A 57,671-nucleotide genomic window follows, 5' to 3' on the forward strand; every position below is an offset into this window, starting at 1 on the left:
TACTGAGAGCGAGGACCAGTTTGCGCATGGCTTTGGATCGGTTTATCAAGTGGCTTTTTCTTTTTGCTTAATCAGTTGGTAAATGGTATTGGGGATAAACTTGGACGCATCGCCTCGGTGTTTAAGTATGTCGCGCACGATGGAGGAGTTGACCGGGGTGTGCTCCGGGGTGGTGAGCAGAAATACGGAGTCGATGTGGGTCATCAGACGGTTCACCTGGGCAATGGCTCGTTCGTACTCAAAATCTGCCGCCGTACGCAGTCCCCGCAGAATGCTGTCGGCCTTCTTTTTAATGGCGAAATCTACCGTTAGGCAATCGTAGGCTTCCACGCTGATGCGGGGTTCGTTGGCAAACTGGGCGCGGATAAACTCTACCCGTTCGTCCAGCGAAAAGTAGTAGCGCTTGGCTGTGTTGTGCCCCACGGCAATAATGATTTTATCGTAGAGTTTGAGTCCCCTTGTCACGATGTTTTCGTGTCCTACAGTAAAAGGGTCGAAGGAACCCGGGAAAATGGCAGTTCTTTCCATGTTTGGTTTGTTTGAAAGGGCTAAAATTGGCAAAAATACTGGAATGCGCAAGGAATTTTATAATTTTGACTTTTTGACGGACTTGAACCGACTTTAGAGTCACTTAAAATCAGGAGCAATGCAATACAGACAACTTGGAAAATCGGGCATGAAGGTTTCGGAACTATCCTTGGGAACCTGGCAGGTAGGCGGCAAATGGGGATCGGGTTTTGACGATGCCAATGCCGATCGGATTTTAAATGCGGCCATCGATCAGGGGGTCAATTTTATTGATACCGCCGATGTGTATGAAGACGGCAGGAGCGAGAAGGCTGTGGGACGTGTGGTGCGCTCGCGTTCAGAGGAGCTGTATGTGGCTACCAAGTGTGGGCGACAAATTCAGCCGCATGTAAATGCCGGCTACACGCCCGATGTCTTGCAGCGCTACGTGGAGGACAGCTTGCGGCGTACCGGACTGGAGCGTCTGGATTTGATTCAGTTGCACTGTCCCCCTACGGAAGTGTATTACCGGCCCGAGATTTTTGAGCGCTTCGAGAAATTAAAGCAGCAGGGTAAAATCCGTAATCTGGGCGTGAGTGTCGAAAAAGTGGAGGAAGCTCTTAAGGCCATTGAATATCCTAATGTTTCTACCGTACAGATTATTTTTAATGCCTTTCGTCAGCGCCCTGCCGAACTCTTTTTTAAGGAGGCGCAGCGTCGTGAGGTCGGCATTATAGTGCGTGTGCCGCTGGCCAGTGGACTTTTAACCGGAAAGTTCAGTGCCGACACGAAGTTTGATGCCGGCGATCACCGCCACTTCAATCGCAAAGGAGAAGCTTTTGATAAGGGGGAAACCTTTTCGGGCATCGATTACGATTTGGGCCTGAAGGCGGTAGCCGCGCTTCGGGAGGCTTTGCCCAACAGGAGCAATCTGGCTGCTGTAGCCCTGCAATGGATTCTGCAGTACCAGGAGGTGGGTTGCATTATTCCCGGTGCCTCGCGGGAAGAGCAGCTGCGTGCGAATCTGGCGGTGTATCAGGAACCCCCGCTGACTACGGCAGAGGCAGCGGCCATTAACGACATCTATAAGAAATACATCCAACAGGGGGTGCATCACCTTTGGTAGGAGGACGTTTTATGAATCAACTGGGACTCACTACGCCGGCGGTTTTATTCTCGGCCATTTCGCTGATAATGCTGGCCTATACCAACCGCTTTCTGGCCTATGCCTCGCTGGTACGCGAGTTGCATGCCCGTTTTAAGCAATCGCACGACGCCGTTTTGTTGCGACAAATCATCAATATGAAAAGGCGCTTGCGGCTGACCCGTGCTATGCAGATTCTGGGTATTTCCAGTCTGCTTTTTTGTGTGGTGACTATGTTTTTGATTTATGTGGAGTGGACCACTCTCGCAGAGCTGGTGTTTGGGGTGGCCTTGATTATGCTGATTCTTTCCCTGGCTATTTCAATACGGGAAATTCAGATTTCTTCCCAGGCGCTGGACTTGCAGCTGGGAGATATGGAGGAAAAGAAGCAGTCCCTGGGTGAGTCGCTGATGAATCCCCGGCGCGGAAGACTGTAAAAGTAAAGCAATAAAAAAAAGCCCCTCGGGGCTTTTTTTTATTTTACGCGCATTACGCCAAAGAGGCGGAACATCCAGCGTGGAAGCGGCTTTTCGCCCCGTTTTTGCAGATCCAGGAACCAGCCAATTTTCTTGACGAGGGGAATCTTGTGCGTCTCCACAAATTCGATGAGGGTGCTTTCGGGCGCCTGTATGTAGGCAAAGTTGCCGGCGGCTTCGCCCATGTCGAAACTGTCCATGGCGCGTGCGCTGTCCACTGTAAAGGGGAAGCCTTTTTCTTTCACCTCTTCGCGCAGTTCATCCATACCGTTGATGTCGTAGCACAAGTGAATGAAACCCGGATCGCCCCAAATGCGCCCTTCGAAGATGTCGCGTGCCGGTCGCTCGGTGCTTTCTACCAACTCGATGGTGGAGGGGCCAAAGAAGGGACTGAAACTGCCTTTGTAGGTGGCGGAATGGCGCAGCAGCACGCGTCGGCAACTGCTTTCCGCACCCGGCACGCCCTGCCAGTCGTCGAACACGCCGCTTTTATCGTACACCACCTGGTCGTAGCCCAGGATGTCTTGGTAGACTTTCAGGCTGTCGTCCATGTTTTTTACGCCGATGACCACACCCAGCACACCCCCTGTAGGGGCTTGTTGCGGAAAGTAGACAAAGTCGTTCTCCACCACTTCCCAAATGTTGTTGTAGGGGTCCTTCAGGTAAAAATGGCTTTGGCCGGCCGGGTCTGTGGTGGGGGCACTGAGCAGATTCAGACCTTGTTCCTTAAAGCGCTCGTAGGCCTTGCTGGCATTTCCCGTTTTCATCTTTCCGATGGCGATACCCCAGTCGCCCAACTGCAACTGAAAAGTGGGCGCCACCGGTGTTTTACCGGTGTGCTGCCAAATTTCAAAGCCGCCACCGCCCTCCAGGTTGAGGGCCAGAATGGCGTGACGTTCCCGGGGTTTCCCCTCGGTGTGCTTCAGCATCAGTTCAGCTGTGGCCGCCTCCTCAAACATTCTGATGTCCATGCCAAAGTGTTCGCGGTACCACTTGAAAGCCGCCTGAACGTCGCTGACGCCCACGCCAAGCTGTTGTATGCCGTTGATTCTTTTTGCCATAAGTATAGGTGTTTTTACATAGGTTTAATTTTGCGCACAATGCGGCGGTGCAGGGCCGGGAAAAAGCGCCGTATTTTTAATATCAACAATTCACTGCCCCCTACCGGAATCTCTGCCCTTTCCTTTTTCAGTCCCCGCAGTATCTGTTGGGCCGCTTTTTCGGGGCTGATGCCGTTGGCCTGACCCGGATCCATTTGTCCGTGCTCCCGTCCTTCCTTGTTGATGGCGAATTTGGAGATGTTGGTCTGTATGCGACCGCCAATCAACATACTTACCCGGATATTGTTTGGGTGGTTTTCTACCGCCAGCGATTCAAAAAAGCCGTGCAGGGCGTGCTTTGAGGCGGCATAGGCCGAGCGGTAAGGAAAGCCGAATTTGCCGACCAGACTGGAAGCTGCTGCCAATTGTCCCCCGCCATTGGCCAGCATGTGCGGAAGCAGGGCCTTGGTCAGCGCCACCACGCCAAAAAAGTTGACCTCCATGATGCGCCGGTCGTTTTCGAGGGGCGTTTCGTGCACGAAAGAACGTTGACTGATGCCGGCAAAATGGTAAAGGGCATCGATGCGGAAGCCTTTGGCCAGTATTTGTTGGGCCGACTGTGCAATGGCTGTACTGTCGGCCATGTCGAGGGCGACTTCTTCTGCCTGAGCTCCGGCTTGTCGCACCTCCGCTGCCACGGCAGCGAGGCCGGCTGCATCGCGGTCGCTCAAAATCAGGCGCCCCTTATAGGGACTTAAGGCCAGGGCGAGGGCCCTCCCCATGCCGGAAGCGGCACCGGTTATCCAAATGGTTTTTCCTGCAAAATCCATATTCCAAAAATGGTTTGAAGGGACTAAAATACACAAAAGTTGCGACTTGCCTAAGTCCTGCCTGTTTAGCGGTCTTTTACAATACGCCTTTGGTGCTGGGCAGCTGTTGGTTAAAGGGGTCTTTGCGAATGGCGGCCTTGATGGCTTTGGCCAAGGCCTTAAAGATGCCCTCAATCTTGTGGTGTTCGTTGGCGCCTTCGGCCTTGATGTTGAGGTTGCTCAATGACGCGTCGGAGAAGCTCTTGAAAAAGTGCTGGAACATTTCGGTGGGCATGTCGCCTACTTTTTCCCGCTTGAATTCGGCTTCCCAAACCAGCCAGGGGCGTCCCCCAAAGTCGATGGCCACCTGTGCAAGCGTGTCGTCCATGGGGAGGCAAAAGCCGTAGCGGTCAATGCCCCGCTTGTCGCCCAACGCCTTGCGGAAGGCTTCGCCCAGCGCCAGGCCGGTATCTTCTATGGTATGGTGCTCGTCCACATGCAAATCGCCCTTTACCTGAATGTTTAAGTCCACCCCGGCATGTCGCCCGATTTGTTCCAGCATGTGGTCGAAAAAGTGCAGGCCTGTGCTTATGGCACATTTCCCCGTACCGTCGAGGTCCAGCTCAATGTGAATGCTCGTCTCCGCCGTAGTTCGGTCGACGACTGCCGTCCGTTCGGTTTTGAACAAAAAGGCTGCAATTTCATCCCAGTCGGTACTCAGCAGCGCACAGGCTTCGGCCAGTCCGGACGCCTCCAGCTCCTTTTGCGCAGTCTCGCTTTGCAGCAGTATGCCCTTGCAGCCGAGGTTCTTGGCCAGCTCGATGTCGGTCAGACGGTCGCCTATGACCAGCGAGCCGGCCAAATCGTAGCCTTCGCTGAAATATTCGCCCAGCATGCCGGTACGTGGTTTGCGCGTGGGGGCATTGTCGGCCGGAAAGGAGCGGTCGATGTGCACCTGGGCAAAATGGATGCCCTCCCCTTCGAGCGTTTGCATCATTTTATTGTGGGCAGGCCAAAAGGTATCCTCCGGAAAGGAGGCTGTGCCCAGTCCGTCCTGATTGGTGACCATCACCAACTCAAAGTCGAGTTTGCTGATAATCAAGTAGAGGTTGCGGAGTACTTTGGGGTAGAAATCGAGTTTTTCGAGACTGTCCACCTGGTAGTCCACCGGCGGTTCATTGATGATGGTTCCGTCGCGATCGATGAACAATACTTTTTTCTTTTTCATGATATTGAGCGCTTGTTTTTACCTGCGTTATTCATAAGTTTTCTTAATCGATAATGTATGAATAATGCAGTTTAGTTCGTGTTCAAGGATTCGGGCAGAATAAAGGCTTTGAGCCAGGTGTCGAGGTAGCTGGTCCAGTAGGCAGCCGGACCCTCGGTCCGGTAGCCAAAGCCGTGGCCCCCTTCGGGCAGAATTATTTTGGTAAAGGGAACGCCCTGTTTTTGCAGTCCCCCGGCATAAGCTTCGGTGTTTTGAACCGGAACGGCGCGATCGTCGGCCGCATGCAGGATAAAGGTGGGTGGCGTTTGCGCACTGCACTGCTGCTCCAGGGAAAACTTTTGCACCAGGTCCTCCCCGGGTTGGCGACCAATGAGGTTTTGGCGACTGCCCATGTGGGTGTAGGCGGTATCCATGGTTATTACCGGGTAAATCAGAACCGAGAAGTCGGGGCGCAGCTCTTCAGGACTTCTTTGCTCATTAAGTGGCGTGGTAAAAAGGGTGGCGGCTGAGGCGGCCAGGTGGCCCCCTGCCGAGAAGCCCATCACGCCAATCTGGCTGGGAATAACGCCCAGTTCACCGGCGCGGGAACGTACCAGGTGGACGGCTTCCTGCACATCCATGAGGGGTACCAGATGGGCCTTGTCAAACAAGTCTTCATCGGGCAGGCGGTATTTCAGAATGAAGGCCTCGAAGCCCCTTTCGGCCATCCATTGGGCCACCATGGTGCCTTCGTGACCAAAGGCCTGGCGTACGTAGCCGCCACCGGGACAAATGATGATGGCGGGACGGGGACCGGAGCTGCTGTCTTGTGCCGGATAATGGTACAATTGGGGCTTGGTGACGCCACTCACACGGTCGTTTTCATTGCTTTCGGGTACTTGGATGCCTTTTTTGTTGTAGGGTGCCTCCCCTGGATAGAGGTCAAGGGTGGATTGGCTGTAAAGCGATAAGCTGGCCATAAGCAAAAGGGCGGTGAATAGGTGTTGCATAAGGAGTTTATTTATAGGCCTGAAGGGCCTGAATGAGTTGCTTGTTTTCTTCCGGACTGCCTACGGTAATGCGCAGGCAACCGGCACAAAGGGACACGGAGGAGCGGTCGCGGATAATTATTTTTTGGCTGATCAAATGTTGGTAAACGGCTTTGGCATCCGGGGTTCTGATCAATAAGAAATTGGCATCCGAAGGATGAATGAGATTCACAAAGGGCAGCTTTTGCAGTTCCTGTGCGAGGGCACTGCGTTCGGCCAAAAGTACTTCGATCCATTTCGCCACCTCTTGCTGGTTTTTCTCCAGCAAGTCCATGGCTTTTTGCTGGGTAAGGACATTCAGGTTGTAGGGGTATTTGATGCGGCTGAGTACTTCGATGATTGCAGGCTGGGCAAAAGCCATTCCCAGTCGCAGTCCCGCCATGCCCCAGGCCTTGGAGAAGGTCTGCAAAATAACCAGGTTGGGGAATTCCTGCAGGCGCGGCAGCAGGCTGCGTCCCGGTGCAAAATCGATGTAGGCCTCATCCACCACCACCAGGCCCTCAAAGCCTGTGATGACGCGTTCTATGTCTTCGTTCCGCAGGCAGTTTCCGGTGGGGTTGTTGGGGGAGCAGAGCCAGATGATTTTGGTCTGCTCATCCACGGCGGCCAAAACCGCCTCCACATCCAGCTGGAAATCTTTGGTCAGTAAGACTTGCTGCACCTTTATGTCGTTGGTGGCGGCAGCCACCTGGTACATGCCGTAGGTGGGATCAATGGCCACCACATTGTCGGTACCGGGGCGACAAAATGCGCGAAAGAGCAGGTCGATGGGCTCATCGGAACCGTTGCCCAGGAAAAGCTGGTCGCTCTCACAGCCTTTGAACGCGGCAATGCGGCGCTTGAGTCGACGCTGATGCGGGTCGGGATAGCGGTTGTAGGGGGCATTGTAGGGGTTTTCGTTGGCATCCAAAAACACCCCTTCTTCGCCGGTGTATTCGTCACGGGCCGAAGAGTAGGGTTTGAGCGCGAGGATGTTGGGGCGCAGCAGTTGTTGCAGTGGCTTCATGAGCAGAGTGGAATAGGCGGATTATTGTAAACTTTTTAAGCGCAGACTTACGGCGTTTTTGTGGGCCTGAAGCAGCTCTGCTTCGGCCATGATCTCTATTATGGGTCCCAGTTCCTGCAGTCCCTCGGGCGTGATTTCCTGGAAGGTGATTTTGCGGATGTAGCTGTCGAGGTTGACGCCCGAATAGCTGCGGGCGTGCCCGTGGGTGGGTAGGGTGTGGTTGGTGCCTGAGGCATAGTCGCCGGCACTTTCGGGGGTGTAATGTCCGATGAATACCGAGCCGGCATTGACTACTTTTTCGGCCACTTCGGAGGCGTTGCGCACCGACAGGATAAGGTGCTCGGGGGCATAGAAGTTGCTCATCTCCATCATTTCGTCGAGGGAGGTCAGCAGAAAGGCGCGGCTGTCGGATAGGGCCCCTTCGGCTCCTGCCTGACGCGGCAGTTGCTTCACCTGTTTGTCCACTTCCGCTAAGGTGGCCTGGAGTACCTCGTCGCTGGTGCTGAGCAGAATCACCTGACTGTCGGCGCCGTGCTCGGCCTGTGAAAGCAAATCGGCTGCTACAAAGGCGGGGTTGGCGCTGTCGTCGGCCATAACCAGGACTTCGGAGGGACCGGCAGGCATGTCGATGGCGGTGTTTTTAAGGCCAACCAGTTGTTTGGCGGCGGTGACGAAGCGGTTGCCGGGACCAAATATTTTGTACATTTTGGGTACGGTCTCGGTGCCGTAGGCCATGGCGCCAATGGCTTGAATGCCGCCTATGCGGAAGATGCGCTGCACGCCGGCCAGGCGGGCGGCAAACAAAATGGCGGGGTGGATGCCTCCCTGCTCGTCGGGCGGGGTGCAGAGTACGATTTCTTTACAGCCTGCAATACGGGCAGGTATGCCCAGCATGAGTACGGTGGAGAAGAGCGGCGCGGTGCCTCCGGGAATGTAGAGACCTACTTTCTCGATGGGCACGCTTTTCTGCCAGCAGGTGACCCCCGTCTGGGTTTCCACTTTTTGCATGGGCTGCCACTGACTGGCATGGAACTTTTCGATGTTGTCGGCGGCCCGACGAATGGCTGCTTTTAGGTCCTCCGGCAGGGCTGTTTCGGCCTGGGTTATTTCGGCCTGGGTCACTTCGAGCTCGGCGCCCCGGTAGCCATCGAAGCGCTCCGAGTAACGGCGCACGGCTGCGTCGCCTTCCTGCTGTATTTCAGCCAGAATGGCTTCCGTTTTTTCGTACAAGTCCGATACGTCCACCCGGGGGCGCTGCAGGAGGTCGGACCAGTCGCTCTTTGGGGGGTTGATGTAGCTTTGCATTTTAAAGAATCATTTTTTCGATGGGGATGATGAGAATGCCCTGGGCACCGTTGGCTTTCAGTTGATCGATGACTTCCCAGAATTTATCTTCCTGGATGACGGAGTGGACCGAACTCCAACCTTCTTCGGCCAGGGGAAGTACGGTGGGACTCTTCATGCCGGGCAGGATGCTTACAATCTCTTTCACCTTGTCGTTGGGGGCGTTCAGAAGAATGTATTTGTTGGAGTTGGAGGCCTGAACGGCATCGAAGCGGAAGAGCATCTGGTCGAGAATTTCCTGCTTTTCGCCATCGAGGTTTTTGTTGGCGACCAAAAGGGCTTCGGATTTCATGACTACGGCCACTTCCTTGAGGCTGTTGGCTACAAGGGTGCTGCCCGAGCTGACGATGTCGAAGATGGCGTCGGCCAGGCCAATGCCGGGGGCAATTTCTACGGAGCCGGCAATCTCGTGAATCTCGGCTTTGATCTTTTTCTCGTCGAAGAATTTCTTCAGAATTTTGGGGTAGGAGGTGGCTACTTTTTTACCGTCGAACCAGCCTACTCCGCTGTAGTGCTCGCTCTTGGGTATGGCCAGGGATAGGCGGCATTTGCTGAAACCCAGGCGTTTTACGATTTTGAGCTCGTAGCCTTTTTCGAGCAGCTCGTTTTCTCCTACCACGCCGATGTCGGCCACGCCTTCGTGTACGGTTTGCGGGATGTCGTCGTCACGCAGGAAGAGGGCCTCGGCCGGGAAGCCGGTCGACTGGGCCACCAGGCGGCCGTTGCCTATGTTGAACTTGATGCCCGATTCTTTCATCAGGGCCATGCTGTCGTCGTGCAGGCGACCTTTTTTCTGCATGGCAATTTTTAAAGTAGTTTCTGTATCCATGGTTGTTTTGTTTTGTGATTAAAGTTACGTTTCCTGCCTGAACAAAAAAAGGCTTACCATAGGGTAAGCCTTCTTGAATACTATAGCACACAACAAGCCCACCCCTTATACCAGGAGATGATGATGAGCGTTGCTGTGATGAATAAAAAGCATTTTGACTGAAATTGGTTCGTTGCAAATCTAGGATATTTTCTTTTTGTTTCAAATTTTTTCTGCTAAAAATGCTGCGATTTGTCAGGCGTGCGTCCGTCCCATTGATGATAATTCATCATTTTTTTGTGCTTTTTGGTCTTTTAGCCCTTTGCTGCTTTGGCTTGCTTAAAAAAGGTTTAACTTTATTTGTTGGATAAAACTTGAGTTGTAATGAGTTTGCGTTTTTTTTACCTGGTTTTGTTGGTGGCGCTGTTCCCGGGCATGCCAGCTTGCAGAACTCACAATAAGGAAGCAATGAAGGTGCTGGTATATACGAAAACAGAAGGCTTTCGCCATGAGGCAATAGGAGCCGGGAAGGCGGGTTTTGAGGTATTGGCACAGCGCCACAATTGGGTCGTGGATTTTCGGGAGGAGCCGGAGGTCTTCAGAAGCGACACTTTAAAAAACTATGATTTGGTGGTTTTTTTGCTGACCACCGGCTCGGTTTTGGACGATGGCGGTCGCGCAGCCTTAAGCCATTGGGTTAGGAAGGGAGGTGGCTTATTAACGGTGCATTCGGGCACCGATACGGAGAAGGATTGGCCCTGGTTTGTTGATGCTGTAGGTGCCCGGTTTACGGGGCATCCGCCGGTGCAGGAGGGGCGACTGGTGATAGAGGACCGTTCGCATCCGGCGACTTCCTTCTTGCCCGATTCGGTTTGGTGGCTCGAGGACGAATGGTACAGTTTCGACCGCAATCCCCGTTCCAATGTGGAAGTCTTGATTTCGATAGATGAGGCTTCCTATGAGGTGGACGACAACCCTTGGTTTGAGGGGGTGGAGCAAAGGATGGGCGACCATCCTTTGGTCTGGTACCGGGAGGTGGGTCGTGGGCGTGTTTTTCAGACTGCCCTGGGGCATCGTCCCGAATTGTATGCAGAACCTTTGTTTTTGATGCATTTGGCGGGTGCGGCTGAATGGACGGCTTTCAGAAAATGAGTTAGGTGAAGGTATATTTTGAGCTAACTGGATAAATAAAAGTTTTTATATGAGAAGGGTAAAAGTATTTTTTGGGGCGCTGTTGACCGTCTTTGGTTGGTCTGCTTGCTCCAATTCGCAGGAAGGACCCCTTGAGCGGGTGATCAGTGCGCATTGGGAGTTCTCAGAGGCGGGCAGCAACGAATGGTTGCCGGCTTCCGTGCCGGGTACGGTGCATGCCGATTTGATGGCGGCGGGTCGTATTCCCGATCCTTACATGGGAACCAATGAGGATGAGGTGCAATGGGTGGAAGAGCGCGACTGGGTTTACCGGACAGCCTTTGAGGTGGAGGCCGACTTGCTGGAGAAGGCGCTGGTGGAACTGGAGTTTAAGGGGCTGGATACTTATGCCGATGTTTATCTCAATGAGCAATTAATATTGAGTGCCGACAATATGTTTGTGGCCGAAGTGGTTGAGGTAAAGCAGGTCTTGAAGGAAGGGCGCAACGACTTGCGCATTCATTTTCACTCGCCGGTAAGGCGGGGTATGGAAAAGTTGAAGCAGCTCGATTACATTATTCCTGCTGTGAATGAGCAGGCTCCGGAAGGGGAACGCACCAATGTGTTTACCCGTAAGGCGCCCTTTCATTACGGCTGGGACTGGGGTCCCCGCCTGGTTACTTCCGGGGTATGGCGACCGGTGATTTTAAGGGCTGCCGATGCCGCGGTTTTGGAGGATGTTTATTTGCATACCCGTTCGGCCAGTGAAAGGGTGGCTGAGTTGGAGGGACATGCGGAAGTGCAGGTGCTGGAAGCGGGCACTTATACCCTGTCGCTGGCTTATGGCGAGGGGCAACAAGTTTTGAAACAGGAACTGCAATTGGAGGCTGGGGTGCAGATGCTGCCCTTGAATTTTGACCTGCAGCAGCCTCGTTTGTGGTGGAGCAACGGACTGGGCGAAGCCTATTTGTACGATTTTGTTTTTGAATTGCGTCGGGCCGGCAAGCTGGTGGACCGCCACCATTTGCCCTTTGGGGTGCGTACCCTGCGTTTGGTTCAGGAGCCCGATTCGGTGGGGCGCAGTTTTTATTTTGAACTCAATGGGGTGCCCGTATTTATGAAGGGGGCCAATGTGATTCCCTCGCATACGCTGACGCCTTCGGTGAGTAAGGCCGATTATGAGCGCTTGATCGACAATGCCGTGGCCGCCAATATGAATATGGTACGTGTATGGGGCGGTGCCATTTATGAAGAAGATTATTTTTACGAGCTGTGCGACCAAAACGGTATTTTGGTTTGGCAGGATTTTATGTTTGCCTGTGCTTTGCAGCCCGGCGACGAGGCTCATTTGGACAACATTCGGCGCGAAGCCGAATACAATGTGAAGCGTTTGCGCAATCATGCGAGTATTGCCCTCTGGTGTGGCAACAACGAGAACCTGCACGGTTTGCTGCATTGGTGGAACGATATGTTTACCCCCGAAGTGGAAGCCTTTATGTGGGCCACCTACGAACGCATCTTTTTAGACATTCTGCCCGCCGCGGTAGAAAAGCACCATCCAGGCCAGGCCTATTGGTCGACCAGTCCCAGTGCCTATGGTGATGCACCTGCCGATCGGAAGTCGGGCGATGAGCACGACTGGACCATCTGGTTTGGGGAGCAGCCTTTTTCAGCCTATGGTGAGAATGTTCCTCGTTTTGTGAGTGAGTACGGTTTACAATCTTTTCCTGACATGGCCACCATTGCGGCCTTTGCCCCGGAGGATCAGCAGGAGTGGGATTCGCCCTTGATGCGACACCGGCAAAGGGGACGCATGGCGTATGTGGCACCCGGTTTCGATGGAAACGATATGATTAGACGCTATATGGCACGCTATTATCAGGTGCCCGGGCAGTTCGAAGATTTTGTGTATGTGAGTCAGCTGATGCACGCTCAGGCCTACAAGACGGCCATTGAGGCGCACCGTCGTTCCATGCCGCACACCATGGGATCTTTGTATTGGCAGTTGAACGACAGCTGGCCAACCATTTCGTGGTCGACGGTAGATTATTATGGCCGCTGGAAGGCTTCGCACTATGCCGTGCGCAAGGCCAACGCACCGGTTCTGTTGGCGCCGCTTGTTGAAGACGATCGCCTGCAGGTATTTGTAGTCAACGACCATCTGACGGGTTTTGAAGCCACCTTGCGCGGCACCCTGATGGGGATGAACGGGACACGGATGTTCGCCGATTCGATGCAGGTACAAGTAGGGGCCAATACTTCCACCCTGGTGCTGGACGATCGTTTTGGTAAGTTTATGACTCCGGAGGTTCAGGTTCGGGATGTGGTGGCCTTGCTCGAATTGGTACGTGAAGGAGAGGTGATTGCCGATAATATTGTGTATATGGCTGAACCCAAGGATTTGCCGCTGCATCCTGCACGCCTGCAAAGCAGCTGGAAAACTGTGGAAGGGGCTTATGAGCTGACGCTGGTCAGCGGGGTCGTGGTCAAAGGCGTGGCCATTGAAGTCCCCGGCAAGGAGGTGGTGTTGAGCGACAACTATTTTGATTTGTTGCCGGGTAGGCCCCATACCGTTGTTCTGCGCAGCGAGGAAGCGCTTACTGAATCGGATTTGGTTCTCCGCAGCCTCAACGACTTGAGACATCGGTAAAAAAGGTTACTTTTGTAGAAAACGATACTGTCTATGATGTCTCTGTTTCGTCACGTCCCGAACGCTTTGACCAGCGGGAACCTGTTTTTGGGTGCGGTGGGTACTTATCTGGCTTTGGCCGGGAGACCCGATCTTACTGCCTGGTGTGTTTTGGCGGCCGCCTTGCTCGATTTTCTGGATGGCTTTGCGGCCCGCATGCTGAATGCTTACAGCGCCATAGGTAAGGATTTGGATTCATTGGCCGATTTGGTGAGTTTTGGCGTGGCGCCTGCAGCGGTGTTCTCGAGTATGATGCACCAGGGTTTCAGCGGACAATGGGGGGGCGATTTCTGGACCCTGACCCTGGGACAGCAGGTTCTGGTTTTGCTGCCTTTTGTCCTCGTGGTTTTTTCGGCCCTTCGTCTGGCAAAGTTTAACAACGACAGTCGGCAGACTGAGAATTTTATTGGCTTGACCACTACGGCAACGGGCATGTTTACCGTTTCGCTGGTTTATTTGGTTTACCACGGTCAGCTCGATGCCCTGCGTTGGAACAGTGTGGGAGTGGTGCTGGGTTTGGTCGCTGTTTTTTCGGCCCTGCTGGTGAGTGAAATCCCGATGTTTTCGTTAAAAATTAAGCATTTGCGCTGGAAGGGCAATCAGCATCGCTACGTGCTTTTGCTTATCTCCCTGGTGGCTGTAGTGCTTTTAAAGGCCGGCGCTCTGGCGCTCATCGTTCCTGCTTATGTGGTTTACTCCCTTGTACTTTATTTGAGTGCTGGAACCAAGTCTCGGTAGACCGGGGTTTAAAGCATATAAAAAAAGCGTTGGAGCCGGACTCCAACGCTTTTCTATTTTTAAAGGGCTTGGCCCGGTTCTATTTTTCTGCGGTTTCTAAAGCACGCTCCTCTTCTTCGGTAACGGCCTTCCAATTTTTATCGAAATACCGGATGGCAAAACGAGAAGCAAAATAGCTCCCGCCTATGGCAAAGAACCAAATGGAATACCACAGTATGGCGAATGCATAACTCATAAGTTCTCAGTTTTCTTGTTAGTAAATGTGCGAATCCTTGGACTCCAGCTCCTTGCGGTTCATTTTGTGCCGGTTGATGGCGCGCCAGGTGCACCAGATGTAGGCCACTACAAAGGGGACCATCAGCGACACGTAGCTCATTACCGTAAGGGTGAAGTGACTCGAAGAGCCGTTCATAATGGTGATGGAGCTTTGTAAATCGTAGCTCGATGGGTAAAAGGCGGTATTGTTGAAGCCAGCAACCAATAGGAGCGAGAATACGGTTAAAAACACGCCGCTACCACTGAACCAGATGCCGTTGTTGGCGGCCTTAAAAGTGCTGATAAAAATACCCCATTTAACCAGGGCCACACCGGCCACAAAAAGGAGGAGCACCACCGGCATTTCAATGAAATTGATGAAATACTTGTTGGCCTGCATAAATATTTCACCCGTTTCGGGGTTTACGGCATAGCCATCGCGCAGCAGCAGCCAAATCACAAAGACCAGGAAGAAGACCAGGAAGGGGACGGCATTCCGCAACAGACTCTTGCGCATGCGTGCGCTCAGCTCCTCTTCTCCTTCAATACTGTTGATGAAATACAGCAGGCCCAGCACTCGGGCCAAAAAGAAAATGGCCAGTCCCAGACTCAGGTTGTGCAAATTAAACAGCAATTCGATGCCCCGCAGGGGCGATTGCCAGAAGGACTGATTCATGTCGTTGATGGAGAAGGAAGAGCCGGTAAAGAAGCTGGCTACAACTACACCCACCAGAAATGTGCCAATCATACCATTGATAAACAAGAAAGTCTCGTAGGTACGGCTGCCCAAAAAATTGTCGGGCCAGGACCGGTATTCGTACGATACAGCCTGTATGATGAAGGCGAAGAGCAAGATCATCCATGCCCAGTAGGCACCGCCAAAACTGGTGCTGTAAAAGAGGGGGAAGGATGCAAAGAAGGCGCCCCCAAACACCACCAGGGTGGTGAAGGTGAATTCCCACTTTCGTCCCATGATGTTGATCAGCATGCTGCGCTCTTCCTTATTTTTGCTGAGCGTGGCAAAAAGGGTTTGCCCTCCCTGAACAAACATCAACAGTACCAGGGCCGCGCCCAGTGCCGATATGATTAGCCACCAGTATTGTTGCAGGGCCAAATGCGATAAGGTTTCAAACATTGCTTGGGTCCTCCTTCTTTTTAGGTCCGATCTTGATTTGCTTTACCATAATTTTTACTTCGGCTATGAACAGGGCAACAAAGACCAGGGCGAAGAGGCCGAAGGTCATGATTACCGAGGTGGTGTCGATGTGGGTAACAGCGGTCATGGTAGGCATCAAGTCCTGAATAACCCAGGGCTGACGACCTATCTCTGCCACTATCCATCCCGATTCAGAGGCCACAAAAGCCAAGGGGATGGTCCATACCGCAGCCCACAGCAGCCATTTCTTGTTGTGCAACTGATTGCGCATAACCAGGAAAAGGAAAACGGCAAAGAGCATCAGGAAGTACCCACCCAGTAACACCATAATGTGAAAGGCATAGAAAGTTAGGGATATGGGCGGAACGAGTGTAAAGGCATTCTTCTTCAGTTGTTCGGGATCGGGGTCGTAGAAATTGCCGTAGCCGAAGTAGCGCATATGGTTTTCGACGAAATCGGGGTCCTTGAATTGGGCTTCCAGCGCCAGAAACTCTGCCCCATTGGGATCTTCTTTCTGAGCCGCTTTATAGGCCAGCAGTTGTTGCTGCGCATAATAGCCGCGTTCAATTTTCTCGGGATAGGACATAATGCCCTGCTCCTCGTTGCCCAGCACCAGATCTTTGATGCCCGGTACGTAGGCTTTGGGGTCCATATGGGCCAGAATGGAGAGCATGGCTGGAATTTCAATCTTCATATAAAACTCCGCCTCGCTATTCTCGTCCATGTTTTTATGCAGGTCCTTGCCCTTTAAAAAACCCCAGGCAATGAGTGGTGCTTCGGTCTGCCCTTCATACAGGGCCTCCATAGCGGCAAATTTCATCGGCTGCGTTTTCACAATCTCTTTGGCCGATGAGTCGCCCGTGCCGATCAATACCAATGAACTGATGAGACCAAAAACACTGGCGATTACAATGCTTCGTTTGGCAAAGAGCAGCTCTCTCTTTTTAAGGAGAAACCAGCTGCTGACCCCCATTACAAACAGGGCTGAGAGAACGAAGCCGGAGGTTAGGGTATGCAGAAATTTATTGACCGCGGTTTCGGAAAACAGAACCGCCCAAAAGTTGACCATCTCATTTCGGACCGTGTCGGGATTGAAGACGGTGCCTACGGGGTTTTGCATCCAGGCATTGGCCACCAGAATCCATACAGCGGAAAGACTGGCGCCAACCGCCGCCAGCCAGGTGGCGGTGAGGTGAAAGCGCTTGCTTACCTTGTCCCAGCCAAAGAACATAACGGCAATGAAGGTGCTTTCCAGAAAAAAGGCCATAATGCCTTCAATTGCCAGCGGAGCGCCAAAAATATCTCCAACAAACCAAGAGTAATTGCTCCAGTTGGTGCCGAACTCAAACTCAAGAATGATGCCCGTGGCTATTCCAATGGCGAAGTTGATGCCGAAGAGTTTCATCCAGAATTTGGTGATCCGCTTCCATTCGGGATCCCCGGTGCGGTAATACATGGTCTCCATAAAGGCCAGCATGTAGGACAGTCCCAGCGTTAGCGGAACAAAGATCCAGTGGAACAAGGCGGTAAGCGCAAATTGTCCCCTTGACCAATTGACCAGTGCAAAGTCAATGTTCTCTAGCATTTTGTATTCGTTTTAATTATTTGTTGCAGCAAGAAAAATAAGAATATTTTCTCATTTATTAAGGAATAGGCTTTTGTTTTTGTTTAAAACGACCACAAAGAAAACAAATAAATCAGTAATGAAATACCTAAATAGAATATTTTTCCTTCTTTGGCAGCCGGCCGGGAGTCAACTTAATGATGGTTTTTCACGAGGGGCTTTGTTGGCCAAGGATATTTTTCTTTATTTTGGGCTGCTTAGTGATTTTGTTCTAAATATGAAAGTATGAAAATATTGAATGGGTTTATTGCAGGCCTGATGTTGGCCGGACTTTTTTCGTCCTGCAACAGCAGTCGGTCCAGTTGGTTGGTCGAAAGTCCCGATGGTGCACTTGCCGTAGAGCTGCATTTGTCGGCCTCAGGCGAGTTGTTTTATGATGTTGCTTATGGCGGTGAGCCTTTGATTGAGGCAGGGCGTATGGGTTTGGAAAGAAGCGATGCCAATTTTTCGGATCATTTGCAGATGTTGGAAGTGCTGCCTTTGGAGGTGCTCGAGGAAAGTTACCAACTGCATGCCGGTAAGTATTTGGACTATAAGCAGGTGTTTAATCAGCAGGTTTTTCGTTTAAAGAACAGCGATGGTGCTTTGCTCGAGCTGGAACTGCGTCTGGCCGACGACGGTCTGGCCTATCGGTACCGGTTTCCGGAGGCGGGGACCGAAGAAGTGGAAATTCTCCAAGAATTGAGTTCATACCGTTTTAGTGCGGGTACCAAGGGCTTTCTTTCTCCACTTGCTGTACCCAAAAGCGGCTGGGAAGCCACCAACCCTTCCTACGAGGAAAATTATTACACCGATGTCGTTCCCGGAACGCCGTCCCCACTGGGCTATGGTTGGGTGTATCCTGCTTTGTTTCAGAAGGGAGACTTGTGGATGCTGGTGGCTGAATCCGATTTGCACCGCGCTTATTGCGGCACGCGTCTGGTGCCCGGAGAGCGGGAGCTTGAGTACCGCTTGGGTTTTCCCGATGAGCGGGAAACTTTCACCAATTCTTATGTAAATCCCCGGACCGTTCTGCCCTTGACCACTCCCTGGCGTTTGATGGCGGTAGGCGACTTGGCTACCATCTTAACTTCCAGTCTGGGTACCGATCTGGCTGCTCCTGCTGTTGAAGGAGATTTTTCGTGGGTAAAGCCCGGGCGGGCCTCCTGGAGCTGGATCATGCTTAAGGATGAGTCGATTACCTGGGATGTTCAAAAGGCCTACATTGATTTTGCTGCCGATATGGGCTGGGAATATTGTCTGGTAGATGTTTCCTGGGACCGGATGATTGGTCGCGACCGCATGGGCGCACTCTCTGCCTATGCACAAAGTAAGGGCATAGGTCTTATTCTTTGGTACAATTCTGCCGGCGATTGGAACACCACGCCTTATACGCCTCGCGATCGTATGTTGACGCGGGAAAGTCGCAGGGCCGAAATGGCCTGGTTGCAGGAAATTGGCGTAAAGGGCATCAAGGTCGATTTTTTTGGCGGTGACGGCCAGCCGGTTATTGCTTACTATCATGATTTGTTTCGGGATGCCGCAGATTTTGGTCTCACCGTCAACACCCATGGAACGACCCTGCCCCGTGGCTGGCAGCGCACTTATCCGAACTTCCTGACCAACGAAGCAGTTAAGGGGATGGAGTTCATTACCTTTGAGCAGGAAAATGCCGATCAGGCTCCTTTTCATAACGTGATGCAGGTCTTTACCCGCAATGTTTTTGACCCTATGGATTACACACCTATGAATTTCAGTGGTCTGGGTCATGTTGAGCGAAAGACTACCGTCGCGCACGAGCTTGCGCTGCCCTTTCTCTTCACTTCGGGTATTCAGCATTTGGCGGAGACGCCGCAGGGGATGCAGGCTGTGCCCGCTTATGTTCGTGAGCTCGTGAAACAGCTGCCAGTGGGGTGGACCGATTTGCGTTTTTTGGGCGGTTACCCGGGAAAAGATGTGGTTCTGGCCCGCAAAGCCGATGACGGATGGTATGTGGCAGGAATCAATGGTGAAGCGGAAGCTAAAACCATGGAGCTGGACTTGACTTTTATTGGTGATTCTGTGGAGGGGCTTTGGGTTGGCGATGGCGAGGCCTGGGGAACTTTTAGCTCAACAACTGTACAGTCGGGACTTCTCGAAGTAGAGCTGCAGCCCAATGGCGGCTTTGTGCTGTATTTTTCTGGGGAATAAATGTTTGATGATCGAGAAGCAGTATGCAAAAAAGCCGGCGCAAGCCGGCTTTTTTTAGGTTAAAGATACTCACTTGGTGTTTTCTTGTAGAACTTTTTAAATACCCGGGAGAAGTATTTGGGGTCGTTGAAACCTACTGTGTAGGCCACTTCATTCACCGACATCTCTTTGGATTGTAAAAGCGGTAGTGCCTTTTTGAGTCGGAAAACTGTTATGAAGTCGTTGGGTGATAAATCAACCAGGGCTTTCAGTTTTTTATAGAGCAGAGAGCGACTCACAAACATTACTTCCGAAAAGAGCTCGACATTGAATTCCGGGTTGCCATAATGCGCTTCCATCGCTTCGTAAGTCTTTGCCAGAAATTTATCGTCCAGCGATTTGCTGTCGGGATTCACCGACGGAAGCTCCGCTTCACTGGTGAATAAGGTTCTCATTTTCTTTCGGGCATCAATAATGTTGTGGACCTTTGCCTTAAGGATGCTTAAATTAAAGGGTTTGGGAATGTAGTCGTCTGCCCCAAACTCCAGGCCTTCCAGTTGGTCCTCAAGCAGGGCTTTAGCGGAGAGCAGAAGTATCGGGATGTGACTGGTGTACAGGTTGCTTTTTATGCTTTTGCACATTTCAATACCATTCATTTCGGGCATCATAACATCTGAAATGATTAAGTCGGGCAGGTGCTTGCGTGCAAGCTCATAGCCCACCCTTCCGTTTTCTGCGGTAAGTACCCCATACGGGCCGCTCAACGCATTGGCCATAAACAGGGCCAACTCCCGATTGTCTTCTACGATCAGTATATTGGGGGAGTCCTCCTGTGGTTCTGAGGCCTCAGGAAAAAAGTTCTTATCGGCAGGCTCTTCCAATAAGGCCTGTATTTTACCGCTTATTTCCTCTGGGTCGAAAACAGCCAATTCATCGATTTCTGCTCCCTGGAAATCAGAAGCCTGCCAGGGTAAATAAACCAGGAAGCGGCTGCCATTGTGCCCATTCGATAAAACGCTGATGGAGCCATTCATCGCTTGCGTCAGCTCCTTGGCCAGTGCCAGACCTATGCCGGTTCCCTTAATCCCGGCTGCTTCGTTGTTTTGATAAAAGCGGTGAAAGACCTTGTCTTGCAACGGTTCAGGAATACCTGGTCCGCTGTCGCCTACTTCAATGACCAGGGAGCTTTTTCCTCTAATTTCTTCTTCGCGGAGATGAAGGCTTATTTCTCCTTTGTCAGGCGTGTACTTGAAGGCATTGGACAAAAGGTTGTAAAGAATGTTTTCCAGCTTTTCCCGATCGTACCAGTAGGGCCCCTCTCCAAGCTGATCAATTAATTTGTATCGAATGTTTTTCTGCTCTGCCAGTAGTTTAAATGCCTGAAATATCTCCACCACAAAACCACGAAGATCTTTGTTGTTGATGCGGACAGACAGGTTGCCACTTTCAATTTTCCGGAACAACAAGAGTTGATCAATCAACATATTGAGGCGACGGGCATTGCGTTGAATGGTGCTGAGTAGGTTAATGGCAAGATCTGGCAGGTGAACTTCGCGAAGCAGGCGCTCAATCGGAGTGATGATGAGGGTAAGAGGGGTTCGGAACTCATGAGAAATGTTGGTGAAGAAGCGCAGTTTGTTTTGATTGATGTGTTCTATTTCCTGATTCAGTTGAATCAGCCGGTCGCGCTGTTCCAGTATCTCTTGATTTTGTTTTTCCAGTTGTAATTTTTGCCCCTCTATTTGTAAGCTTTTCTTCTCCAGTGCGCTGTTTGTCTCTTGCAAAGTTTCTGCTTGTTCCCGCATCATTTGGTTCTGCTCTTCGATGCGTTTTGTGCGCTCGCCCACCATTCGTTCCAGTTTTGCCTTTTCAAGACGGAGGCGTTTGGTGTGGTGTTTAATGTATATGATCGTAAAGGTGATCACGGTAAGCACTAAAAGCACCAAAAACCAGCTGGTTTGCCAAAACGGAGGACGTATGGTTATACGCAGGTGGGTTTCCGGTCCCCAGACTCCTTCGCTGTTGCTGGCCTTAACACGAAAAAGGTAGCTGTCGCCTTTAAGGTTGGTGTAGGAGGCAATACGTTGATCAGAGCTGGTTTCCACCCAGTCTTTGTCAATGCCTTCCAGTTGGTAAGCGTATTTTGTTTTTCGCGATAAAAAGTAATCCAGGGCTGTAAATTCCAAAGAGAAAACATTGTCCTTATACGAGAGCGATAGCTCCCGGGTCTTTGGCAGGGGCTGTTCCAGGATGATCTGTCCGTGCCTTTGTTCGTTGATCTCAACACTTTGGTTAAAGATTTTGAGCGCCGATAAACTCACCCGCGGCTCGTGGGGGTATACCGGAAAGTTGGAGGGATAAAAATGATTTAAGCCGTTGATGCTGCCAAAAAGTAATTCACCGTCTTCGGTCTTTGCCGAAGCCGACCAATAAAACTGGTTGCTCAGCAAGCCGTCGTCTGTGAAAAAATTGTCGATGTGCTCCGTTTCCGGATCAATACGTGATAAGCCATAGTCGGTGCTGATCCAGATGTAGCCGGTGTCGTCCTGTTCCATAGCATAGACGACGTGATTGCTGAGACCCTCCTCTTTGGTGAAGTGCCGGAAGCTGAAAGCGCCATTTTGATTCAGCGTGGCCCTAACCAGACCGTCTCCATAGGTGCCTATCCAAATATTGCCTTTTTCATCCTCCAGCAAGGCGGTGATGTAGTTGCCCGGTAATTCATTGCTGCCCGGGTTGGGCGCGCTTTTGTAAACCTGCAGCTGGTGAGCCTTGCATAAGGCTTCCTCGGGTAAATTTAAGGCAGAGGTCGGAAAGTTGTAGAGCCCGTTGCGTGTGCCTATCCACAAAAGGTTGTTGCGGTCTTTCAACATGCAGCCAATTTCGCTGATGCCGCTGAGTGCGTTGTTGCTTTGGTTCAGGTCCAGAAACTGTTCCGACTGCATGTCGAGTATGGATAGGCCTCCTTCGGTTCCTATAAAGAGGAAGCCTCTTTCGTCGTAAAGCAAGGAGGAAACAAAGGCATTTTCGTAGCCGGTTTCCGGATCCGCCACCTTGGGTATGAGGGTTTTAAACTGACGGCCTTCCATTTTTGCCAGACCGCTGCCCCAGGTGCCGGCCCAAAGGGTTCCGTCTGGTGTTTTGGTGAGAGCCGGCAGGTAGTCGGAGGGCAAGGAGCTGGGATTGCCGGGTTGGTGGCGAAAGTGCTCGTACACCCCTGTAGGTCGGTGATAGCGATTGAGGCCCCCGCCGGCAGTGCCAATCCATACATAGGGGCCATCAACAAAAAGAGAATTGATGGTGTTTTCACTAAGGGTGTTGGTTTTGTTGGGTTCTCGGATTAAATGATGAAAGGGTTTTTGGTAGAGATTAAAGTGGTTGACTCCCCCTTTTTCGGTTCCAATCCACACATTGCCCTCAGAGTCGATTTCCAGGGTGTTTATAAACAGACTGTTGAGCGAGAAGTCTTTTTTTGTTTTGACCGGGAACGACTGGAAAGTTTTGGTTTCCGGTTGAAAAACATCCACTCCGCCAAGGGTGGCAACATAAATATTCCCTTTGAAATCCTGAACGATTTCATTGACCCGGTTGTGGCTGAGACTGGCAGGCTGACCCGGGTTGTGTTGAAACCACTCGTTGCGCCCATTTAGAGGATTAAAAACCCAAAGGCCGTTATAGGTCCCCACCCAAAGGTCGCCCTCCATCGTTTCGCAAATCGTCAAAATAAAGGCATCGCCCATATTGGCGCTGGTAAAATCGTGAAGTGTATTGCGTTGTTTGTCGGCCACAGCCAGTCCGTGATTGGTGCCAATTAAAAGCCGTCCATCCCTTGTTTGGGTGAAGGTGGTGACCTGATTACCTGGTAAGCTGCTGGTTTCGTAGGTGAAATGTTGTTGTTGGTAATGTTCGCCTTCCTTAGTAAGCAGAAATAGGCCGTGCTCGTAGGTTCCTATCCAGAGACGACTTTGGGTGTCTAAATATAAGGCCTGGATGTTGGGGCGTAAACCAACGCGATCCTTGTCGTCCAGGTTCAGGGTAAAGGGGGTAAAGGTTCCACTGCGTTGGCAGTACCGGGTTAATCCTTCGGTGGTTCCGATCCATATGGCGTCTTCTTCATCCTGTGCCAGAGCATTAACCAGATTTGAGGGCAACTGGGGTTTCCAGTAGTTTTGAAAACTGTAGCCGTCGTAGCGGCTCAGTCCGTTGCCCGTGGCCAGCCACAGGTAACCCATTTTATCTTTAAGAATACTGTTTACGGTGTTTTGTGGAAGACCCTCATCAATAGTCAGGTAGCGAATGTGGTAGTTGATCTCAGTCGTGGTGGTCTGAGCCTGGGATACAGCTACCCAAAAGGCAAGTACCGGCAGCCACATAACAGTTTTCTTCATAGCTCCTTTGCTTTATGTGGGTAAAAATAACAGAAGTTTCGCTAATTGTGCCTAAATCCTCACCCCAAAACGATAAGCGCCTTATCTTTGAACAAAAAGCCTTGGCCTATTTCGAGGAAAAAGCTGCAATAATCCACATTTTTTTGTAATATCGCAATCTGTCACAAGCAAATATGAACCTATGAAAAAAAATGCTATTCAAACTTTGGTGCTGGGCCTGTTGCCTGCGGCTTTTTTGGCTGTATCCTGTTCGGCACCTGTCGAATCCAACATTCAAAAGGAAGCCTTTGGACAACTGTCGTCGGGTGAGGAGGTCAGTATCTATACCCTCAGCAGCAGTACCGGTCTTAAGGCCCGCATTATGGATTATGGCGGCGCCATTGTGTCGCTGGAAGTACCCGATGCCCAGGGCGAGCTCACCGACGTGACCCTTGGTTTTGATAAACTGGCCGATTATGAGAAGCACCGGGTGTTTTTTGGTGCACTTATTGGTCGTTTTGGTAACCGCATCGCCAAAGGACAGTTCAGTATTGATGGTGAAGACTATCAGCTGGCTACCAACGATGGGCCCAATCATTTGCATGGCGGTATAATGGGCTATGATCGTGTGCTGTGGACCGCCGAACCGGTAGCGCATGCAACTGAGCCCGGCTTGCGTCTGACGTATTTTAGCGCAGACGGAGAGGAAGGTTATCCCGGAAATCTTGAGGTGACCGTAACCTACACCCTTAAAGGCAATGCCCTGGAGATTGCTTATGAAGCCACCACCGACAAGGCTACGCCAGTTAATCTGACCAACCACACCTTCTATAATCTGGCCGGGGAAGGAAATGTTTTGAATCATGAATTGACCATTGCCGCGCCTTATTACACCCCGGTGGATTCGACACTTATTCCTACCGGAGAATTGGTAGAAGTGGCCGGAACTCCCTTCGATTTTAACAGTCCCTATGCCATTGGAGCTCGAATCGCTGATGTTCCCGGAGGTTACGATCACAACTATGTTTTGGCCGAAGGGGAAGGGCTGCGTTTTGCTGCCAAGCTCAAGGATCCCCAAAGCGGTCGTTTTATGGAGATTCACACTACCGAGCCCGGTCTTCAGTTTTATTCCGGTAACTTTTTGGATGGCACCCAGTCGCGTGGCGACCGGTCCTACACCATCCATACCGGGCTGTGCCTCGAGACCCAGCATTTTCCTGATGCACCCAATCAACCGAACTTTCCTTCCACCATTTTACGTCCCGGAGAAAAGTATGAAAGTACTACTGTGATGACTTTTGGTGTGGAATAATAAACAAAGTCTGTTTACATTAAAAAGGGTGACCCGAATTCGGGTCACCCTTTTTTGGTTCGTGAATCTTTTTGATTGTGAGTGGGCTGTATGCCTTGGTACATCGGCGGTTATTCTCCTGATTCAACACATTTATCAATTTGTCCACCTAAAATATCTAAGCGTCCGCTGTGTTAAGAATGGTTAAATTTAATTTTACGCCGTGAAAGATTTCGTAACGTTTTTTCACAATGTGTTTAATAATTGTTTAAATTGAAATAGCCAATCAAGTTCTACCTTAAATGAGAGAAATGTTGCACTTACCTTTTATTTACGATTCGAAAAAGGGACCACCAGCGTCCTGTTTGATGGTCTGCGACACATAGGCATTAGCCTCTGTAGTGATGCCCATCGGAAGGGGCATCTGATGTAATAATTTAAAGAGAAGAAATTAATCAAATTTTATTCTATGAAAACAACAAAACTGATTAGAGGCGCTTTGTTCGCAGCAGTTTTGGCAGTATTTGCCTTAGTTGGGTGCGAAAAGTTGGAACCTTATTCCATTGATGCGCCAGACGACCTGCAGAGCAGGATCGATTCCATTGCTGCCGTTAAGGCCAGTCAGTCAACAGGCGATACCACCTATCTGGATATTGCAACCGCTTTAGTGGGCGCTGAAGACAACAGTGCAGCCTGGTGGACGGCATTTTCTGATTATTTTGTAATCCCCTCTAACAAGCTGTTGAGTTTGACGTTCATCAATCATGGCACAGGAGTTAATAACTGGGAAAATTGGAACCTTGCTGTTGTCAACGAGGTTGCCGACCGGGATGCTGATGGCTATGCAGAGTACTTTGTTCTTCGCTCCGATGCCTATGGTTGGGGAGGGACGATGGTCGATCAGGGCTATACGTTTGACTTGGCGCTGCTTGCACATAATTATGCGGAGGTGAGTGCTAATGAGGATTTCTGGGTAGATTTTCGTGCGACTATGGAAGGAGCCACTGTTACCTTAGAAATTGATCACTCTGCTTCTGGAAACGTATTTCTTACTGCGACTGCCGTGGGAACCAACGGAACAGAATTGGTGATGACTTATCAACAGCCGGTCTCGGCTACTGAGGATATTGTTGCGTTCTTAGTCGCAGATCATAGTCATTTTGAGATGAAGGAAGCCTATCTTATTCCTTCCAAAGTTACCGTGGTAGAAGACCAGATTGCCTCTTCAATTTCTGTTGCTGGTGCTCCCGAATTTGTAGAATTTGGAAATGACGATTTTTGGGGAGATGCTGTTGCTACGGTTACTTATGCCGATGGTTCTTCAGCCATTGTGGATACGGCCGATGTTACTTTTACTGTAGTGCCTGATATGAGTACGCTGGGTGAGAAAACCGTGAGCGTTGCCTACAGTAAGACTAAGAAAGGCGCCTATGGTCCGGCAGTTTCTACTTTCTATACTATTGAGGTAACCAACCCTGTCGCGAGTATGGAAATTACCTCTATGCCGGAGCTTACCGAATACCATTTCTTTGGCGAAGATTCGGTTTTGTTCAACACCAAAGGCCTGGTGGTTACCGCTACTTATTCGGATGAAACAACTGGTGTTTTAGCCAATTCAAGTCTTAAGTTTAGTAAGATTCCTGCCGTTGCAGGAGTTCAAAAGGCTGTGATTTCTTTTGAAGGAGCTGTCAGTACCGTAACGGTGGATTGCCCCATCACCATGACAGAGGGAATTGATCGGGTAGGTGCAGTTGATTTTTCTACTGGTTGGTGGCAGGAGTTCTCCGACGATTATGCGGTGGCAGCAGGAGAGAGTAAGACACTTACCATGTATTGCTATTCCAATGGCGTGAATCCCTATCACAGTCCCTCAACCATCCTTCGTGCAGGCGACTTGTCGGAATATGCGGTAGTGCGTATGGATAATTTCGGATGGGGAGATTATGGCTACGCAAGCGCTACTGCTACCAATGATTGGGATTTTGATAATTTCAATGCCAACATCAACGGTTCGAGAATAGTCATAACGGTTACCAACAATGGGGACGACACCGCCGATGTCAACTACGATGTTACTTATGTGAATGGTGAAACCCATTTCCAGAAGTACGAAGGCATTACAGTGGACAGCTCTGATTTGAATTGTGCACTCGTGCTCGAAGGAGCCTACCTCGTACTTGTAGATGTAGAATAATCATAAAGATAAAAACAGGAGAATTATGAAATATATTTTTTTAACTCTGTTGGGATTACTGGTGCTGGCACCGGCAACATATGCAGAAGCCAGCGACCGAGCTGAACAGTTGCAGCTGGCGCAATCGGACGAGATCACTGTTCAGGGTATGGTTATCGACGATTTTGGAGCGCCCCTGCCTGGGGCTACCATTCAGCAAGTGGGCACCACTCAGGGAAGTATTTCCGATATTGATGGTAAGTTTACCCTTTCGGTACCTGCTGACGCTGTTCTGGTAGTTTCTTTTGTCGGCTCAAAAAGCGTTGAGATTAATGTTGATGGACGTACCGACTTGGGCGTGATTACTTTGGTTTCAGACTTGATGGAACTCGACCAGGTTGTTGTAATTGGTTACGGTACGCAGCGTAAGGTTGACCTCACCGGTTCAGTCGCTGTAGTAAACACCGAAGAAATGAAGAAGGTGTCCCACTCGAACATATCTACTATGTTGGAGGGAAAGGTTGCCGGTGTGCAAATCACTTCCGACGGCCAGCCTGGTGCCGACCCAGCGGTGCGTATTCGTGGAATTGGAACTTTCCGTGATTCCAATCCGCTCTATGTTATTGACGGCGTGCCAATGGGAACAACCATTCGTGATTTTTCACCGAACGACATTGAAAGTCTCCAGGTCTTAAAGGATGCTTCTGCAGCCGCTATTTACGGATCACGAGCTGCCAATGGGGTGGTGATTATTACCACCAAACAGGGATCCAAAAACCAGAAAATGAAAATCGATTACAGTGGTTATTATGGTCTTGATGAAGTTCGGAAGGGTGTGTACGATGTAATGGACTCTAAGCAATATGGAGATTACTTACGTATGGCTTATGCAAACAGCGAAATGGATGTTCCGGCCGGATACAATCCCAACAGCCAAAAATACGTAGATCCCACTGTGGTTAATACCGATTGGTTTGAGGAAGCATTTAAAATCGGCGTTCGCCAGAATCACAACGTGAGTCTGTCCGGAGGTGGGGAAAACAATACCTATAATATTGGACTGGATTATTATAATCAGGAAGGTACCATGGAGGGAGCTGGCCCCAATTTTGAGCGCTATACGGCACGGATAAACAATACTATGGAAGTTAAATTCATTAAACTTCAAACCAGCATTGTTTACAGTCACAGCAACCAGGATAATATGGCCCTCAGCAACGCTAACGAGTACGTACAGGGTTTGTATGGTCAGCAGTTTCCGGTAATGGCCTCAGCATTGCTGTTGCCGCCAACGATAAAGGCCTACGATGAGTCGACCTGGGTTCTGGACGATAAAATTTCGTCAGCCTCTCAGTACAATTACGACTCCTATGGTTATGGTACTTATTATGACGATGTACATGGCGACCTAAGGGTCACCAATGTATTGTTGACCAACAATCTGTTGAAGAGAAATTCGGTGGTGGATCGTATTGTGGGTACAGGTACTGCAACGGTTGACTTTAATAAGATGCTTGGATTGGGAAGCGATAATCATACCTTCAATTACAAGCTTAATTTGTCGTACAATAAGACAACTGTAAAGGGTTTTACTTTTGTTCCTTCCTTTATTCAGAGTACGACCAACTATCTTGCCAAGAGTGGCGAGATTTTGACCCAGGAGTACCGTACTTATGGTGATTTGCTGGTCGAAAATCTTTTTAATTACGCTGGAGAGTTTGGTCGCAATAAGTTTGATGTGGTACTGGGCCAGACTTTTGAACGGAATATGCACCACAGATTAACCGGTAATGGTATTAATTTGAATGAACCGTATTTTTTGCAGCTGCAAAACGCGGCGGAGACCAATTCCGAAACTTATGAGGAAGAAAGCGTGTTGGCTTCTTACATCGGACGTCTCAATTATAATTATGACGATAAGTACCTTGTTTCGGCAACGGTTCGTTACGATGGATCCAGTCGGCTGTCAGCCGACGATCGGTGGGAATGGTTCCGTTCTGTGTCTGGAGGATGGCGTTTAGAGAAGGAGAACTTTTTCACGGTAGACCCTTCTATTGTTAATCTTTTGAAACTGCGCGGTAGTTACGGGGAATTAGGGAATCAGGCCATCGGCCCCAACGAATATATGGCGGTTATGGCTCGGAACGATTATACCTATAGTTTTGGCAATACTAAGGTTACCGGCTCCTCTATTTCAAATTACGTGAATGAATACATTCGTTGGGAGAGAAAGAAGACGCTTGATTTTGGTCTGGACCTGGGTATGTTTAATAACCAGTTGGAGTTCAACTTTGATTGGTATCGATCTACTTCGGAGGACTTGCTTTACGGTGTTGCTGTGCCTGCCAATGCCGGCGCAACCAACGCCGAAGTGACGATGAATGCAGCCACTCTGGAGAATTCTGGTCTGGAATTTTTATTGACCTATCGCAATCGCAACAATGCTGTTAAGTACGATATAACCGCGAACTTCTCCACCCTTAATAATGAGGTGAAAAAGCTTGGAGTACTTAATACTCCGGTGACTCAGGCTTACACCCGTACAGAGGTTGGGCGTGAGGTCGGCGCCTTCTACGGTTATGTTTATGAGGGGATTTTTCAAACGCAGACCGAAATTGACAGCCGTGTAAATGCTGAAGGTGTATACATCAATCAGCCCGGAGCCCAACCTGGTGACGTGGCTTATGCCGACGTTAATAACGATGGAGAAATCACTAACGAGGATCAGACTTATCTTGGCAGTGGAATTCCGGACTATCACTTTGGGTTGAATGCCGGGATAGAGTGGAATAATTTTGATTTGAGTATTGCCTCCTACGGTGCAGCAGGTTTTCAAGTAGTTGATTTTGTTGATGTGATGTTAACTAATTCTTATGGGACACTTAATAAGAGTGTTGACTTGTTGAATGCCTGGACACCCGACAATACCAATACCGATGTGCCACGTGTGGCTTATAAGTCTCCCGGCTCCATCAATAACGATATGTTCAGCGAGCGCTTTTTACAAGATGCAGCCTATCTTAAAATTGCAAACGTTACCTTGGGTTACAATTTTCCCGACAGATGGTTCAGCGGTGTTGTAACCAACGTGCGCGCATATGTAACCGGTCAAAACCTGGCCACCATTACCAAGTATAAAGGCTATAATGTTGATTTTGCAGGAGGGACCTTTAGTCCAGGATACAACTATTCCTCTTACCCAACACCCCGTACCGTATTGTTTGGTATGAACTTTTCATTCTAAGTCAGTATTTTAAAAATAAAAATACACACACATGAAAAATTTGAATAAAATATTTATAATGTTGGTGCTCATCGCGGGGCTAAGCTCCTGCGAGGACGAACTCAATGTTGTAAACACCAATCAGCAAACAACTTTTGGCTTTGGAGATACTGAGGCCGACCTCCAGGAGGTTGTTATTGCCAGTTACAACCGCATTCGTCTGGAGGGTTCTTTTGCTCGCGTGGGTTACACGATGGATGCCGTTCGTGGCGATGAGGTATGGAACTCTTCTCAGCAGTGGTATCTTGAGTACGACAACCTGACTTCACCAGGAACTATTGATATTGGAGACCAGTGGATTTGGCGCGATTGGTTTCATGTTGTAAACCGTACCAATTTTATTCTATCCAAGGTTGATGGTGTTCAGATGTCTGAGGATGCTTATAATCAAATTGCCGGGCAGGCATACTTTCTTCGAGCCCTGGCATACTATCATTTGTCGACCTATTACCAAAATGTTCCGTTGATCGTTGATTACGCGGCTTATTCAGATCTCTCCACCTTGTATGCGTCCAATAGTACTCAGGATGCCATCTTTGATCAGATTGAGTCTGATTTGGGAGAAGCTATGAAGATGCTGCCTTCACGTGATGAAGGTGGGGAATGGGCCAAGGGACGCGCTACTTGTGGTGCTGCTGCCGGATATATGGCTCGGGCACTAATGTTCCGACATAAGTTTGACGAGGCTTATCCCATTCTGAAGGACATTATAGCCGGCAAGTATGGTCATTATGAACTGACTGCTGATTATGGCGATAACTTTAGAGAAGGCGCTGAATATGAGAATAACGTGGAGAGTCTTTTTGAGGTGCAGTTTATGGATTTTGGAACAGGAGGCACTGATGAAGAGTGGACCCCTGTGAATATCAGTCCGGATGCCACTCAGGGACATGCCGTAGAGAGTAATTTTGCATCACAGGAATTGGGTAGTTGGGGCGACCTGGCCGGAGCTCCCTGGTTGTATTATCTGTTTAAAGAAGAGAAGTCCACCGATGGCCGTCTGGATCCTCGTTTGTTTTGGACTTTGGTGACTTATGAGCCAGAGTATGGCAGTTATACCGGTCAGAATACTGCCGCTTACCCAAATGGTGATCCCAGAAGCAATGTGGTTTACCAAGAAGAACTTACAGATACTCCCCTCTCAAATAATGCGCAGGGCGGAATTTCTATTGCTAAGTTCACCAATGCCCGTAATAATATTTACAGCTCAATTACCAACGGGTTGCAGTGTGGTGTTAACCTTCGATTGATGCGTTACAGTGATGTGTTGTTGCGTGCTGCCGAGTGTGAAAACGAACTGAATGGTCCCACCCAGTTGGCTATTGATTACATCAATGAGGTACGTCGTCGTGTGGCTTTGCCCGATCTGGAGCTGGCTGATTTTCCCACTGCCGATCATCTGTTTGAGCAGATTGCGAATGTGGAGCGTCCTAAGGAATTTGGTTGTGAAAATGGAAGAGGGATTGATCTTATTCGTTGGGGATTCTTCTACGATGAGGGTCGATTGAACCAATTGAAGGCGCATGGTTATTATAAACTGCCTGGCGAAGATGAGGCCGTTGTTGCCATTTCTGAGCCGCTTAATGCTGAGAATGCTACTGGCTCCACTTTTCAGAACTTTTATAAGGGACATGAGTATTTCCCCATCTTTCAGGGAACGCTTAATGCCAATCCTAGTTTGGAAGGTAATTCGGCCAATAAAAATGAGGACAATGGTCCTGCTTTCCGCGAAAAGTACAACATTCGTCCCGTGGTAGATTTGTAGAGAAGAATTTGATTGCCTAATTCTGAAACTTCCTTAGCAACGTATTCGTTTTATGTTGATAAGGAAGTTTCTTATCTAAATGTAACAGACATGAGTTTAAAAAATGTGTTGTTTTGGATCGTCGCTTTGATGATGTTGACTTTGGCAGGGTGTAAGGACGACGATATTACACCGAATGGAGAAGAGCCTGAACCTGAGCCCGAGCCTACGGAGTGGAGCATACCGACCTATGCCGATGATTATTCGCCGATAGCAGCTTGGTCGCTGCGTAACCAGTGGAATCTGGCCAATGTGCACGATCCTTCGGTAGCTTATTACAACGGGTATTATTACATGTACGGAACCGATGCTTCGTATGGCAATGAGCATGAGGGGCACGGCCACTTTCAGGGTAAGCGCTCCAGGGATTTGGTGAATTGGGATTGGGTTGGGGGACCCTTCTATGATGATCCTGCCTGGGTGGCAGACTCCCTGAATGCCATTCGCTCGCGAATGGGGCTCGAAACCATTCCTGAGAATGAAATTAATTATGGTTATTGGGCACCGGTGGTACGCAGAGTGAATGTTGACGGGCAAGAGATCTTGCGTATGTATTACAGCATCATCATCGATAATTACATTGAAACAGGCAAAGCCAATACCCCAGCTAATTTTGATGGAAGTTGGGTCGAGCGGGCCTTTATTGGGGTGTGCGAATCGACCGACCCTGCCGGAGCAGTGTGGGTGGACAAAGGTTTTGTAACCACTTCGTCGTCCGACCGTGGACTGGATTACAGTCGGTCCGGGACCAACGATTGGAGTGCCTATTTCTACTACAACGCCATAGATCCCACCTACATTGTTACGCCTGAGGGCAAGCATTTCTTAATTCATGGCTCATGGCACAGTGGTTTTGCTTTGCTGGAGGTGGATGCCGCAACGGGTAAGCCGCTTAATACACTGGGTGAACCCTATGCAGATAGTGCCAGCGAACTGGTTCAGCGCTATGGTCTGAGAGTAGGCACTCGTACGGCTTCTTCTCGTTGGCAGGGGAGTGAAGCCCCTGAGATCATTTACAAAGATGGTTACTATTATTTGTTTATGGCTTATGATGGTTTGGATGTGCCCTATAATACGCGGGTGGTTCGCAGTGAAAACATCGAAGGGCCCTATCTGGATATTACAGGCCGTAATTTCACCAATGGTCGGGGCGACAGCTATCCGATTGTAACACATCCCTATAAGTTTAATCTTCATCACGGATGGGTGGGTATTGCACACTGTGCTATTTTTCAAGAGGAAGGCAGTGGCGATTGGTTTTACATGTCGCAGGGCCGACTCCCAGCAAATGTAAACGGAAATCCCTACTCCAATGCCTTGATGATGGGGCATGTGCGTCGTATTGTGTGGTGTCCTGCTTCCATAGACGAACCCGACAACCTGTGGCCGCTTGCCCTGCCTCAGCGCTATGCTGCGGTACCCGACGATGAACCCATTACCAGTGATTTGCTGGTGGGAACCTGGGAGCACATGAAGCTCGAATACACCTATGCCCAGCAGAATACTGCTAAGTCTTTGACGCTGAATGCCGATGGCACTATGTCCGGAGCGCTTTCCGGTTCATGGAGTTACGACGAAGCCAAAAAGCAACTGACGCTGGGTAATGTGATTGTTTGTGTGGAGCGTGAAGTCGATTGGGAAGCCAGTCCACGTAAAGTCACTTTGGTATATGCCGGTACCGAGAAAAGCTTGAACGGCACTTACTGGGGCAAAAAGAAATAGTTTAATGTTTTAAGAAAATAAAAAAGTCTGCCCGGCATTTGGGCAGACTTTTTTATTATTATGCTAAAGCCCTGTAATCAGGCTGCAGTCGCAAGGGCTTTTTAATTTACGGCCTTTATTTGTACTCGTCCCAGCTCTTGATGGAGATGTCGTCCATGCCCATTTTACAGAAGGAGGCGATGAAGGCCGAGGCCAGTCGCGCATTGGTAATCAAGGGGATGTTGAAGTCCACACTGCTCCGGCGAATCTGGTAACCGTTGCGCAATTCGTCCTTGCTCAGGTTTTTGGGGATGTTGACCACCAGGTCGATCTTCTTTTCGCGGATGTAGTCCATGGTATTGGGCTGAAGATCGGGCTGATCGGGCCAGTGCAAGAGCGTGGTGGCTACGCCGTTTTCGGCAAAGAAGCGGTGGGTGCCTTCGGTGGCAAAAAGCTTGTAGCCTTTTTGCTCCAGCATGCGGGCACTGCCCAGGAGTTCAATTTTGTCGCGCAGCGGTCCCGAAGAGATCAGCACACTCTTTTTGGGAATGCGGTAGCCTACCGAAAGCATCGCCTGAAGAACGGCATCGTAGTAATTTTCGCCAATGCAGCCCACCTCGCCGGTTGAGGCCATGTCCACACCCAGCACCGGGTCGGCCTGCTGCAGGCGCGCAAAGGAAAACTGGGGTGCCTTGATCCCTACGTAATCGAGCTCGAAGAAACTCTTACCCGGCTTTTCTACCGGCAGGTCGAGCATTACGCGGGTCGCCATGTCGATGAGGTTTACTTTAAGCACCTTGGAGACAAAGGGGAAGGAGCGCGAGGCCCGAAGGTTGCACTCAATCACCTTAATGTCGTTGTCTTTGGCCAGCAGCTGCATGTTAAAGGGGCCGGAGATGTTAAGCGCTGCCGCTATCTGGCGTGAGATGCGCTTGACCCGACGGATGGTTTCAACGTAGAGCTTTTGGGGCGGGAATACGATGGTGGCATCGCCCGAGTGCACCCCGGCAAATTCGATGTGCTCCGATATGGCGTAGGCCACTACCTCGCCCTTGTTGGCCACGGCATCGACCTCAATCTCCTTGGCCTGCTCAATAAACTCGGAGACCACCACGGGGTACTGTTTCGATACATTGGCCGCCAGCTGCAGGAAATGCTCCAGCTCGTCGCGGTTGCTTACCACATTCATTGCTGCGCCCGAAAGCACGTAGGATGGGCGCACCAGGACCGGAAATCCCACCTGGTCGACAAAGGCAAAGATGTCTTCCACCGAGGTCAGCTCACTCCAGCGGGGCTGGTCGATGTTCAGTTCATCCAGCAGGGAGGAAAACTTCTGACGGTTCTCGGCCCGGTCGATGTCCTCCGGCGAAGTGCCCAAAATGGGCACTTTTTGGCGGTGAAGGCGCATGGCCAGGTTGTTCGGTATTTGCCCTCCCACCGAAATCACCACCCCCTTGGGTGCCTCCAGGTCGGTGATGTCCAGCACCCGTTCGAGCGTCAACTCGTCGAAAAATAGGCGGTGGCACACATCGTAATCGGTACTCACGGTCTCCGGATTGTAATTGATCATCACGGAGCGGAAGCCTTGCTGGTTAACCGTCTCCACGGCATTTACACTGCACCAGTCGAACTCCACACTGCTGCCGATGCGGTAGGCGCCGGAACCCAGTACCACCACCGACTTTCCGTCGCGCTCAAACTCCACATCGTTTTCCTTACCGTTGTAGGTCAGGTAGAGGTAGTTGATTTTGGCCGGGAATTCGCCGGCCAGGGTGTCGATTTGTTTCACCACCGGGAGGATGGCACGCTTTTTACGGTGACTGCGCACCTTGGTAATGCCTTCCTCCATTTGCAGGGCGGGTGTTTTAAGGACCAGTCGCGCCAGCTGAAAATCGGAGTAGCCCATCTGCTTGGCCCGCAGCAGGAGCGCGTCGGGCAGGGATTCCAGATTGTTGAAGTTTTTCAGTTCGTTTTTGAGCTCGTGAATATTCTTCAGTTTGTCGAGAAACCAGCGGTCTATTTTACTCAGTTGATGAATTTCTTCCACGTCCAGGCCCTGCTCAAAACCTTCGGCTATGGAGAAGATCCGTTGGTCGGTGGGCTCGCTCAGCTCTTTGCGCACATCGGTGTTTTTCAGCGGCTGATTGGCCACAAACCCGTGCATGCCCTGGCCCACCATGCGCAAGCCTTTTTGTATCACCTCTTCAAAGGTGCGACCGATGGCCATGATTTCGCCCACACTCTTCATGCTGGACCCGATATTGCGCGACACTCCAGTAAATTTGCCCAGGTCCCACCGTGGAATCTTACACACAATGTAATCGAGCGCCGGCTCAAAGAAGGCGGAGGTTACCTTGGTCACCGAGTTTTTTAGCTCATGCAGGCCATAACCCAGTCCCAGTTTAGCCGCCACAAAAGCCAGCGGGTAGCCGGTGGCCTTGGAGGCCAGGGCACTGGAGCGCGACAAGCGGGCATTGACCTCAATGACCCGATAATCCTCCGACTCCGGGTCCAAGGCATATTGTACATTACATTCGCCCACGATGCCGATGTGGCGCACAATTTTAATGGCCAGTTCGCGCAATTTGTGGTATTCCGAATTGCTCAGGGTCTGTGAGGGCGCCACCACAATGCTCTCCCCGGTGTGGATGCCCAGGGGGTCGAAGTTTTCCATGTTGCAGACGGTGATGCAATTGTTGTAGGCATCGCGCACCACCTCGTATTCGACTTCCTTCCAGCCCTTGAGCGATTCTTCCACCAAAATCTGTCCGGAGTACGAAAAAGCATTGTCGGCCCGCATACGCAACTCCTTGGGGTTGGAGCAAAAGCCACTGCCCATCCCGCCCAGGGTATAGGCGGCACGTACTATAATGGGGTAGCCGATGCCCTCGGCCGCCTTTAATGCTGCATCTACCGAAGTCACCGCAATGCTCTTGGGGGTTTTGACATCGATCTCAGCCAGTTTGCCGGCAAAGATTTCCCGGTCTTCGGTATCGATGATACTCTGCACCGGCGTGCCCAGTACTTTTACGCCGTATTTTTCAAAGATGCCCTGCTCGTAGAGTTGCACCCCGCAATTAAGGGCTGTTTGTCCCCCAAAAGCAAGGAGAAGTCCATCGGGCTTCTCCTTGATCAAAACTTGCTCCACAAAATAAGGGGTGACGGGAAGAAAATAGATCTTGTCCGCCAGTTTTTCCGAGGTCTGCACCGTGGCGATATTGGGATTGATGAGTACGGTGTAAATGCCTTCTTCTTTTAGGGCCTTAATGGCCTGGGAGCCGGAATAGTCGAATTCTCCTGCTTCCCCGATTTTAAGTGCCCCGGAGCCGAGGATCACCACCTTATTTACTTTTTTCTTCATAACGGAACGAGTTTGTTTGTGCAAAGTTACATCATCTGCGGCAAATATTTAAGACCATAAGGGGTGATTTTTGCATATTTTATGAATAATTTTCTTCGGACATCTGCGTCGTGTCCGGGCGACTCCAACTCGAATTTTTTGCCAGTATATTCTATAAATGCAGCTGCTGTTAAACAGTTTTAAAAAAAGAGCCTTTTCTTTTTGGCTTTGGGAATATTTGTATAATTTTGCAGTTTCCTTGTATAATTATTCGGCCAAATGGAAGGTCGTGCACAGCGGGAATGTACCAATTAAAATCATCTTCAAAATGAAGATTAAAACGCAAAGAATCAATACGATCATTCAGTTGATTGAGACCAATCGGGTGGGGAGTCAGGAAGAGTTGTTGGGCCTTTTGGAGAAGGCGGGTTTTACAACCACCCAGGCTACTTTGTCGCGCGACCTGAAGGCCTTGAAGGTGGCCAAGCAGCCCGACCACGAAGGCGGTTATGTGTATGTGATGCCCGATAACGACAATGGCCCTGAAGAGGCAGACGCGGCGTATGGCGATTTTCCCCTGAGTGGTATTTTGTCCATGGAGTTTTCGGGCAATATGGCGGTGATCAAAACCCGACCCGGTTTTGCCAACGGCATCGCCTCGGTCATCGACAGTCACAGTCCCTTTGAAGTGCTGGGCAGTATCGCCGGAGACGATACCATTCTTTTAATTGCCCGCGAAAGTGTGGCACGCAGTGAAGTCATCGCTGCCCTGTCCCTGTTTATTCCGGGCATAAGGGATAAAGTGGCAGCGACCAAGCTTTAAGCGTCTTTGTAAACCATTAGGAAAGAACCAGGAAATAACCAGGAAAGAGAGTCAGGTAAATGGAGAAGGAAATTACCATACATATTGCATCGGAAGTACATCTTCCTTATGTGGACGTTATACTGCAGACCATTGCAGATGCTGCGAAGGTCCGGGGCACCGGTATCGCCAAGCGGAATCCGGATTATGTGAAATTAAAGATTACCGAGCGCAAGGCCATCATCGCCCTGGCGGGCGATGAATTTGCCGGCTTTTGCTACATCGAGTCCTGGGGGCACGACAAGTTTGTGGCCAACTCGGGACTTATCGTGGCCGATGCCTTTCGGGGGCGGGGACTGGCGCGCGACATTAAGCGGAAGGCCTTTGAGTTGTCGCGCGAACGTTATCCGCAGGCTAAAATCTTCGGACTCACCACCGGACTGGCGGTTATGAAGATCAACTCCGAACTGGGCTATAAGCCCGTGACTTTTTCGGAGCTGACCGACGATGAGCAGTTCTGGAAGGGCTGTCAGAGTTGCGTCAACTACGACATTTTGTTGCGCACCAACCGCAAGCACTGCCTGTGTACCGGCATGTTGTACGATCCGGCCAAGGAGGAGAAAAAGCAGCCCGCAGCTGCCGAACCTCAGAAAAACCTCAAGGTGTACGAGCGTTGGTTGCGTTTTAAGCGTTTTGTGTTTTTGCGTAATCCCAAGAAAGAGGGGGGCGGCAAGGGAGAAGGGAAAAATGTATTTCAGCGGCTCTTTGCTTTCTTGTTTTTTTAGACACAGATTTTTAGGAACCCATTAGAGAATTGAAAAATAACTTCAAAATGAAAGAAAAAGTAGTCATTGCCTACAGCGGGGGACTCGACACCTCTTATTGTGTAAAGTACCTGGCCAACGAAAAGAATTTGGATGTGTATTCGGCCATTGCCAATACCGGCGGCTTTTCGGAAGAAGAACTCAGGGACATCGAAGAAAAGGCTTACGCCCTGGGCGTAAGCAAGCACATCACCCTGGATGTTACCGCGACTTATTACCAGAAGTGTATTCGCTACATGGTATTTGGCAATGTGCTCAAAAACAATACCTATCCGCTTTCGGTATCGAGCGAGCGTATTTTTCAGGCCCTGGCCATTGTGAAATACGCCCGTGAGGTCGGTGCCAAATACATTGCCCACGGCAGTACCGGAGCCGGCAACGACCAGGTGCGCTTCGATCTGACCTTTCAGATTCTGGCCCCCGAGATAGAGATTTTAACCCCCATCCGCGATCAGGTGCTCACCCGCGAAGCCGAAATCAACTACCTGAAGGCAGCCGGTGTAGAGCGGGACTGGACCAAGATGGCCTATTCGATCAACAAGGGTTTGTGGGGAACCAGCATCGGGGGCAAGGAAACCCTAACCAGCGATCAGGCCCTGCCTGCCTCGGCCTATCCCTCTCAGCCCCTCAAGGAAGGCAGCGAACGTTTGGAGCTGGTTTTTGAAAAGGGTGAATTGACCACCGTAAATGGGAAGACTTATGCCGACCGGGTGGATGCCATTCGTGCCGTAGAGGCCGTGGGTTCGGCCTATGCCATAGGGCGCGACATACACGTGGGCGACACCATCATTGGCATTAAGGGCCGTGTAGGTTTTGAGGCCGCCGCCCCGCTGCTGATTTTGAAGGCACACCACCTGCTTGAAAAGCATACCCTGACCAAATGGCAGATGTACTGGAAGGAGCAAATCGCCAACTGGTACGGCATGATGTTGCATGAGGCCATGTATCTGGAGCCGACCCTGCGCGACATCGAAGCCTTTTTGGAGAGTACCCAGCAGAATGTGAGCGGAAAAGTGTTCATCGACCTCTTCCCCCATCATTTTCAACTGGCCGGGGTCGCTACCCTCCACGATTTGATGAAGAGCGATTTTGGGGAGTACGGAGAGGTCAACAAGGCCTGGGACGGCGACGATGTGAAAGGCTTTACCAAAATCATTTCCAATTCACTCAAGATTTTTAACAACGTCAATAAGGGACAGCTCGACATTTAACTTATGGTAAAAGTAGGGATAGCAGGAGCAGCGGGTTATACCGCGGGAGAATTGATACGCATATTGCTGGGGCATCCGCAGGCCGAAATCGTTTGGGCCCTAAGCGGAAGTCAGGCCGGTCTGCCGGTACACGAAGTGCACCGCGACCTGGTGGGCGATACCGACCTGGTTTTTGCAGCGGCACCGGATTTTGCTGCAGTTGATGTGGTGTTTTTGTGTATGGGCCACGGGAAATCCGCCTCCTTTGTAGAGGCATCTGATATTCCCGCCCATGTAAAAATCATTGATTTGAGCAACGACTATCGCCTGGAAGCTCCGGGCAACGATTTTGTCTATGGTCTGCCCGAGATGCAGCGTGCTGAAATTAAGTCGGCACAACACCTGGCCAACCCCGGTTGTTTTGCCACCGCCATCCAGTTGGCCCTGCTGCCCCTGGCAGCTGCCGGTCGTCTGAAAGAGGTACACATTCACGCCATCACCGGCTCCACCGGAGCCGGTCAGGCCCCTTCGGGCACCACACACTTCAGTTGGCGCAACAGCAATATTTCGGTGTACAAGAGTTTTACGCATCAGCACCTGGGCGAAATAGGTCAGTCGCTGAAGCAACTCCAGCCGGATTTTGAGGCTGCGGTCAACTTTGTACCCCTGCGCGGCGATTTTGCCCGAGGCATTCTCGCCTCGGTTTATCTCGATTGCGACTGGAGTCTCGAAGAAGCCGAAGCCGCTTACGACACCTATTATGCCGACGCCCCCTTTACCTTTCGCAGCAAGGCCCCCATTGATTTGAAGCAGGTGGTGAATACCAACAAATGTCTGTTGCATCTGGGTAAGTACAACGGCAAGCTGCACATTACCAGTATTATCGATAATCTGACCAAGGGTGCCTCCGGTCAGGCCGTGCAAAATATGAATTTGATGTTCGGACTCGAAGAAGGTTCTGGGCTTTACATGAAACCCTCTGCTTTTTAGTCCCCCGTTATAAAACCCGTATTATGGAATTATTTGATGTTTACCCCCTGATGCCTGTTACCCCCGTAAAAGCCGAAGGCTGTTATGTTTGGGACGACAAGGGAACCCGTTACCTCGATTTGTATGGCGGCCACGCCGTGATCAGCATAGGCCACAGTCACCCCCATTACATCCGACGAATTACGGAGCAGGTGCAAGGCATCGGATTTTATTCCAACTCGGTACAAAACCCGCTTCAGCAGGAGTTGGCCAGCAAACTGGGGCAGGTATGCGGACTGGAAGATTATCGGTTGTTTCTCTGTAATTCAGGCGCAGAGGCCAATGAGAACGCCATCAAGCTGGCCTCCTTTCATACCGGAAAAAGTCGCGTACTGGCTTTCAAAAAAGCCTTTCATGGGCGCACCTCTGCTGCGGTGGCCATGACCGACAATCCTAAGATTCAGGCTGGAGTGAATAAGGGTATGCAGGTCAGCTTCCTGCCGCTGAACGACCTGGCTGCTGTAGAAACGGAATTGGCTAAAGGCGATGTGTGTGCCGTTATTATTGAAGGCATACAGGGCATTGCCGGTATTTATGAACCAGACGACGACTTTTTGCAAGGCCTGCAAGCGGCTTGTCAACAGGCAGAAGCCGTTCTCATTCTCGACGAAATTCAGTCGGGCTACGGTCGCTCCGGGTCCTTCTTCGCCTTTGAAAGCGCCGGCATTCGTCCCGACCTGATTACCACCGCCAAAGGCATGGGCAATGGTTTTCCGGTTGGTGGCTTGCTGATTGCCCCTGCTTTTAAAGCCACGCATGGTATGCTGGGAACCACCTTTGGGGGCAACTACCTGGCCTGTGCCGCTTCACTGGCTGTACTCGAAGTCATGGAGCAGGAAGAGCTGGTGAAAAATGCCCGGGAGGTGGGGCAGTTTTTGCTGGATGCTTTGAAGGCCATTCCGGGAATCCGTGAAGTGCGTGGACGAGGTCTCATGATTGGTTTGGAATTCGCTCAGGAGGTGGCGCCGCTGCGCCAGGTCCTGCGCGACAAGTACCATATATTTACCGGCGTGTCGGGCACGCAGGTGATACGGCTTTTACCCCCGTTGATCCTGCGGCGCGAACAGGCGCAATATTTTATCGACAGTCTTAAGGCTGTTCTCTTTACCCCTTAATTTATTGTTTTACCTACCTACCCTTAATTATGATTCAATCGCATTGGAATGAAGAATGGAAGGAAATTGATTTTCCGAACGGAGCGCTTCGAAAGCGCTATGCCGTAAGCAACTATGGTCGCGTGGTCAGTTATACCACACGAATCGAGGAAGGCCAGCCCGTGAAGGGCGGCTGTCTCAAAGGCTACAAAACACTGCCCCTGCGCCCTTTTGGCAAGTCCACCACCTATTACGTCCACAAATTGGTGGCCGAGTGCTTTTTACAGCGTACAGAGGAGGAGGAGACTTTTGTGATTCATCTCGATTACAACAAGGGCAATAACTATGTAGCCAACCTTAAATGGGCCACCCGTAAGGAAATGCTCGCGCATCAGCAAAACAATCCCTTGGTCTTGGAGAGTCGCCGTAAAGCCAAGGGGCGCTGTCCCGAAGCCGGTCCCAAGCTCAATGCCACCCAGGTGATGCGTTTGAAAAAGAAATTGCTCGATCCGGATCGGAAGACCAAGTTGCGGATCATTGCCAAACAATTTGGCGTAAGCGAAATGCAGCTGCATCGCATTCGCAAAGGAGAAAACTGGGGACATGTGGAAGTGCCGGCAAAAAGCGCACGTTGACTTTGCTGTTACCGGTTTTTTTTCGCTTTTTTAGACTGGCGTTTTCGATAGCCAAATAATCGTTTTAGTATGAAAGTGGATAAGACAGCCATAATAGGCGGCGGCCATTTGGGCGCTGCCATAGCCGAAGGATTGTTGAACTCGGGCTGGGCAGAGCCCACCAGTCTCTGGGTTACCCGCAGGCAAGCCGACAAACTGTCGGCCCTGGCTGCGCGTGGGGTGCAGACCGGCAGCGACAATTGCGCTGCCGTACGTAAGGCCACAGTGGTCCTTTTGGTGGTCAAGCCCTATCAATTGGAAGAGGTGCTGGCTGAAATTTTGCCGGAACTGGCACCCGGTGCCCTGTTGGTCTCCCTGGCAACCGGCTTTGGTCTGGAGCGCCTGCAAGCCCTTAGTGGAGGACGTTTTCCCCTGTTTCGGGCCATGCCCAATACTGCGGTAGCCGTTGGGCAATCCATGACCTGCTACGCCTCGCTCAATGCCAGTCCCCACCAGGAAGCTGTAATTCAGGACCTGTTTGGTCAGGTGGGACAGGCGCTTTTGTTGCCGGAGTCGCAGTTGGCTGCTGCTACAGCCTTAACTTCTTGTGGCATCGCCTATGCCTTGCGCTATATCCGGGCCGCTATGACAGGCGGTGTAGAATTGGGCTTTAAGTCGGACCAGGCCCAGCAATTGGTGGCCCAAACGGTGAAGGGCGCAGCGCTGTTGCTGGAGCAGGCAGGAAGCCACCCCGAAACGGAGATCGACAAGGTGGCCACTCCCGGCGGAGTAACCATTCGTGGTCTCCATGAAATGGAACAACAGGGTTTCAGTCCCGCCGTGATTCAGGGCCTGTTGGCTGCCTGTAATAAAATGGAACAAGCACAGCAATGACGACAGAAAGTAAGGCGCCCCTGGGCTCCCTCACCATAAAAATCGGGTCCAATGTGTTGACCCGTGCCGACGGGGGACTCGATCGGGAGCGTATGGCACACATTACGTCCGAATTGGCCGAGTTGCATCGGGCTGGGGTTAAGGTTATTCTGGTGTCCTCCGGGGCGGTGGCATCCGGTCGCAGTATGGTCAGTGCGCCCTGTCCCAAAGACCCGGTGTCGGAGCGGCAGCTTTTGTCGTCGGTGGGACAGGTTAAGCTGTTGACGACTTACTCGGCTTTGTTTGAGGCGCACGGGATGACTTGTGCCCAGGTATTGGTGACCAAGCAGGATTTCAGTACCCGAGAGCATTATTTGAATATGAAGAATTGTCTTTCGGTCCTGCTCGACAACGACATTGTGCCCATCATCAATGAGAACGATGCGGTATCGGTTACTGCGCTGATGTTTACCGACAACGATGAGTTGGCGGGACTGGTGGCGGGAATGATGAATACCGAGGCTTTGTTTATTTTAAGCAATGTGGACGGCGTGTATACCGGGCCCCCCACAGAACCCGGCGCCGTGCTGCTCGAGCGCATTGATGCCGACAGCGGCGACTTGTCGGCCTACGTCACCACGCAAAAGAGTAATTTTGGGCGGGGCGGCATGCTCACGAAGGGCCGTGTGGCCCGCAATACGGCGGCAGCCGGCATTGCGGTGTATATTGCCAATGGTACGCGCAGCAAGATCATCACCGATCTGGCCCTGGGCAGGAACAAAGTGCCGCACACCCTTTTCGTGCCGGGGGAACCGCGCCCTGCCGTTAAGAAGTGGATGGCCTCGTCGGCCGGCTTTGCGCATGCTGAGGTGAGCATCAATGCGGGAGCCCGTACCGCTCTTTTTTCGCCCCGCGCCACCAGTCTCCTTTTGGCCGGTGTCACCGCATTTAAGGGCGAGTTTAAAAAGGGCGATTTGTTGCGGATTGTGGATGAAAAGGGGCAGTTGATAGGCATCGGCAAGGCCCAATACGACAGAAAAAGAGCTGAAGATCATCGGCTCGATACCAAGTACAAGCCCTTGGTGCATTACGATTATCTGGTTTTGTTTCACTGAAGAAAACCCAAACAAAAGCGTTACTGACTTATGACCTGCAGAGAACAAATAGAAAAAGCACGGGCCGCCACGGCGGCCATGGTACAGGTAGATGAAGCCCTGAATGTCAAAGTCCTCATGGATTTGGCCGACCGGGCAGAAGCCAATATTGCTCCTTTGTTGGAGGCCAATACGAAGGACCTGGAGCGTATGCCGCAGAGCGATCCGCGTTACGACCGGCTGCTGCTCAGCGAAGCGCGTATTCGCGCCATCGCTGGCGACCTGCGTGCTGTGGCCCGTATGGAGAGTCCCCTGGGACAGGTGCTCGAAGCACGGAAGCAGGACAATGGATTGCAACTGCAGAAGGTACGGGTGGCGCTGGGGGTGGTTGGTGTTATTTATGAAGCGCGCCCCAACGTTACCTTCGATGTCTTTGCCCTTTGTTTTCGCAGTGGCAACGTAGCCGTGCTGAAGGGCGGACAGGATGCCTGGTATTCCAATCAGGCCATTGCACAGCTTATTGGGGAGGTCTTGCGCGACAACGGCATATCCCGGGAAGTTATGCAGCTCTTGCCTGCCGATCGCTCGGCTGCTACGGAGTTGATGAATGCGGTGGGACTTGTAGATGTTTTGATTCCAAGGGGATCGCAGGGATTGATCAGCTCGGTGCGTGAAAACTCCCGGGTGCCGGTGATTGAGACCGGTGCCGGGGTGGTGCATACCTATTTCGATGAGACGGCCGACCTGGAAATGGGCAAGACCATTGTCTTTAATGCCAAAACACGCCGGGTGAGTGTATGCAATGCCTTGGAGTGCTTGCTGGTGCACCGGGACCGCTTGAAAGATTTGCCCGAATTGGCAGCGCCCCTGGCGCAGAAGCAGGTGCAGTTGCAAGCCGACGAGGCAGCGCTGGCGGTACTTCGGGGCACTTACCCCGAAGAGCTGCTGAAGGCAGCCACCGAACAGTCCTGGGGCAAGGAGCACCTGGCCTATGTGCTCTCGGTACGGACAGTGGCCAATATGGATGAGGCCCTGGCCCACATTGCCGCCTACAGCACCCGCCACAGTGAGGCCATTCTCACGACCAGTGCCGCCAACAAAGCCCGCTTTTTTAAGGAAGTAGATGCTGCTGCCGTTTACGCCAACACTTCTACGGCCTTTACCGACGGGGCGCAGTTTGGCATGGGCGCCGAGATCGGCATCAGTACCCAGAAGTTGCATGCACGTGGTCCTATGGCTTTGCCCGAATTGACCAGCTACAAGTGGTTGGTCGAAAGCGACGGAAAGAGCCGTCCCTAAACCCCTGGCCCTAGTAAGCTGCAGTCCTAACAACATTAAACCATTTAAGCATGAGACGATTTTTATATCCTTCCGATTTGGGCAGCCTTAAGGCCGCTTTGGAAGAGGCCAAGGCCGTGAAAAGCAATCCCTACGCCGATCAGGCCCTGGGTCGCAACAAAACCCTGCTCCTTCTTTTCTTTAATTCCAGTCTCCGTACCCGTTTGAGTTCGCAACGTGCGGCTTATAATTTGGGGATGAATGTGATTGTGCTGGATGTGAATAAGGACGGCTGGCAATTGGAGACCGAATTCGGCGTGATTATGGACGGCGATAAGCCGGAGCACCTGCGTGAGGCGGTTCCGGTAATGGGTCAGTATTGCGACATCATTGGGGTGCGCTCCTTTGCCCGCTTCGAAAAGCGGGAGGACGATTACAGCGAGCCCATTCTCCAGCAGTTTATCGACTACAGCGGCGTACCTGTCATCAGTCTCGAATCGGCCACCCGTCACCCCTTGCAGAGTTTTGCCGACCTTCTTACCATTGAGGAGTACAAGCAGGTAGAGCGACCCAAGGTGGTCCTGACCTGGGCGCCGCATCCCCGGGCCTTGCCGCAGGCTGTGCCCAATTCCTTTGTGGAATGGATGAAACTGGCCGATGTGGATCTGACTGTGACCCATCCTGCCGGCTACGAACTGGCGCCGGAGTTTATGGACGGGGTACATTACGAGGCCGATCAAAAGAAGGCCTTTGCGGGCGCCGATTTTATTTACGCCAAGAACTGGGCCAGCTACAATTCTTACGGTCAAATATTGAGTCAGGATCGTTCGTGGACCGTAGATGAGGCCAAGATGGCGCTGACCAATAAGGCCCGCTTTATGCACTGCCTGCCGGTTAGGCGCAACATGATTGTGAGCGACGCTGTCATCGACAGCGAGGCTTCCATTGTTATCCCCGAAGCAGCCAACCGGGTGGTCTCGATGCAGGTGGTGCTTAAGCGCATGCTGCAAAGCATTGCCGAAGACGAAGATTTTTAGAAACAAAGTAAGGAAGCAGTTGATGACGAAGAAACAAACACTCACCCTGGTAAAAGTTGGGGGCAAAGTGGTGGAGGAAGCCGAAACCCTGGCACGCCTGCTGAATGATTTTGCTGCCATGGAAGGGGCACGCCTGTTGGTACACGGCGGGGGCCGGTCGGCCACCGCCATGGCTGCCCGATTGGGCGTGGAGACCCAAATGGTGGAAGGACGCAGGGTGACCGATGCCGAAATGTTGCAGGTGGTGACCATGGTGTATGGGGGACTGGTGAACAAGAACATTGTAGCGGGCTTACAGGCCAGGGGAGTCAATGCCTTGGGGATGACCGGTGCGGATATGAACATCATTCGTTCCAAACGGCGGGCCAAGGGAGCTGTGGACTATGGTTTTGTAGGGGATATTGAACAGGTCGATGGGGCCGGATTGCATGCGCTTTTGCAGGCGGGAGCCCTGCCGGTAATAGCGCCGCTGACCCACGACGGAGCGGGCCAGCTGCTCAATACCAATGCCGATACCATGGCCTCGGCTACGGCGGTGGCGCTTTCGGCTTTTTATGACGTAACTCTGGTGTATTGCTTTGAATTGCCGGGGGTGTTGACCGATGTGAAGGATCCCTCTTCGCTGATAAAGGAAATACAACCAGCCTACTACCAGCAATTGAAGGCCGAGGGTGTGGTGGCCGATGGGATGGTGCCCAAGCTCGATAATTGTTTTGCGGCCCTTGAACAGGGCGTTAGTCGGGTGCGCATCAGTAATGTGGAGGGCCTTTCAGGAGGTGGTCTTTCCGGAACCCTGCTCCGTTTGTAGGGCTTTCCGGACTCAGTAAAAAAGGATGAGATATGGTGGTGATCGACGAATTGTTTAATGAATCTGTAGAACTGCTCAAAATGCTCATTTCCATTCCCTCACTCAGCAGGGAAGAGAAGCAGGCGGCAGATCTGGTGGAACTGCGTTTGAAGGAGATGGGACTGCAGCCCAGGCGGAAAATGAACAATTGTTGGGTGGTGGCACCCGACTACGATGCTTCGCGCCCCACCATTTTACTCAATTCGCACATCGACACCGTAAAGGCTTCGGCGCAGTGGCAGAAAGATCCCTTTACTCCGGTGGTAGAAGGCGATCGTCTGAGCGGACTGGGCAGCAACGATGCCGGTGGCCCCTTGGTGGCCTTGTTGGCCGCTTTTCGCTATCTGTCGCAGCGCCCCCAGGCCTACAATCTGATTTTTGCCGCCACAGCTGAAGAAGAAATTTCGGGTCCCAACAATGTAGCTGCCCTGCTCGATGAACTGGGTCCCTTGTCCTTAGGCATTGTGGGGGAACCCACACAAATGCAAATGGCGGTAGCCGAAAAAGGCTTGCTGGTGATCGATGGAGAAGTCGCCGGAAAGTCGGGTCATGCCGCGCGCAACGAGGGGGTTAACGCCATTATGGAGGCCCTGCCGGTTTTGCAGTTTTTTCGCGATTATCGATTTGAGAAAGTCTCCCCTTTTCTGGGCCCGGTTAAGATGACGGTCACCGGCATACAGGCCGGCTCGCAGCACAATGTGGTGCCCGATAAGCTGAGCTTTATGGTCGATGTCCGCGTTAATGAGTGCTACAGCAATCAGGAAGTATTTGAGCTTTTGCAGGCCCAGGTTCCCTGCAAGCTCAAGGCCCGCAGTTTTCGATTGAACTCCTCTTCCATATCCCGTGAGCACCCCCTGGTGCGCAGGGGTGAGGACCTGGGCTTGCAGACCTTTGGGTCGCCCACCACCTCCGATCAGGCCACCCTGCCCTTTGAAACCCTGAAAATAGGACCCGGCGATTCGGCCCGCTCACATACGGCCGATGAGTACATTTACCTGAGCGAAATCCGCGATGGCATCAACACCTACATCCGTCTTTTGGATGGTTTGGTTTTTTAATTGAAGTAAAAAGACAGAAAGATATGAAGCTTTGGGATAAAGGCACAGCCGTAAATAAAAAGATAGAAGATTTTACCGTGGGGCGCGACCGCGAACTGGATGTGGAACTGGCCCCCTTCGACATTCTGGGCACCATGGCCCACATCATTATGTTGGAGAAGGTAGGATTGCTTGAGCGCGAAGAATTGGCGCTTTTACTGCCGCAGCTTAAGGTGCTGTACCAGCAAACACAGGAGCAGGGTTTTGTCATTGAAGAGGGGATAGAAGATGTGCACTCCCAGGTGGAGCTGCTGCTGACTCAGGCCCTGGGCGATGTGGGTAAGAAGGTGCACAGTGGCCGCTCGCGCAACGATCAGGTGCTGCTCGACTTAAAGTTGTACACCCGGAACCGACTGATGCAGCTGAACGTTGGCATCAGCGACCTTTTTGAGGTGCTGCAACAGCGCAGTGAAGCCCATAAAGACGACTTGTTGCCCGGCTATACCCACCTTCAGGTGGCCATGCCTTCTTCTTTCGGACTTTGGTTTGGTGCCTATGCCGAGAGTCTGGTCGACGATATGCATCTGCTGCTGGCCGCCTGGCGCATTGTTAATCAGAATCCATTGGGTGCGGCAGCAGGTTACGGCAGCAGTTTTCCGCTCGATCGCGAACTGACCACGCAACTCCTGGGTTTTGACGATCTGAGTTACAACGTGGTGTATGCCCAAATGGGGCGGGGCAAAATGGAGCGCAGCGTGGCCATGGCCATGGCTTCGGTAGCCGCTACGGTGGGAAAACTGGCCATGGACGCCTGTCTTTATATGAGTCAGAACTTTGGCTTCATTGGTTTGCCTGCCGAACTGACTACCGGTTCGAGCATCATGCCGCACAAGAAAAATCCCGATGTGTTTGAACTCATTCGTGCCAAGTGCAATAAGTTGCAGGCCCTACCGCAGCAAATTATGATGATCACTGCCAATTTGCCCTCGGGTTACTTCCGCGACCTGCAGCTTATTAAAGAGATTTTTTTACCGGCCTTCGACGAGCTGCAAAGCTGTTTGGACCTGACCACCTTTGCCGTGGCCAACATGGAGGTGAAAAAGGACCTGATGAAAGATCCGCGCTATCGTTATGCCTTTAGTGTGGAGGAGGTCAATCGCCGGGTGTTGGAGGGCCTGCCCTTTAGGGATGCCTATCGCGAGGTGGGACAAGAGATTGAAAAGGGCCACTTTGAGGTGCCTGAGAGTATTCACCACAGTCACGCAGGCAGTCTCGGTAATTTGTGTACTCCCCAAATCAAAGCGAAAATGGAAGTCGTGCAGCGCTCTTTCAACTTTGAAACAGTAAATACCGCCATCCAAAATTTAATGAACCAATAACAATCAGCGTTTATGGCCTTACTTGAAGAACTTGCAAAAGCATCGGTGCAGTCCTGCGAAATCAATAAAGAACTGTACAATCAATACAATGTAAAGCGCGGTTTGCGCAACGCCGACTTTTCGGGCGTGTTGGTGGGACTCACCAACATTGGTAACGTAGTGGGTTATTCTAAGGATGTGAATGGGGTGTCCATTCCCATGAACGGCGAACTCTACTACAGGGGTTACGAGGTAAAGGATCTGGTACACGGTTTTCAGAGCGACGGTCGCCACGGGTTTGAAGAAGTGGCCTACCTGCTGCTGGCGGGCAAACTGCCCAATAAAGAGGAGCTGAAAAGCTTCACCGACATGATTAAAGTCGAGCAGGAACTCGACTTCTCCCTTTCCAAGAACCTCATTCTCTCCTTGCGGGGCAAATGCATCATGAATATGCTGGCGCGCACCGTACTGGGTTTGTATACCGACGACGACAAGGCGGAAGATTACAGCCCCGAAAACCTGATACGACAGTCGATCAGTCTCATAGCCCGCTTTCCGGTGATTGTGGCCTATGCCTACTTTGGGATGCGGCACTCCTTTCAGCGCAAGTCGCTCATTATTCGTCACCCCAAACCCGGCTTAAGTCTGGCCGAGAACTTCCTCTACATGCTTAAGGGAAGCAACGGCTACACCAAGTTGCAGGCCGACCTCCTTGATCTGGCCCTGGTTTTGCATGCCGAGCACGGCGGGGGAAACAACTCTTCCTTTACCACCCGGGTGGTCAGCTCGGCGCAGACCGACACTTATTCGGCCATTGCTGCTGCCTTAGGATCGCTCAAAGGAGGTTTGCATGGTGGAGCCAACATCAAGGTGATTCGCATGATGGACAACATCAAGGAGAATGTGAAGAACTGGGACGACGAAAACGAGGTGGACGACTACCTGAACCGGATTTTGAACAAAAAGGCTTTTGATGGTACCGGAAAAATATACGGTATTGGTCACGCCATCTACACCCTTTCCGATCCGCGTTGCGTGCTTTTAAAGGAGCAGGCCAGGGAGTTGGCCAAGCAGGCCGGCAGGGAGGACGAGTACAACCTGTACGAATCCATCGAAAAGCTGGCGCCCAAGGCCTTTTACCGTTACAAGGGCAGCAACAGTAAGGTGATTACCGCCAATGTGGATTTTTATTCGGGCTTTATTTATCAGTGCCTGGGTATTCCGGAGGAACTGTATACGCCGATTTTTGCCATAGCTCGAGTGGCGGGCTGGGCGGCTCACCGCATTGAGGAAGTAACTTCCTCCAGCGCCCGCATTATTCGTCCCGCCTACAAGAGCGTGGTCGAAGAAAAGAGCTATACGCCACTTTCTAAGCGGAGTTGATCGAATGGAGCCTTGTTTTTTTAAGCCGGTTTTCTTAAGGAAGACCGGCTTTTGTATTTTTCGAACACTCTGGTATAATTATGCGATTATCGGGCTGTTTTGATTTTTTAAGAGAATAATTATGCATTTTTGATTTTCGGTACTTTATAAGTGCAGCGTATTTCGTAACTTTGTCAGCGACACAAGTGCACTAATTCCTGATAAACCTGATTGCTGTATGGCAGAAGCGAAAGAAATCAAACTTGTTTTGGAAGACGGCAGCGTCTTCAGCGGAAAATCCTTCGGGAGTCACAAATCCATAGCCGGAGAGGTGGTCTTTAATACCGCCATGACGGGCTACCCGGAGAGTCTCACCGATCCCTCCTACAAAGGCCAGATACTGGTGGCCACTTATCCGCTCATTGGTAATTACGGGGTGCCTTCCAAAGAAATGGAGAACGGCATCCCGAAATTTTATGAATCGGACCGTATTCATGTAAGCGGACTGGTGGTGTCTGACTATTCTTTTGAATTCAGTCACTGGAATGCCGGGCACAGTCTGGCCGATTGGCTCAAGCAGGAAGATGTTCCCGGCATCTTTGGCATCGACACCCGAGCGCTAACCAAGTTGTTGCGCGATAAGGGTCCGCTGCTGGGTAAGATCGTGGCGGACAATCAGGATGTGGATTTTTACAATCCCGACAACGACAATCTGGCTGCTCAGGTTTGTACCCCCTCAAAAGTGGAGTACGGCAAAGGCCAACACCGCATCTTGTTGGTAGATACCGGTGCCAAGTACAATATTTTGCGCTGCTTGCTGCGTCGCGATACCACCGTGATCAGGGTGCCCTGGAACCATGATTTCAGCATGGAGGACTACGACGGCATTATGCTGTCGAACGGTCCCGGTAACCCTGCTGTGTACCAGGCCACCATCGATCAAATCAGTAAGGCTTTGCAGGGCGATAAGCCCATTTTTGGCATTTGTCTGGGCAACCAGCTGATGGGCATCGCAGCCGGAGGGGGTACCCACAAGCTGAAATACGGTCACCGTGCCCACAATCACCCCGTACAAAAAGTCGGCACCGACACCTGCTACATTACCAGTCAGAACCACGGTTTTGTGTTGGATACCGATTCGCTGGGAAGCGACTGGGAGCCGTTGTTTGTGAATTTGAACGACGGCACCAACGAGGGCATCCGTCATAAGAACAAGCCCTTTTTCTCCACCCAGTTTCACCCCGAGGCTTCCAGCGGACCCACCGATACGGAATTTCTGTTCGACGACTTTATCGGACTCATTGAAACCGCCAAAGCCGGAAAGGCTGCTGTGTAGGCGGCATCCCCATAAGTGGTGGTAGGCATAGAGGAAAACGAGGACCTATATCGCGTAGTTTTCAGCTTTCTTATTTAGAATCCTTTTAAATAAAGGCCCGGAGCGACCCCGCTCCGGGTTTTTTATTTTCAGGACTGCCCTGGGCAGGTGCTTTAAAACCCTAATAATAGGGGATTGCCAGGATAAGTCCTCACAGCTACTTTTGTTGCGTGCTTTTTCGGTTCGATCGCCGAAAGCGTAAACAAAAGAAATTATGCGCAGTTATTTTATACTTCTGGTCCTTACTATTTGCTGCAACATCATGCACACGCAAGCGCAAGGGCGCCTGGTGGGACAAGTGCGTTTTGCAGATGGGGAACCTGCCATCAGCGCGATTGTGCAGTTGAAAGAGTTGCAGGCCCATGCAGTAACCAATGTGGACGGCGCCTTTGTGCTGGATGCCCTGCCCTACGGGTCCTACACCCTCGAAATTGCTTCTGTGGAATCGGAGCCTAAGCAATTAGAGCTGGCGGTCAACACCGACCGGGTGGCCCTCGAGGTGGTACTCGATCGCTCGGTCCACGCCCTCAACGAAGTGGTGGTCAGCGGGCAATCTGTGCGCAACCGCATAGAAACGCAGGGCTTTTCGGTAGCCGCCGTGGAAACTAAGGATGTGGCTTTTCAAAGCGTGCAAGCCAACGAGATGTTGGACCGCACAGCAGGTGTACGCATAAGGCAGGGTGGGGGACTTGGCTCGCGGGTCGACTACAACATCAACGGGATGTCGGGCAACGCAGTAAGGGTATTCATCGACGGGGTGCCCCTGGCCAATTACGGCTCTTCCTTTTCGCTCAGCAGCATTCCCCCTGCCATGATTGAGCGGGTGGAGGTCTATAAAGGCGTGGTGCCTGCTCACCTGAGCGACGACGCCCTGGGGGGTGCCATTAATATGGTGCTGCGCAAGGAGGGCCGCAACAGCCTCTCCACCTCCTACAGCTTTGGTTCCTTCAACACCCATCAGTGGAACCTGAACGGCAGTTACCGACACGATAAAAGTGGCTTTGTGCTGCGGGGTTCCGGATTTTACAATTACTCCGACAACAACTACAAGGTCTGGGGCGATAAGGTTTATGTGACCGGTTCCGACGGTAAAATCAACTATGTTGAGGCCGAACGTTTTCACGATCGCTACCGTTCCGGGGGACTTACCCTGGATGCCGGTTTCAGCGAGGTGGACTGGGCCGATTTGTTTTTGGTGGGACTGGTTCGGTCTGCAGGCGATAAGCAGTTGCAGCATGGGGCTACAATGGAAACGGTGTATGGGAATCGCTTCAGTGAGCAGGACAACACCCTGGGTAAACTCAGTTATCAAAAGACCGATTTGTTTACAGAGGGGCTGGATGTGGTTCTGAATGCAAGCTATTCGCGGCGGGCGCGTGTGCTCATCGATACCGTAGCTCACATCTACAACTGGCTGGGAACGCCTGTGGATTTGAATGGCGATGGTCAGTGGGACCAATGGGCATCGGGTGCTGAGGGTGGACAAGCGACGATGGCCGAAGCTCCCGAGTCGCGTTATTCACTGCGCAGTACTGTGCGCTACCTTTTTTGGCGGCAGCACAGCCTCAGTTTCAACTACCTGCGCAGTCACTTTACCCGTAGGCCCGACGATCCCCTGCGTCCCCAGGCCGAACGACAGTTTCAGGATGTTCGGCGTCTCGATAAGGACGTGTACGGACTGACCCTCGAAAGTGCCTGGGGGAACGACGGGCGTTTTTTGAGTTCCTTGTTCTATAAGCATTACCAGCAGCACATTGCTCTGGAAGAGCCCCTGAAGGAGGAGGGCGTGCTGCGTGCCTTTCATTACAGTAAAAGCAACAGGGAGGGAGGCTTTGGGGCCGCATTCTCCTACAAATTGTGGCCGCGGCTGACTTTAATGACTTCAGCCGAGAAGGCGGTGCGACTGCCGGAGCACAATGAGGTTTTTGGGAACGATGCGGAGAACATCGACAGCGCCTACGAATTGAAACCCGAACGGAGTTTGAACGCCAACCTGGGCTTTTATCTGGGGCGTTTGTCCTGGGGTCCGCACCGCCTCTACTTGCAGGGCAATCTTTTTTATCGCGAAACGCGCGATATGATCCGTCAGGCCATCGCCAGTCAACATGCCGAGACCTTTGCTTTCGAAAACCAGGATGAGGTGCTCAGTAAGGGCTTTGATGCTGAGCTGGGCTACGATTATGCGCGTCACCTGAATGCAGTCGTTGGTGTAAGCAGTTTTAATGCTCGCTTTAATAAGCGGTACGACCAGCATGGCGCGCAGTACATTTATTATGGCGACCGCCTGCGCAATGAGCCCTTCTTTACGATAAACACCCAGGTTAATTACCATCTGCACGATGGGTTGCAGCCCCACAGTCGCACCACCTTCTCGGTCAACTGGGCCTATGTGCACGAATTTTATCGCGATTGGGCCAGTCTGGGCGGCGCCAATAAAGCCATGGTGCCCACCCAGTCGCTGGTGGATGTGGGCATCACCCACCAAATGAGCGACAAGCGCCTGGCGCTTAGTCTCGATGCCAAAAACATTTTTAACCAACAGGCTTTCGACAACTGGGCCCTGCAAAAACCCGGTAGAGCCTTTTATGTAAAAATCACTTATACATTACTTTAAACCAATTATTATGTTTCAAAAATCAGTTTTATGGACAGCCCTTCTTGCCGTAGGCGCCGTGTTCAGTGCTTGTGATAAAGACGACGACCCCAATACCGAAGCCATTTCGCCTGAGGGGAAAATATTCCATGTAGCCCTGGCCGTGGGGTCTGGCAGTTCTTCGCAGACCTATGTGCAGAATGTGAGCGACCTGGAGACGGGCAGTATCAGTTTCAATGGCTTTGGCTTTGAGGTGCCCTCTACCCGTACGGCACGCATCTATGCCTCGCAGGATGGGCACTTTTTGTACAACCTCGATTACGGCGGCGGTCGTGTTTTTAAATATGCGGTGAAAGGTGCGCAACAGTACGAGTTGGTAGAGGAGACCAATGTGCAACATGCGGTAGGGACCACCCATCCCAGGTGGACCAAGGTGAACGATGCGCATGCGCTGCTGCATCACATTGCCACCGAGCATGTATACGATGAGGAGGAAGCTTATATCCGCACTTCGGTCAATGCCCACCTGGTCTCGGTGGAGTTGGAGGGAATGGGTATGACCGGTAACGAGGTACTCCCCTTGCCACAGTCGGAAGAGGATCTGGCCAAGAATCAGTACATCTTTCGCATCGATGCCCCGGTGGTATCGGGTGGTAAGGCCTATTACGGCTTGGCCAAGCGGCGCTACAACCCCGAAACCGGAGAAAACGAAACGGCGCAGTACAGCAGCGTGGAGACTTTGGTGGTGGATTATCCGCAAATGAGCAATCCCTCCTTCATCAGCACCCAGGTCGATGGTGCCAGGGGCGCAACCAATGGCTACCGCACCCCGGTGGCGCACGCCGATGAGCTGGGCGACATCTACCAGGCGCTTTCGGTGCCCGATGCCAGTTACGATTGTTTTATTCTGCGTATAAAGGAAGGCGCCTACGACGAGAGCTACGCATTTAATCTCTCTGAAGTGCTTGGTAAGCAAGTGACAACCAACGGCTGGTTTTATGCCGGTAACGGCATTGGCTATGTGCCCTTTGCCGACCTGGAAGCGGGAGCGCTTGGCGACGCGGTTTGGTCACTGGCCCGCGTTGATTTGTATGGGCAGACTGCCGTGGAGCTGAATGTGCCCGATGGGCTTTGGTTGCAGCAGTACCAATACAGTGTGGTGGAGGACGGGAAGTTCTACATGGCCCTGGCTCCGGTAGGGCAGCAAGGTTACGTGTATGTTTTTGATGTGGACTCAGACAGTCCCGATGCCTTTACGCAGGGTGCAGCCATACAGACCGGTGCAGATGCTTATTATATAGGAATATTCTAAGCGGAGAATAGCTGAAAATAAAAAACCGGAGGCCCAGGCCTCCGGTTTTTTTATTGGGAAACTGCTGTCTGTGTTTTTTCTACATACTCTCCTCGGTAACAGCAGATTTTTTAAAGCTGTTGCGAATCACGCCACGCTTAGATGCCTTGATGAAATCCATGATTTGATCACGTTCGGCACTTGCCGGCAGGTAGTCGGCCATGTAGGCTACCGCCTGGGAAGCATTCATGCCCCTTTGGTAAAAAACCCGGTAGGTGTCGTGGATGGCTTCAATCTGCTCGCGGCTGTAACCCCGGCGTTTTAGACCAGTGTAGTTGATGCCCATATAGGCTGCCGGTAAACCAAAGACTTTGGTATAGGGGGCTACGTCGGTCAGTACACCCGCCATGCCCGAAACCATGGCGTGGGCGCCAATGCGCACAAACTGGTGAATGGCACTCGAGCCGCCAATCACGGCCCAATCTTCCACCTCTACTTCGCCGGCAATTTGCACACTGTTGGCAATGACACAATTGTTGCCGACTTCGGTGTCGTGTCCCAGGTGCGTGTAGGCCATCAGCAGGGTGTTGTCGCCCACCTTGGTAAAGCCCTTGGAGGCTGTACCGCGGTTGATGGTCACGTACTCACGTACCGTGGTGTTGTTGCCAATTTCAACGGTGCTGTATTCGCCTTTGAATTTCAAATCCTGCGGGATGGCGGCAATTACCGCTCCCGGAAATATCTTGCAATCCCTGCCGATTCGGGCGCCGGGATAAATGGTGGCATTGGCTCCAATCCAGGTGCCGTCGCCAATAATCACATCCTTGTCAATTTTTGCAAATGCTTCTACTGTTACGTTTTTTCCCAAAACAGCTTCGGGATG

Annotated in this window: 43 protein-coding genes (2 of these 43 running past the window's edge); 28 read left to right on the plus strand and 15 right to left on the minus strand. The window is 51.4% G+C overall.

Annotated elements, in window-relative coordinates:
* Positions 1 to 28, minus strand: partial view of a TlpA family protein disulfide reductase gene (locus B4W65_RS06995; protein ID WP_088654419.1) — the 5' portion only. It extends 1,427 nt beyond the left edge of the window; only the first 28 of its 1,455 coding nucleotides appear in the window; it begins with the start codon at positions 26 to 28; its stop codon lies beyond the left edge, outside the window.
* Positions 29 to 45: 17 nt separating this feature from the next.
* Positions 46 to 528, minus strand: a complete 483-nt coding sequence (coaD, locus tag B4W65_RS07000; protein ID WP_088654420.1) for a pantetheine-phosphate adenylyltransferase — start codon at positions 526 to 528, stop codon at positions 46 to 48.
* 118 nt (positions 529 to 646) lie between these two features.
* On the opposite strand from coaD, the gene B4W65_RS07005 reads away from it, so the two are divergent.
* The gene (locus B4W65_RS07005; protein ID WP_088654421.1) at positions 647 to 1,633 is read left to right on the plus strand and encodes an aldo/keto reductase; all 987 of its coding nucleotides are present in this window, start codon (positions 647 to 649) and stop codon (positions 1,631 to 1,633) included.
* A gap of 11 nt (positions 1,634 to 1,644) precedes the next feature.
* Entirely contained in the window at positions 1,645 to 2,088 is a 444-nt protein-coding gene (locus tag B4W65_RS07010; protein WP_088654422.1) for a DUF2721 domain-containing protein, read from the plus strand.
* Between the two features lie 38 nt (positions 2,089 to 2,126).
* On the opposite strand, the gene B4W65_RS07015 is transcribed toward B4W65_RS07010, so the two are convergent.
* From B4W65_RS07015 to hisG, 7 genes are all read right to left on the minus strand, one after another.
* Positions 2,127 to 3,188: a VOC family protein gene (locus B4W65_RS07015; RefSeq protein WP_088654423.1), complete on the minus strand. Its 1,062-nt coding sequence runs from the start codon at positions 3,186 to 3,188 to the stop codon at positions 2,127 to 2,129.
* A gap of 14 nt (positions 3,189 to 3,202) precedes the next feature.
* Positions 3,203 to 3,997: an SDR family NAD(P)-dependent oxidoreductase gene (locus B4W65_RS07020; RefSeq protein ID WP_088654424.1), complete on the minus strand. Its 795-nt coding sequence runs from the start codon at positions 3,995 to 3,997 to the stop codon at positions 3,203 to 3,205.
* Between the two features lie 76 nt (positions 3,998 to 4,073).
* Entirely contained in the window at positions 4,074 to 5,204 is a 1,131-nt protein-coding gene (hisB, locus tag B4W65_RS07025; RefSeq protein WP_088654425.1) for a bifunctional histidinol-phosphatase/imidazoleglycerol-phosphate dehydratase HisB, read from the minus strand.
* A gap of 71 nt (positions 5,205 to 5,275) precedes the next feature.
* Positions 5,276 to 6,193 (minus strand): alpha/beta hydrolase, encoded by a 918-nt coding sequence (locus B4W65_RS07030; protein ID WP_088654426.1) that lies wholly within the window; start codon positions 6,191 to 6,193, stop codon positions 5,276 to 5,278.
* Positions 6,194 to 6,200: 7 nt separating this feature from the next.
* Complete coding sequence (gene hisC / locus B4W65_RS07035; protein ID WP_088654427.1) at positions 6,201 to 7,238, minus strand: histidinol-phosphate transaminase; 1,038 nt, start codon at positions 7,236 to 7,238, stop codon at positions 6,201 to 6,203.
* A 21-nt stretch (positions 7,239 to 7,259) separates the two neighbouring features.
* Positions 7,260 to 8,543 (minus strand): histidinol dehydrogenase, encoded by a 1,284-nt coding sequence (gene hisD, locus B4W65_RS07040; protein ID WP_088654428.1) that lies wholly within the window; start codon positions 8,541 to 8,543, stop codon positions 7,260 to 7,262.
* 1 nt (position 8,544) lies between these two features.
* Complete coding sequence (gene hisG, locus B4W65_RS07045) at positions 8,545 to 9,411, minus strand: ATP phosphoribosyltransferase (protein WP_088654429.1); 867 nt, start codon at positions 9,409 to 9,411, stop codon at positions 8,545 to 8,547.
* A 363-nt stretch (positions 9,412 to 9,774) separates the two neighbouring features.
* Between hisG and B4W65_RS07050 the strand changes: the two genes are divergently transcribed.
* Genes B4W65_RS07050 through B4W65_RS07060 form a run of 3 tightly spaced genes read left to right on the plus strand, consistent with a single transcriptional unit; the run spans position 9,775 to position 13,948 of the window.
* A complete protein-coding gene (locus B4W65_RS07050; protein WP_240509503.1) occupies positions 9,775 to 10,542 on the plus strand; it encodes a ThuA domain-containing protein in 768 nt (255 codons plus the stop codon).
* A 49-nt stretch (positions 10,543 to 10,591) separates the two neighbouring features.
* Positions 10,592 to 13,171 carry a beta-mannosidase gene (locus tag B4W65_RS07055; RefSeq protein WP_088654430.1) on the plus strand — a complete coding sequence of 860 codons (2,580 nt, stop codon included), beginning with the start codon at positions 10,592 to 10,594 and terminating at the stop codon, positions 13,169 to 13,171.
* 33 nt (positions 13,172 to 13,204) lie between these two features.
* Complete coding sequence (locus B4W65_RS07060; RefSeq protein WP_240509504.1) at positions 13,205 to 13,948, plus strand: CDP-alcohol phosphatidyltransferase family protein; 744 nt, start codon at positions 13,205 to 13,207, stop codon at positions 13,946 to 13,948.
* 79 nt (positions 13,949 to 14,027) lie between these two features.
* Here the strand turns inward: B4W65_RS07060 and B4W65_RS17285 are convergent, their stop codons facing one another.
* Genes B4W65_RS17285 through B4W65_RS07070 form a run of 3 tightly spaced genes read right to left on the minus strand, consistent with a single transcriptional unit; the run spans position 14,028 to position 16,944 of the window.
* Entirely contained in the window at positions 14,028 to 14,183 is a 156-nt protein-coding gene (locus tag B4W65_RS17285) for a hypothetical protein (RefSeq protein ID WP_158522797.1), read from the minus strand.
* A gap of 18 nt (positions 14,184 to 14,201) precedes the next feature.
* The gene (cydB, locus tag B4W65_RS07065) at positions 14,202 to 15,338 is read right to left on the minus strand and encodes a cytochrome d ubiquinol oxidase subunit II (RefSeq protein WP_088654432.1); all 1,137 of its coding nucleotides are present in this window, start codon (positions 15,336 to 15,338) and stop codon (positions 14,202 to 14,204) included.
* A complete protein-coding gene (locus B4W65_RS07070; protein WP_088654433.1) occupies positions 15,331 to 16,944 on the minus strand; it encodes a cytochrome ubiquinol oxidase subunit I in 1,614 nt (537 codons plus the stop codon). The genes cydB and B4W65_RS07070 overlap by 8 nt, the downstream gene beginning before the upstream one ends.
* A 264-nt stretch (positions 16,945 to 17,208) precedes the next feature.
* Between B4W65_RS07070 and B4W65_RS07075 the strand changes: the two genes are divergently transcribed.
* Positions 17,209 to 19,152 (plus strand): glycoside hydrolase family 97 protein, encoded by a 1,944-nt coding sequence (locus B4W65_RS07075; RefSeq protein ID WP_088654434.1) that lies wholly within the window; start codon positions 17,209 to 17,211, stop codon positions 19,150 to 19,152.
* Positions 19,153 to 19,211: 59 nt separating this feature from the next.
* On the opposite strand, the gene B4W65_RS07080 is transcribed toward B4W65_RS07075, so the two are convergent.
* On the minus strand, positions 19,212 to 23,519 hold the full coding sequence (locus B4W65_RS07080; RefSeq protein ID WP_088654435.1) for a hybrid sensor histidine kinase/response regulator transcription factor: 4,308 nt from the start codon (positions 23,517 to 23,519) through the stop codon (positions 19,212 to 19,214).
* Between the two features lie 181 nt (positions 23,520 to 23,700).
* Between B4W65_RS07080 and B4W65_RS07085 the strand changes: the two genes are divergently transcribed.
* The 5 genes from B4W65_RS07085 (at position 23,701) to B4W65_RS07105 (ending at position 33,771) form a co-directional block, all read left to right on the plus strand.
* A complete protein-coding gene (locus tag B4W65_RS07085; RefSeq protein WP_088654436.1) occupies positions 23,701 to 24,810 on the plus strand; it encodes an aldose epimerase family protein in 1,110 nt (369 codons plus the stop codon).
* A 448-nt stretch (positions 24,811 to 25,258) separates the two neighbouring features.
* Entirely contained in the window at positions 25,259 to 26,983 is a 1,725-nt protein-coding gene (locus B4W65_RS07090; RefSeq protein WP_088654437.1) for a hypothetical protein, read from the plus strand.
* 25 nt (positions 26,984 to 27,008) lie between these two features.
* Complete coding sequence (locus tag B4W65_RS07095; RefSeq protein ID WP_088654438.1) at positions 27,009 to 30,206, plus strand: SusC/RagA family TonB-linked outer membrane protein; 3,198 nt, start codon at positions 27,009 to 27,011, stop codon at positions 30,204 to 30,206.
* Positions 30,207 to 30,237: 31 nt separating this feature from the next.
* A complete protein-coding gene (locus B4W65_RS07100; protein WP_088654439.1) occupies positions 30,238 to 32,010 on the plus strand; it encodes a RagB/SusD family nutrient uptake outer membrane protein in 1,773 nt (590 codons plus the stop codon).
* Positions 32,011 to 32,100: 90 nt separating this feature from the next.
* Complete coding sequence (locus B4W65_RS07105; RefSeq protein WP_088654440.1) at positions 32,101 to 33,771, plus strand: arabinan endo-1,5-alpha-L-arabinosidase; 1,671 nt, start codon at positions 32,101 to 32,103, stop codon at positions 33,769 to 33,771.
* 115 nt (positions 33,772 to 33,886) lie between these two features.
* Here B4W65_RS07105 and carB read toward each other — a convergent pair whose 3' ends face one another.
* Positions 33,887 to 37,111, minus strand: a complete 3,225-nt coding sequence (gene carB, locus B4W65_RS07110) for a carbamoyl-phosphate synthase (glutamine-hydrolyzing) large subunit (protein WP_088654441.1) — start codon at positions 37,109 to 37,111, stop codon at positions 33,887 to 33,889.
* Positions 37,112 to 37,418: 307 nt separating this feature from the next.
* Between carB and B4W65_RS07115 the strand changes: the two genes are divergently transcribed.
* From B4W65_RS07115 to B4W65_RS07195, 17 genes are all read left to right on the plus strand, one after another.
* Entirely contained in the window at positions 37,419 to 37,913 is a 495-nt protein-coding gene (locus B4W65_RS07115) for an arginine repressor (RefSeq protein WP_088654493.1), read from the plus strand.
* A gap of 59 nt (positions 37,914 to 37,972) precedes the next feature.
* The gene (locus B4W65_RS07120; protein ID WP_088654442.1) at positions 37,973 to 38,677 is read left to right on the plus strand and encodes a GNAT family N-acetyltransferase; all 705 of its coding nucleotides are present in this window, start codon (positions 37,973 to 37,975) and stop codon (positions 38,675 to 38,677) included.
* A 47-nt stretch (positions 38,678 to 38,724) separates the two neighbouring features.
* Positions 38,725 to 39,927: an argininosuccinate synthase gene (locus tag B4W65_RS07125; protein ID WP_088654443.1), complete on the plus strand. Its 1,203-nt coding sequence runs from the start codon at positions 38,725 to 38,727 to the stop codon at positions 39,925 to 39,927.
* Positions 39,928 to 39,930: 3 nt separating this feature from the next.
* Positions 39,931 to 40,896 carry an N-acetyl-gamma-glutamyl-phosphate reductase gene (argC, locus tag B4W65_RS07130; RefSeq protein ID WP_088654444.1) on the plus strand — a complete coding sequence of 322 codons (966 nt, stop codon included), beginning with the start codon at positions 39,931 to 39,933 and terminating at the stop codon, positions 40,894 to 40,896.
* Between the two features lie 23 nt (positions 40,897 to 40,919).
* The gene (locus B4W65_RS07135; protein ID WP_088654445.1) at positions 40,920 to 42,050 is read left to right on the plus strand and encodes an aspartate aminotransferase family protein; all 1,131 of its coding nucleotides are present in this window, start codon (positions 40,920 to 40,922) and stop codon (positions 42,048 to 42,050) included.
* A gap of 29 nt (positions 42,051 to 42,079) precedes the next feature.
* A complete protein-coding gene (locus B4W65_RS07140) occupies positions 42,080 to 42,664 on the plus strand; it encodes an NUMOD4 domain-containing protein (RefSeq protein ID WP_088654446.1) in 585 nt (194 codons plus the stop codon).
* A 69-nt stretch (positions 42,665 to 42,733) separates the two neighbouring features.
* Positions 42,734 to 43,537 carry a pyrroline-5-carboxylate reductase gene (proC, locus tag B4W65_RS07145; RefSeq protein WP_088654447.1) on the plus strand — a complete coding sequence of 268 codons (804 nt, stop codon included), beginning with the start codon at positions 42,734 to 42,736 and terminating at the stop codon, positions 43,535 to 43,537.
* Positions 43,534 to 44,631: a glutamate 5-kinase gene (gene proB, locus B4W65_RS07150; RefSeq protein ID WP_088654448.1), complete on the plus strand. Its 1,098-nt coding sequence runs from the start codon at positions 43,534 to 43,536 to the stop codon at positions 44,629 to 44,631. Before proC ends, proB begins: the two co-directional genes overlap by 4 nt.
* Before the next feature lie 30 nt (positions 44,632 to 44,661).
* Entirely contained in the window at positions 44,662 to 45,909 is a 1,248-nt protein-coding gene (locus tag B4W65_RS07155; RefSeq protein ID WP_088654449.1) for a glutamate-5-semialdehyde dehydrogenase, read from the plus strand.
* 50 nt (positions 45,910 to 45,959) lie between these two features.
* A complete protein-coding gene (locus B4W65_RS07160; RefSeq protein ID WP_088654450.1) occupies positions 45,960 to 46,925 on the plus strand; it encodes an N-acetylornithine carbamoyltransferase in 966 nt (321 codons plus the stop codon).
* A 22-nt stretch (positions 46,926 to 46,947) separates the two neighbouring features.
* Complete coding sequence (argB, locus tag B4W65_RS07165) at positions 46,948 to 47,733, plus strand: acetylglutamate kinase (RefSeq protein WP_088654451.1); 786 nt, start codon at positions 46,948 to 46,950, stop codon at positions 47,731 to 47,733.
* Positions 47,734 to 47,765: 32 nt separating this feature from the next.
* Positions 47,766 to 48,830 (plus strand): M20 family metallo-hydrolase, encoded by a 1,065-nt coding sequence (locus B4W65_RS07170; RefSeq protein WP_088654452.1) that lies wholly within the window; start codon positions 47,766 to 47,768, stop codon positions 48,828 to 48,830.
* A gap of 23 nt (positions 48,831 to 48,853) precedes the next feature.
* Positions 48,854 to 50,188, plus strand: a complete 1,335-nt coding sequence (argH, locus tag B4W65_RS07175; RefSeq protein WP_088654453.1) for an argininosuccinate lyase — start codon at positions 48,854 to 48,856, stop codon at positions 50,186 to 50,188.
* Between the two features lie 12 nt (positions 50,189 to 50,200).
* Positions 50,201 to 51,550, plus strand: a complete 1,350-nt coding sequence (locus tag B4W65_RS07180) for a citrate synthase (RefSeq protein ID WP_088654454.1) — start codon at positions 50,201 to 50,203, stop codon at positions 51,548 to 51,550.
* A 217-nt stretch (positions 51,551 to 51,767) separates the two neighbouring features.
* On the plus strand, positions 51,768 to 52,865 hold the full coding sequence (carA, locus tag B4W65_RS07185; protein ID WP_088654455.1) for a glutamine-hydrolyzing carbamoyl-phosphate synthase small subunit: 1,098 nt from the start codon (positions 51,768 to 51,770) through the stop codon (positions 52,863 to 52,865).
* Positions 52,866 to 53,118: 253 nt separating this feature from the next.
* Positions 53,119 to 55,518, plus strand: a complete 2,400-nt coding sequence (locus B4W65_RS07190) for a TonB-dependent receptor (protein WP_088654456.1) — start codon at positions 53,119 to 53,121, stop codon at positions 55,516 to 55,518.
* A 10-nt stretch (positions 55,519 to 55,528) separates the two neighbouring features.
* Complete coding sequence (locus tag B4W65_RS07195) at positions 55,529 to 56,809, plus strand: hypothetical protein (RefSeq protein WP_088654457.1); 1,281 nt, start codon at positions 55,529 to 55,531, stop codon at positions 56,807 to 56,809.
* Positions 56,810 to 56,888: 79 nt separating this feature from the next.
* Here the strand turns inward: B4W65_RS07195 and lpxA are convergent, their stop codons facing one another.
* A protein-coding gene (gene lpxA, locus B4W65_RS07200; RefSeq protein WP_088654458.1) for an acyl-ACP--UDP-N-acetylglucosamine O-acyltransferase crosses the window boundary here: on the minus strand, positions 56,889 to 57,671 show its 3' portion. The gene runs 33 nt beyond the window's last position; the window shows 783 of its 816 coding nt (coding positions 34–816); the start codon falls outside the window, past its right edge; the stop codon is at positions 56,889 to 56,891.

This window comes from Geofilum rhodophaeum (assembly GCF_002210225.1).
GTDB classification, from domain to species: Bacteria; Bacteroidota; Bacteroidia; order Bacteroidales; family Marinilabiliaceae; genus Geofilum; species Geofilum rhodophaeum.

What these genes read in the sequence shown, in the direction of transcription:
- hisG (WP_088654429.1), bottom strand. Translation starts at nt 9,411, where the DNA reads ATGGATACAGAAACTACTTTAAAAATTGCCATGCAGAAAAAAGGTCGC.
- B4W65_RS07010 (WP_088654422.1), top strand. Translation starts at nt 1,645, where the DNA reads ATGAATCAACTGGGACTCACTACGCCGGCGGTTTTATTCTCGGCCATT.
- B4W65_RS07135 (WP_088654445.1), top strand. Translation starts at nt 40,920, where the DNA reads ATGGAATTATTTGATGTTTACCCCCTGATGCCTGTTACCCCCGTAAAA.
- B4W65_RS07005 (WP_088654421.1), top strand. Translation starts at nt 647, where the DNA reads ATGCAATACAGACAACTTGGAAAATCGGGCATGAAGGTTTCGGAACTA.
- B4W65_RS07070 (WP_088654433.1), bottom strand. Translation starts at nt 16,944, where the DNA reads ATGCTAGAGAACATTGACTTTGCACTGGTCAATTGGTCAAGGGGACAA.
- argC (WP_088654444.1), top strand. Translation starts at nt 39,931, where the DNA reads ATGGTAAAAGTAGGGATAGCAGGAGCAGCGGGTTATACCGCGGGAGAA.
- B4W65_RS07090 (WP_088654437.1), top strand. Translation starts at nt 25,259, where the DNA reads ATGAAAACAACAAAACTGATTAGAGGCGCTTTGTTCGCAGCAGTTTTG.
- B4W65_RS17285 (WP_158522797.1), bottom strand. Translation starts at nt 14,183, where the DNA reads ATGAGTTATGCATTCGCCATACTGTGGTATTCCATTTGGTTCTTTGCC.
- B4W65_RS07015 (WP_088654423.1), bottom strand. Translation starts at nt 3,188, where the DNA reads ATGGCAAAAAGAATCAACGGCATACAACAGCTTGGCGTGGGCGTCAGC.
- B4W65_RS07160 (WP_088654450.1), top strand. Translation starts at nt 45,960, where the DNA reads ATGAGACGATTTTTATATCCTTCCGATTTGGGCAGCCTTAAGGCCGCT.
- proC (WP_088654447.1), top strand. Translation starts at nt 42,734, where the DNA reads ATGAAAGTGGATAAGACAGCCATAATAGGCGGCGGCCATTTGGGCGCT.
- B4W65_RS07115 (WP_088654493.1), top strand. Translation starts at nt 37,419, where the DNA reads ATGAAGATTAAAACGCAAAGAATCAATACGATCATTCAGTTGATTGAG.
- hisC (WP_088654427.1), bottom strand. Translation starts at nt 7,238, where the DNA reads ATGAAGCCACTGCAACAACTGCTGCGCCCCAACATCCTCGCGCTCAAA.
- B4W65_RS07050 (WP_240509503.1), top strand. Translation starts at nt 9,775, where the DNA reads ATGAGTTTGCGTTTTTTTTACCTGGTTTTGTTGGTGGCGCTGTTCCCG.
- B4W65_RS07170 (WP_088654452.1), top strand. Translation starts at nt 47,766, where the DNA reads ATGGTGGTGATCGACGAATTGTTTAATGAATCTGTAGAACTGCTCAAA.
- B4W65_RS07155 (WP_088654449.1), top strand. Translation starts at nt 44,662, where the DNA reads ATGACCTGCAGAGAACAAATAGAAAAAGCACGGGCCGCCACGGCGGCC.
- hisB (WP_088654425.1), bottom strand. Translation starts at nt 5,204, where the DNA reads ATGAAAAAGAAAAAAGTATTGTTCATCGATCGCGACGGAACCATCATC.
- B4W65_RS07095 (WP_088654438.1), top strand. Translation starts at nt 27,009, where the DNA reads ATGAAATATATTTTTTTAACTCTGTTGGGATTACTGGTGCTGGCACCG.
- B4W65_RS07075 (WP_088654434.1), top strand. Translation starts at nt 17,209, where the DNA reads ATGAAAATATTGAATGGGTTTATTGCAGGCCTGATGTTGGCCGGACTT.
- B4W65_RS07120 (WP_088654442.1), top strand. Translation starts at nt 37,973, where the DNA reads ATGGAGAAGGAAATTACCATACATATTGCATCGGAAGTACATCTTCCT.
- B4W65_RS07055 (WP_088654430.1), top strand. Translation starts at nt 10,592, where the DNA reads ATGAGAAGGGTAAAAGTATTTTTTGGGGCGCTGTTGACCGTCTTTGGT.
- B4W65_RS07190 (WP_088654456.1), top strand. Translation starts at nt 53,119, where the DNA reads ATGCGCAGTTATTTTATACTTCTGGTCCTTACTATTTGCTGCAACATC.
- B4W65_RS07140 (WP_088654446.1), top strand. Translation starts at nt 42,080, where the DNA reads ATGATTCAATCGCATTGGAATGAAGAATGGAAGGAAATTGATTTTCCG.
- B4W65_RS07085 (WP_088654436.1), top strand. Translation starts at nt 23,701, where the DNA reads ATGAAAAAAAATGCTATTCAAACTTTGGTGCTGGGCCTGTTGCCTGCG.
- B4W65_RS07020 (WP_088654424.1), bottom strand. Translation starts at nt 3,997, where the DNA reads ATGGATTTTGCAGGAAAAACCATTTGGATAACCGGTGCCGCTTCCGGC.
- B4W65_RS07180 (WP_088654454.1), top strand. Translation starts at nt 50,201, where the DNA reads ATGGCCTTACTTGAAGAACTTGCAAAAGCATCGGTGCAGTCCTGCGAA.
- coaD (WP_088654420.1), bottom strand. Translation starts at nt 528, where the DNA reads ATGGAAAGAACTGCCATTTTCCCGGGTTCCTTCGACCCTTTTACTGTA.
- B4W65_RS07125 (WP_088654443.1), top strand. Translation starts at nt 38,725, where the DNA reads ATGAAAGAAAAAGTAGTCATTGCCTACAGCGGGGGACTCGACACCTCT.
- carB (WP_088654441.1), bottom strand. Translation starts at nt 37,111, where the DNA reads ATGAAGAAAAAAGTAAATAAGGTGGTGATCCTCGGCTCCGGGGCACTT.
- cydB (WP_088654432.1), bottom strand. Translation starts at nt 15,338, where the DNA reads ATGTTTGAAACCTTATCGCATTTGGCCCTGCAACAATACTGGTGGCTA.
- proB (WP_088654448.1), top strand. Translation starts at nt 43,534, where the DNA reads ATGACGACAGAAAGTAAGGCGCCCCTGGGCTCCCTCACCATAAAAATC.
- B4W65_RS07100 (WP_088654439.1), top strand. Translation starts at nt 30,238, where the DNA reads ATGAAAAATTTGAATAAAATATTTATAATGTTGGTGCTCATCGCGGGG.
- B4W65_RS07195 (WP_088654457.1), top strand. Translation starts at nt 55,529, where the DNA reads ATGTTTCAAAAATCAGTTTTATGGACAGCCCTTCTTGCCGTAGGCGCC.
- B4W65_RS07105 (WP_088654440.1), top strand. Translation starts at nt 32,101, where the DNA reads ATGAGTTTAAAAAATGTGTTGTTTTGGATCGTCGCTTTGATGATGTTG.
- B4W65_RS07060 (WP_240509504.1), top strand. Translation starts at nt 13,205, where the DNA reads ATGATGTCTCTGTTTCGTCACGTCCCGAACGCTTTGACCAGCGGGAAC.
- B4W65_RS07080 (WP_088654435.1), bottom strand. Translation starts at nt 23,519, where the DNA reads ATGAAGAAAACTGTTATGTGGCTGCCGGTACTTGCCTTTTGGGTAGCT.
- argH (WP_088654453.1), top strand. Translation starts at nt 48,854, where the DNA reads ATGAAGCTTTGGGATAAAGGCACAGCCGTAAATAAAAAGATAGAAGAT.
- carA (WP_088654455.1), top strand. Translation starts at nt 51,768, where the DNA reads ATGGCAGAAGCGAAAGAAATCAAACTTGTTTTGGAAGACGGCAGCGTC.
- B4W65_RS07030 (WP_088654426.1), bottom strand. Translation starts at nt 6,193, where the DNA reads ATGCAACACCTATTCACCGCCCTTTTGCTTATGGCCAGCTTATCGCTT.
- argB (WP_088654451.1), top strand. Translation starts at nt 46,948, where the DNA reads ATGACGAAGAAACAAACACTCACCCTGGTAAAAGTTGGGGGCAAAGTG.
- hisD (WP_088654428.1), bottom strand. Translation starts at nt 8,543, where the DNA reads ATGCAAAGCTACATCAACCCCCCAAAGAGCGACTGGTCCGACCTCCTG.